Source organism: Billgrantia campisalis (assembly GCF_022341425.1).
Classification (GTDB): Bacteria; Pseudomonadota; Gammaproteobacteria; order Pseudomonadales; family Halomonadaceae; genus Halomonas; species Halomonas campisalis.
This window is the reverse complement of sequence record NZ_JABFUC010000011.1, coordinates 112500-163581: the sequence shown is the minus strand read 5'-3', so window position 1 is coordinate 163581 and position 51082 is coordinate 112500. Positions and strand designations below refer to the sequence as shown.

Sequence of the window (51082 nt, the reverse complement as noted above, 5' to 3'; positions counted from 1 at the left end):
ATCTCTCATGAAGAGCGGAGCGTCTCGCTTGCTGTCGTGGCGACTGACTCTGTCAGCGGCCTCGCCAGCGCCCTGCGAGGAAGGCGTATTCTACTGATTCGCTTCGCTGTGTCAAGCCCTGCCGAGCGTCTTGCCTGCCCTGCGACCTGACCCGCGAGACCGCCGAAGCGGCTGCGATAGAGCCCTTAGCGAGCCCTGTAGAACAAGTGGTGCGCATTCTACCGAATCCGCTGTGGCCGTCAAGCTGAATTTTTGCGAAGCGATCCGAAAAATCCAAAGCACAACAACCAGTTACCACTTTCTCCACCGCCGGCAACGTTGCCCGTCGCCGGCAGCGGATGCGTACTTTACGGCTTTCCCCGGCGGCCCGCAAGGCCTGCGTGTAAAAAAATTTCAGCCACCCGCTCGGCCCAACCGACACCGCCATCCACAGGCAGCCCCAAAGAGCGCCTGTGGATAGCGCCGAATCAGTTCGCCTGTGCCGATCGACTGGCGCGGTCCAGCAGGGAGAGGATCGAACGGTAGGGGATACCGCCGTGCTGGGACAGCCCGATCTCGCAGGTTCGCGAGTTGGAATAGCCCGCATCGCAGTCGGCCACCTGTTCGGCCAGGCCTTCCAGGGCCGAGGCGTTGAGCTCCGGGACACTGAACCCCTTGTCACCTGCAAAGCCGCAGCAGGAAATCTCTGCCGGCACCACCACGTCCCGGGCACAGGCCCGCGCCAGGGTCACGAACTTGTCGGACAACCCCATGCGGGTGCTCGAACAGGTCACGTGCACCGCAATGCGTTCATCCAACGGTGTGACAGACAGCCGCGGCAACAGGTGGTCATGGGCGAAGCTCACCGGCTCCATAAGAGACAGTCGCTCATCCAGATGCTCCTGCATCTGCAGGGTGCAGGGGCTGGTGTCACAGAGCACCGGATAGCGTCCGTTCTGGCTGGCTGCCAACAGTTCACGATTGAGCTCCCGCGCCTTGTGATCCGCCTGGTCATACTGTCCCTTGGACTTGAACGCCATGCCACAGCAGAGGTGGCCGATCATGTCCGGCAGGATGACCTCGAACCCGGCCTTGTCGAGAAGCGCCAGGGTGATCTCCATCACCGATCGCGACTCGCGGTCATCGTGAGACGGACCGAAAATGCGCGTCGCACAGGACGGCAGATATACCACCTTGTCCCTGTCAGCCGCCCCCGAGGGCGCGCGCTTCAGTACGCGAACTGGCGACGCCTTGGGCAGGGCCGGACTCCACTGCGGGAGACGATTGCCGCTCAGCCGGCGCGCACCGGTGCTCAGCTTTCCCATCAGATTGACACCCAGCACGGCTCGCGCGGCGCCCGCCGCTTGCAGCCCACCCCGCGCTAACCGCGTTGCCGCGGAGAAGTGGCCGCCGATACGCCTGGCCAAGGAGGCCTTGCCCAGCGACCGGTCGCGGCGCAGCTGACGCACCATTTCCCCGGTATCGATTCCCACAGGACACTGGGTGGCACAAAGCCCGGTAGCCGCACAGGTATCGATGCCATGATAGACATAGGCCTCCTCGAGCTGTGTCATTCTTGCCTTGTCAGCTTCGGTGGCCTGGTCTTCCAGCGTATCGAGCCTCGCCAGCTCGCGGCGGATCACGATGCGTTGGCGCGGAGTAAGCGTCAAATCGCTCGAGGGGCAGATCGCCTCGCAGAAACCGCACTCGATGCACTTGTCGACGATCGGGTCGGCGGCCGGCAGCGGCTTGAGGTTTTCCAGGTGCAGGGTTGGATTGCGACTGAGGATGACGTCGGGGTTGAGCAGGTTGTCCGGATCGAACAGCGCCTTGATCTCCCACATCAGGGCGTAGGCCTCCGGCCCCCACTCCAGCTCCACGTAGGGCGCCATGTTGCGCCCGGTGCCGTGCTCGGCCTTGAGCGAGCCGCCGTACTCTACCCCGACCAGTTGGGCTACCTCGTCCATCAGCGCCTGGTAGCGCTCCACCTCGCCGGGCTTTTCGAAGCCTTGGGGGAAGACGAAGTGCAGATTGCCCTCCAGCGCATGGCCGAAGAGGATGGCGTCGTGATAACCGTGGCGGTGGAAGATATCGGTCAGCGCCAGAACCCCCTCGTCGAGCCGCTCGATGGGGAAGGCCACGTCCTCGATGATCACCGTGGTGCCGGTCTCACGCACGGCCCCCACCGCCGGGAAAAGCCCCTTGCGAATCTTCCAGTAGAGTGCATAGGTGGCGGCGTCGCGGGTGAAGGTCACCGGCTCCAGGGTCTCGATATCCTCGAGGGTCGCCTGCACCGCCGCCAGGCGCGTTGCGAGTTCGTCATCGTCGTTGCCGCGCACGTCGATCAGCAGCGCCGCCGCTCCCTCGGGCAGCGTCTTGAGCACCGCCGGCATGCCGGGTTGACGCTCCACCGAGTGCAGCGCGGCACGATCCATCAGCTCCACCGCCGACACCGGCGCCTGCTTGAGGGCAATCGTGGCCCGGCAGGTGGACGCCATATCGGGGAAGAAGGCCAGCGCCGCGGCCTTCAGCGGCTCGTCCACCACGGTGTCGTAGGTGATGGTGCTGATGAAGCCCAGGGTGCCCTCGGAGCCGATCATCAGGTGCTTGAGGATCTCGATGCCGTCGTCGAAGTCCACCAGGCTGTTGAGCGCATAGCCGGTGGTGTTCTTGAGCCGGTACTTGTGGCGGATGCGCTCGGCCAGCGCCGCGTTGGCGCGAGTCTCCGCCGATAGGCGCTCCAGCCCCTCGACGAGCGACGCATGGCTGCGTCGAAAGGCGGCGACGCTGGCCGGATCGGCGGTATCCAGCCGGGTGCCGTCAGCCAGGATCACCCGCAGGTCGCGTACCGTGCGGTAGCTGTTCTGGGCGGTACCGCAGCACATCCCCGAGGCGTTGTTGGCGGCGATACCGCCGATCATGCAGCTGCCGATGGAGGCCGGATCCGGGCCAATCTTGCGGCCGTAGGGCGCCAGCAGCGCATTGGCCCGCGCGCCGACCACCCCGGGCTGCAGGCGAATCGCCCGCCCCGACTCGAGAATCTCGTGGCCGCGCCAGCCCTGCCCCATCTGGATCAGCACCGAGTCGGTGACCGCCTGGCCGGACAGCGAGGTTCCGGCGGCGCGGAAGGTCACCGGCAGCTGGCGCGCCCGACACTCGGCCAGCACCGTCATCAGCTCGCCTTCCGTCTCGGGGCGCACGACCAGCTGAGGCACCAGACGATAGAAGCTGGCGTCGGTGCCGTAGGCCAGGGTGCGCAGCGGGTCGTCGATAAGCCGTTCCTCGGGCAGGGTCCGACTCAGCGCGGCCTTGAGTTCGCGCCATGTCTCGGCGCTAGTGAAGTCGGTCATGGGACCTCCTGAGCGTGGCGAACCAGCACCACCAGTTCACGAGGACCGTGCACCCCATAGGCCAGGGTCTGCTCGATGTCGGCGGTCTTGCTGGGGCCAGAGATCAGCAGCGCATTGGTCGGCATGCCATCGGCCCAGCCGTGGCGCTCGACCACGTCGAAGAAGGTGTCCTCGAGGGTGTCGGCATCCAGCACCGCGATATGCAGCGGCGGCACCAGGCTGATCAGCCGCGGCTCATCCGGCGTGGGCCACAGCCACAGGCTGCCGGTCTCGGCGATGGCGCCGCGCGTCGAGGTCAGGCCGGCATCGACGCTGTCGAACTGCTCGCGCTGCCAGGCCTCGATATCCCGGTCCGCGTCGACCAGATCGACGCTACCAGCGGACAGCATCTTTCGCGCCTCGGCGGCCACCGGGTGATCGCGGCCCAGCGCCAGGCGCCTGACGCCCTTGGCGTGCAACACCTCGGCCAGGGCATCGCCCCAGGCTGTCCGGGCGGTGTGAATCACCTCGCCATGCACAGAGCCAATCAGCCGTTCGAAGCGTTCCAGGCGCTCCTGCTGATTCCAGCCGCGGTTTGTCACCACGGCGAAGTCGCACTCGGGGGCGCTCAAGGGACCGTCGCTGCGCTCGCGCAGGCGCTTGAGAATCGCATCGCGGGCGCTCATGGGCGTGTCTCCTCACTGGACTGGCTCGCCTGGTGTCGCTTGACCAGGGTGTGTAGGGTCGTCCCGGCCGGCTTTGGCGCAACCCGGTAGTCGGTCCAGGGGCCGAGGCGTGACGGCAACAGCGCCTTGAGCTTGCCGGCAACGGCGGTACCGCCTCGCCAGGCCGCGGGGTGAGTGGCCAGCCACTGGAAGCTCTTCCAGGCCACGACCTCCTTTTTCGTCCGCTTGACCCCGGCGCCGGGCACGTTACCGCGCCCTTCACCCACCGCCTCGCGGCGCAGGCGCACCAGCAGGTCGGGAATGGGTATCTTGACCGGGCACACCTCACCACAGGCGCCGCACAGGCTGGAGGCCGTGGGCAGGTCCTTGGTCTCCTCGAGCCCCATCAGATGGGGCGAGAGGATGCTGCCGATCGGCCCCGGGTAGGTGGTACCGTAGGTGTGGCCGCCCACCCGGGTGTAGACCGGACAGTGGTTCATGCAGGCGCCGCAGCGGATACAGCGAAGGGTGTCGAGCAGCTCGTCATCCTGGTAGATGTTGGAGCGGCCGCTGTCCACCAGCACCAGGTGCACCTCCTGCGGCCCATCATGCTCCCCGGACTTTCTCGGCCCCGAGATCATATTGAAGTAGGTGGTGACATGCTGGCCGGTGGCCGAGCGGGTCAACAGCGCATAGAGCGGCGGTACGTCGCGAAGGTGCTCGACGACCTTCTCGATGCCGGTCACGGCGACATGCACCGGCGGCACCGTGGTGGTCATGCGCCCATTACCCTCGTTCTCCACCAGGCACAGGGTGCCGGTCTCGGCCACCGCAAAATTGACCCCGGAGACCCCCACATCGGCGGCCATGAACCGCTCGCGCAGCTGGGCGCGTGCCGCGGCGGTCATGTAGTCGACATCGCGGCTGCGCTCGGTACCGGTCTTCTGGTGGAGAATCTCGGAGATCTCATCGGTATTGAGATGGATCGCCGGCATGATGATGTGCGAGGGCGTCTGCTCGTTGAGCTGCACCAGGTACTCGCCGAGATCCGACTCCAGCGCCTCGATGCCGGCGGCCTCCAGGTGGGCGTTGAGGTGCATCTCCTCGGAGACCATGGACTTGCCCTTGATCACCGATTTCGCACCGTGAGACGCGCAGATCTCACCGATGATCCGGCACGCCTCCTCGCCGGTCTCGGCCCAGTGCACCCGGATGCCGTTGGCCTGGCAGTTGGCCTCCAGTTGCTCGAGCAGATCGGGCAGCTTCGCCAGCGCCCGCAGGCGGATATTGGCGCCCAGATCGCGCAGGGTTTCCAGATCCCAGTCGTCGAAGACGTCCCGGCGCTTGCTCATCAGGCCGTCCATGGCCTTGCGGAAGTTGGCGCGGATCTGCGGGTTGCCCAGGGCGTCGTGGGCCTGGCGATGAAACTCGCGGGGGGTATAGGTTTGAACAGCGGAGGGCTGTACGGGTGAGTTCATGAGGTCCTCCGCCACAGATAGCTGGCGATATGCTCGCCCTGCACGGCCTTGCGCTGGTGTTCGAAGCGCCCGGCGATATTCATCAGGCAACCGCAGTCAGAGGTGACGAAGCGCTCGGCGCCGGCCGCCTCGATGGCCTGGGTCTTGTCCTCGACCATGGCGGCTGAGACCTCTGGGTGGCGCACCGAGAAGGTACCGCCAAAGCCACAGCACTCGCTGGCGCGGGCCTGCTCCACCAGTTCGACGCCATCGAGCTGGGCGAGCAGCGCCGGCCCGGTCTCGGCCAGCCCCATCTCGCGGCGCGCGCTGCAGGAGGTATGCATGGCGACCTTCTCCGGCTGGCCATGATCCTCGAGCTTCAGGTGGCAGACATGCACCAGGAACTCGGTCAGCTCGTAGACACGGGCCGCCACCTCCTTGGCCCGGGCCTCATGTTCGGTGCCGGCAAGCAGCTTCGGGTAGTGGGTGCGCATCATCCCGCCACAGGAGCCGGAGGGTACAATGATCGGCCAGGGCTCGGGAAAGAGGTCGAGCTGTGCCGCGGCCACGGCGCGCGCCTCGTCCTGATAGCCGGACGTATAGGCTGGCTGGCCGCAGCAGGTCTGATCCTGGGGAAAATCCACAGCGACTCCCTCGCGCTCCAGCAGCCGAATGCCATCCAGCCCGGCGTCGGGGTAGAAAAGATCGACAAGACAGGTGCCGTAGAAGTACACCCGATCGGGCTTGGGGGGATAGAGCTTGACTGGCGTCATAGGCTTACCTCAGGGTCGACTCGCGCGGAGCACGGCGTCGTTGCTGTTGTCTTAGGCATTGTGGTTGTCATAGGCGCAGATGCCGGCATGCTGGTGCGGCAGCCGTCATTCGGTAAATTGGTTTTACCAATTTACCGAATGACGTGGAAGAACCTTAGGGGGAGCCCTCCACAGTGTCAAACCGAGGCGGGGGTTTTACCGCCCCCCCGGGCCCTAGACTTTGGTCGACACCGCCGTTGAGCTCGGACAAGTCGCTGATATCAGGATAACTTTTATCCAAGCTGCCGCATTGCATTGCGGTAGAAATCGCGCCAAAATTGGTAAGACCAATTAAGAGCCCGACGGCTCTCCAGGAACCGCAGCATGACCTATAAAACCCTTCGCCAGCCCAAGCTGGCCGATGTGATCACCGAACGCCTCGAGGCCATGATCCTCGAGGGCAGCCTGAAACCCGGCCAGCGCCTCCCCCCGGAGCGGGAGCTGGCAGAACGCTTCGGCGTCTCGCGCCCCTCACTGCGCGAGGCCATCCAGAAGCTGGCCACCCGCGGCCTGCTGACCAGCCGCCAGGGCGGCGGCACCTTCGTGACCCACGAACTCAACAGCGGCTACAGCGACCCGCTGCTGGACATGCTCTCGCGGCACCAGGAATTTCACCTCGACCTGCTGGAGTTTCGCGACGCCATGGAGGGCATCTCCGCCTACTACGCCGCCCTGCGCTCGACGCCCGCCGACAAGGCGATGCTGATCAAGCGCTTCGAGGAGCTGGAGGCGTGCTTCGCCGGGCGCGACCCGGAACTCGAGGCCAAGGCCGACGCCGCTTTCCACCTGGCCATCGCCGAGGCGGGCCACAACGTGCTGCTGCTGCACACCATCCGCGGCATCTTTCACCTGCTGGAAAAGAGCATCGTCGACAACCTGGCTCACCTGTTCGAGAAGCCGCAATCGCGTCCGCTGCTGATGAAACAGCACCGGGCCCTGCTCGACGCCATTCTCGAGGGACGCGCCGAGGACGCCCGAGCCCGCTCCCATGAGCACCTGGTATTCGTCGAGGAGGAGCTGCTGGAGATGGAGCGTGCCGAGACCCGCGCCCAGCGCGCCCTGCGCCGCGCCCAGGCACTGCCCGAACACAGCAGCTGAGGACATCTGCCGTTGAGCCCCCCGCACCGTCCCCCACGGCTTCCCCGCACGCTGCGCTGGCTGCTACTGCTGCTACTGCCGCTGGGTCTGGTCATGACTGTCTGGCAGGCCGCCCAGGTGGCCCGCGAGCAGGCCCTGCAGAATCTGGTACGTGAAGCCGAAAACGAGCTTCGCCTGTCGGCGGCCGGCCTCGAGGGCCACCTCACACGACATGATTACCTGCCACAGCTGCTGGCGTCCCGCGAGATGGTCAAGCGCTTTCTCGCCAGGCGGGGACATCAGAACCCCATGCCGCTCAACCTGCTGCTGGACCAGTTCCGGGCCACCGCCGACGTCTCAGACGTCTATCTGCTGGATCGCACGGGCACGACGCTAGCGGCCAGTAACTGGCATCTGGACAATACCTTCATCGGCCACAATTACGCCTTCCGCAGCTATTATCAGGACGCCATCGCCGGAAGCCGCGGCCGCTTCTTTGGCCTCGGCACCCAATCCCTGGAGCGCGGCTACTACTTCTCGGCCCCCGTCTGGCTCGACGAGACCTCCCCCGACGCCCGTCCCGACGGCGTCATGGTGGTCAAGGTGCTGCTCGATGCCGTGGAGGAGAGCTGGGCGGAACAGGACGCCGAGCTGCTGGTCAGCGACGGCGACGACATCATCTTCATGGCCAGCCACCCGGAGCTGCGCATGGCGGCGTTCTATCCGCTCTCCGAGGCGGAGCGACAGGCCCTGCTGGCGACCCGACGCTACGCCGACGAACCGCTCTCGCCCTCAGGCATCGAGGTGTTCGAGCAGCGCGACGACGGCAGCCGACTGGTGCGCTTCGTCCAGGGCCCACTCTCCCAAGGCAGCTACCTCGGCCTGACCCGCCACATGGCGGAGCTCGACTGGAACATGCACATCCTCAAGCCGCTGGACTCGGTGTATAACGCCCAGTGGCTGGCCGCCCTGCTGGCCGGCGGCCTCTACGGCGTGGTGGTGCTGGCCGGCGGGGTCGGCTGGCAGCGCCTGCGGCTGCGCCGCGAGCGCGAGCTGTTCGCCGAGCGCGAGCGGCGCACCCTGGCCCACGCCCGCGACGAGCTTGAACGCAACGTGGCGCGGCGCACCCACGATCTGGTGGAGACCAACCGCCGCCTCTCCGACGAGATCGAGGAGCGACGCCGCGCCGAGGAGAGCCTGCGCCAGACCCAGGATGAGCTGATCCAGGCCGCCAAGCTAGCGGTGCTCGGCCAGCTCGCCGCCGGCATCAACCACGAGCTCAACCAGCCGCTGGCCGCCATCCGCGCCTATGCCGAGAACGCCCGCGCCTTCCTCGATCGCCAGCGCCCGGAGGCGGCCAACAGCAACCTGGAACAGATCATCGACCTCACCTCGCGCATGGCCGAGATCAGCGCCCAGCTGCGTCAGTTCTCGCGCAAGAGTGGCGGCACCCTCACGGCGGTCTCGGTGCCCGCCTGCTTCGACTATGCCCTGCGGCTCTATCAGGGGCGCCTGCGCAGCGCCGGCATCGCGGTCGAGCGGCGCTGGGGTGACGACGAAACCTGGGTCCAGGCCGACCTGGTGCGCCTGGAGCAGGTGTTGGTCAACCTGATTGGCAACGCCCTGCAGGCCATGGCGGAGACCCCCACCCCTCAACTGATCCTGAGCATCGAACGCGACAATCAGCGGGTGCGCATCGGCGTGGCCGACAACGGCCCCGGCATTCCCGAACAGCTCCTGCCGCGCATCTTCGAGCCCTTCTTCACCACCAAGTCTCCGGGCAGCGGCCTGGGGCTAGGCCTATCGATCTCCTCGCGGATCATCGATGACCTGGGCGGGCACCTGGAAGCCAGCAACCGGCCTGGCGGCGGTGCCCTGTTCACCGTTATCCTGCCCCGCGAGGCTCATCCCAACGACCACCCGCCTGCGCATACTCAGGAGCAGCCAACCCATGCATGACCCGGCGGCCACCCCGGTGCTGATCATCGACGACGAACCCCATCTGCGGATCACCGCCGGCCAGACCCTTGAGCTTGCCGGCTACCTGCCCGAGCCCCACGACAGCGCCGAGAGTGCGCTGGCGACCCTGGCGCCAGACTTCCCCGGCGTGGTTGTCAGCGACATCCGCATGCCCGGCATGGACGGCATGGCGCTGCTGCGCGAGATGCGGCTGCGCGACCCCGACCTGCCGGTGATCCTGATCACCGGCCACGGCGATATCTCCACCGCCGTGGAAGCCATGCGCGAGGGCGCCTGGGACTTCCTGGAGAAGCCCTTCGCCGGCGAGCGGCTGGTGGAAATGGTGCGTCGGGGCGTCGAGAAGCGTCGACTGAGCCTGGAGAATCGCCACCTCAAGGCGGAGCTGGAGGCCCAACAGTCGGCCCCCGGCCCACGCCTGGTGGGCCGCACCCCGGTGATCCAGCGCCTGGCCTCCATGGTGCAGCGCATCGCCCAAGTGGAGACCGACGTGCTGCTATTTGGCGAAACCGGCACCGGCAAGGACCTGGTGGCCCGCGCCATCCATGAGCGCAGCCCCCGGGGCGGCCACCCCTTCGTGGCCATCAACTGCGGCGCGGTCCCCGAGAGCATCATCGAGTCGGAGCTGTTCGGCCACGAAAAGGGCGCTTTCACCGGCGCCGTGGAGCGGCGGATCGGCAAGTTCGAGCATGCCAACGGGGGAACCGTCTTCCTCGACGAGATCGAGTCCATGCCCCTGGCGCTGCAGGTCAAGCTGCTGCGAGTGCTGCAGGAGCGCTGCGTGGAACGCCTCGGCGCCAATGAGCCGGTGCCGCTGGACATTCGCGTGATCGCCGCCACCAAGGTCGACCTGAGGGCCGCCGCCGAGGCGGGGAAGTTTCGCGAGGATCTCTACTACCGCCTCAACGTGGTGACCCTGCCGCTCCCCGCCCTGCGTGAGCGCCGCGAAGACATCCCGCTGCTGTTCCAGCACTTCGCGGTGGTTGCCTCCAACCGCAGCGGCCTGGAAACCCCGCCGCTGGATACCTGCGGCACCTCGGCGCTGATGGCCCACGACTGGCCGGGTAACGTGCGCGAACTGCGCAATCTGGCCGAGCGCTACGTGCTGCTGGGCTCGGCCTTCGACTACCGCCTCGACGCTCTGCTCGAGGGTGTCGAGACCGAGACCAGCGAGCTCGCCCTGCCGCAGCAGGTGGAGCTGTTCGAGAAGAGCCTGATCAGTCAGTCGCTTGCCAGCCATCACGGACGCATCATCGAGGTCTGCGAACACCTGGGGCTGCCGCGCAAGACCCTCTATGACAAGCTGCGCAAGTATGGGCTGAAGGCCGAGGACTATCGCCACAAGGCCACGCCCTGACCCAGCAGCGCTAACAACGGCGGCCAGGAGGGCAGCCACGGGGCCAGCGCCAGTCCCGCCATCAGCATCGCCAGCGTATTGCCGGGCACCTTCCAGTCGAAAGGCTTGATCGCCGTGCCGAAGGAGCGCTTGATACGCGCCCCGGTGAGATCGACGCTGTAGCACTCATCCAGCGCCAGGTGGATGACGAACCCCACCGTCACGGCTAGCCCGTGGAGCCACGCCAGCCGCTCCGGCTGATCCAGCAACCGGAAGCTCAGCGCCGCCGTCGCCAGGCCACACAGCCCCGCCGCCAGCAGCGAGTGCCAGATGCCACGGTGCACGGTGAAGCGGGAAAACACGGCTCCGGCCAGATAGCGCACACCGAGGTAGAGACCGCCGCAGACCAGCAGCAGCGCCCCCGGCGTCAGCCGCGACTGCAGCAGCAGCGCGCCAACGACCACCGCCGGCACCGCCAGCAAATTGAAAATCAGGCGGATCGCCTTGGAGCGGTCGGCGTCGATATCGGGCAGGATGCCGCCGAAGGTCACCAGTCCCAGCACCACGGCCCCCTGCCATAGGTCCCACAGGCCGGCCTGCCAGCCGCCATGGGCCAGCACCGCGCCGCCGGCGGCGGCCACGCCAAGGTGGGTGCGAAAGTTGGCCATGCCGGGGCGAGCCCTCGATAGCTGGATAAATCACCAGATTATCGCCCGCAACGGCATGGTAAAACAATGCCTTAGGAAGACCGGCAGTGCGAAAGCCAGTGCACGCAGCAAAGGCGCCGGAGACCTGTCGCCGGATGCCGCCAGCGGTCGAGCAAGCCTATCCCCCCTGCGCGGCCAGGTACTCGTCCTTCAGCTTGACGTAGTTGCCGGCGGTATAGGGAAAGAAGGCGCGCTCGCTCTCCTTGATCGGCCGCAGCGCCCTGGCCGGGTTACCGGCATAGACATGGCCGCCCTCGAGGCGCTTGCCCGGGGTCACCACCGCCCCGGCCGCGATGATCACCTCGTCCTCGACCACGGCGCCGTCCATGACGATGGCGCCCATACCCACCAGGATGCGGCTACCCAAGGTGCAGCCATGCAGGATCGCCTTGTGGCCGATGGTGACATCATCGCCGATGGTCAGGGGGAAGCCGTCGGGATTGAAGTCGCTGGCATGGGTGATATGCAGCACGCTACCGTCCTGCACGCTCACCCGGGCACCGATGCGGATACGGTGCATGTCGCCGCGGATGACCGTCATCGGCCACACCGAGCAGTCGTCCCCCAGCACCACGTCGCCCAGCACCACGCTGGCCGGGTCCACATAGACCCGCTCGCCCAGGCTCGGCGTCACGCCCTTCCAGGGGCGCAGAGAATCGCTTGCGTGCATCGTTTACCTCCCTTGGCCGGCCCAGCACCCCAAGCACCGGCCGTTCGTGTTGAAATCAGGCGCACTCAAAGCAGGCTGGCCACCAGCACCACCAGGGTCAGCGGAATCGACACCCAGCGCACCACCCCCTGCCACAGCCGAAAGCCCGCCTCGCCCACGCCAAGGGCAGCGCGGGCATCCTCGCGACGCATCACCCAGGCGGCGAAGACCGCGATCAGCAGACCACCCACCGGCAGGAAGAACTCGGTGGGAATCGTCGTCACCAGGTCGAAGACGTTCATTCCCGCTACCGGACGCCACTCGGCCAGGGTCGAGAACGACAGTACCGAAAGCAGCCCCACCAGCCACACCCCCACCCCGATGATCGCTGCCGCCTGACCGCGCTTGATACCCAAGCCTTGCAGTGTCGCGACCATCGGCTCGGCCAGGTTGATCGACGAGGTCCAGGTGGCCAGCAGCAACAGCAGGAAGAACACGCTGAGCCACAGCGCCCCCCACGGCAGTTGGGCGAAAGCCACCGGCAGGGTGACGAACATCAGCCCCGGTCCCTCGCCGGGATCCATGCCCTGGGCAAACACCACCGAGAAGATGGCGATGCCCGCCAGCAGCGCCACGGTCACATCGAGCACCGCCACCGCCCCGGCGGCCTGCGGCAGGCTCTGGCGGTCGGGCATATAGGCACCATAGGCCATCAGCGCACAGGCTCCCACCGCCAGGGTGAAGAAGGCGTGCCCCATGGCGTGCAGGACCACCATCGGGGTGATGGCCGCAAAATCGGGCTGGAACAACCAGGCCAGCGCCGGCCCGAAGCCCTCGGTGGTGGCGGCATAGCCGGCCAGCAGCACCAGCAGCAGATAAAGCAGCGGCATCAACAGGTTGTTGAGCCGCTCCAGCCCCTTGGCCACGCCGGCGGCGACCACCGTCATGGTCATGAACAGAAACATCGTATGGTTGAAGGTCATGCGCCGCGGGTCGGCGAGAAAGGCCTCGAAGCCGGCGCCGATCTCGGCGGCGCTGCGGCCGACGAAGTCCCCGTTCACCGAGCTGACCAGAAACTCGATCGACCAGCCGGAGACCACCGAATAGAAAGAGAGGATGCAAAATACCGTGAAGGCGCCGAACAGCCCCAGCAGCCGCCAGTGGCCGCTGGCCCCGGCCGCCGTGGCCAGGTGGCCCAGAGACTGCATCGGGCTGCGCCGGCCGGCGCGGCCGACTAGAATCTCGGCCATCATCACCGGCAGGCCCAGCAGCAGCACGAAGGCAATGTACAGCACCAGAAACGCGGCCCCGCCGTTTTCGCCGGTGATATAGGGAAAGCGCCAGATATTGCCCAGCCCCACCGCCGCGCCGGTCACCGCCAGGATGAAGGCGCGCCGCGTGCTCCAGCGCTCCAGGGTTGCGTTCATGCCGTCGACCTCTCTCGGGGGAAGCCCGCAAGACTATCAGGCCGGCTCGGCGGCACCAAACCCTTTGGCGGCATTGAAACCCGGCCCGCCCGGCCGCATCTAAGCGTCATCGTTGACCATTCTCCAGCCGCATAGAGGTGCGCATGTCCCATAACCCCCTGCTCGACGCCCACGACCTGCCGCCCTTCGCCGAGATCGAGCCTGAGCACGTGGTGCCGGCCATCGAGAAGCTGCTCGCCGACAACCGCACCGCCATCGACCGCCTGGTCGCCCAGGCCGAGCAGGAAGCGCCCAGCTGGGCAAGCATTGCCGCCCCGCTGGAAGCGCTCAACGACCGCCTCGCCCGGGCCTGGTCGCCGGTCTCGCACCTCAACGGCACCATGAATTCCCCGGCCCTGCGCGACGCCTACCAGGCCTGCCTGGAACCGCTCTCCGAGTACAGCACCTGGCTCGGCCAGCACGAGGGCCTGTTCCGCACCTGGCGCTCGCTCAAGGAGGGCCCCGCCTGGGCGAGCCTCGACGAGGCCCAGCGGCGCAGCGTCGACAACACCCTGCGCGATTTCCATCTGGCGGGTGTCGACCTGCCGGCGGACAAGAAGCGCCGCTACGGCGAGATCAAGGCGCGCCTCTCCGCCCTCGCCAACACCTTCTCCAACCAGCTGCTCGATGCCACCCAGGCCTGGCACAAGGACATCGCCGATGCCGAGCGGCTGGCCGGGCTGCCCGACAGCGCCCTGGCCACGCTGGCCGCCAACGCCGAGGCCAAGGGGGTCGACGGTTACCGCATCACACTGGATTTCCCGAGCTTCTATCCGGTGCTGACCTTCGCCGACGACCGCGAGCTGCGCCGGGAGGTCTACACCGCCTTCATTACCCGCGCCTCCGACCAGGGCCCCAACGCCGGCGAGTACGACAACGCCCCGATCATCGAGGAGACCCTGGCGCTGCGCCGCGAGCTGGCCGAGCTGCTGGGCTTTGCCACCTATGCCGACTACTCGCTTGCCACCAAGATGGCCGAGTCGCCGCGCCAGGTGCTCGACTTCCTCGAGGACCTGGCACGGCGCGCCGTGCCCCAGGCCCGCGAGGAGTTCGCCGAGCTGTCGGCCTACGCCCGCGACGAGCTGGGCCTGGCAGCCCTCGAGCCCTGGGACGTCGGCTACGCCAGCGAGAAGCTGCGCGAGGCGCGTCACGCCATTTCCCAGGAACAGCTACGCCCCTACTTCCCCGCCCCGCGAGTCGTGGACGGGCTCTTCCAGGTGGTCGAGCGCCTCTACGGGGTCAGCTTCGAGGAGGACGAGAGTGCGCCGCGCTACCACGCCGACGTGCGCTACTTCCGGATCCTCGAGGGAGGCACGCCCATCGCCGGCTTCTACCTCGACCTCTATGCCCGCGAGGGCAAGCGCGGCGGCGCCTGGATGGACGAGTGCCGGGTACGCCGCCTGGAGGACGGCGTGCTGCAGCTGCCGGTGGCCTACCTGACCTGCAACTTCACCCGCCCGGTGGGCGATCGCCCGGCCCTGCTGACCCACGACGAGGTCACCACCCTGTTTCACGAGTTCGGCCACGGCCTGCACCATATGCTCACCCGGCAGACGGTCGCGGACGTGTCCGGCATCAACGGCGTGGCCTGGGACGCCGTGGAGCTGCCCAGCCAGTTCATGGAGAACTTCTGCTGGGAGCGCGAAGGGCTCGACCTGATCGCCGGCCACGTCGATACCGACGAGCCGCTGCCCGCCGAGCTGCTCGAGCGGCTGCAGGCGGCCAGGAACTTCCAGTCGGCCATGGGGCTGGTGCGCCAGCTGGAGTTCTCGCTGTTCGACCTGCGCCTGCATCACGAGCTGGCCGCCCCCGCGGCCGCCGAGGTCCAGGCGCTGCTCGATGACGTTCGCGAGGCCGTCTCGGTGGTGCCCCGAGCCCCCTTCAACCGTTTCCAGAACGGCTTCAGCCATATCTTCGCTGGGGGCTATGCGGCAGGCTATTACAGCTACAAGTGGGCCGAGGTGCTCTCCGCCGACGCCTGGAGCGCCTTCGAGGAAAGCGGTATCTTCGATGCCGAGACCGGGCAGCGCTTTCGTCGCGAGATCCTTGAGCCCGGCGGCGCCCGCGACGCCGCCGAGCTGTTCCGCGCCTTCCGCGGCCGCGAGCCCAGCGTCGAGCCGCTGCTGCGCCACAGCGGTATCCGCGCCGCCTGACCCGGGGCCACCGCCCGTCGGAGGCATCCATCAACACCGCCGCCGCGGCACGCCCCGGCGGCTGCCATTGGGGAGCTACCATGGCCGTGCCAAAACGCTTTATCGCCGGGGCCATCTGCCCGCGCTGTGCCGAGATGGACCGCATCCGCGCCTGGGAGCAGAACGGCATCCGCTACCGCGACTGCGTCAGCTGCGATTTCTTCGAGCAGCAGCCCATCGAGGATGACGCCCTTCCCGAGCTCGAGACCCGCGTCAACCGCGAGCGCGAGGAACAGCGCCGCAACACCGTCACTCCCGTCAGGATTCTCGACCCCAAAGGCCGCTGAGCATGACCCGCCAGGGAGCGGCCGAGCGTCAGCGGAGCACCCGGCGACGCCTGGAGCTATTGGGCCTAGCCGCCCTGGCAGCGCTGCTACTAGCACGGCTGGACCTGGCCACCCTGGCGGCGGGCATCGGCCTGTTTCTATGGGGTATGTCCCACCTGGAAGAAGGGATCAAGCGGCTTTCCGGCGGCACGCTCGATCGCTGGCTGCATAACGCCACCCGAAGCCCCGCACGGGCCATCGGCGTGGGAGCGCTGGCTACCGCCCTGGTGCAGTCCAGCTCCCTGGTCACGCTGCTTGCCATGTCTTTCGTCAGCGCCGGGCTGGTCAGCCTGACCGGCGCCATCGCGCTGCTGTTCGGCGCTAACCTGGGCACCACCACCGGGGCCTGGCTGATCGCCGGCTTCGGTCTGCGCTTCGACCTGGCCCAGTACGCCATGCCGCTGCTCGCGGTGGGGCTGCTCGGTCGCTACCGCCTTAGCGGCGGCCTGGCGGGCCTTGCCGGCCTGCTGCTGGGCATCGGACTGTTGTTCCTGGGTATCGACTTCATGAAGCTGGGCTTCGATGCCTGGCAGGACGGCCTCCATATGGCGGGCCTAAGCGGCGAGCGCCTTTGGCACTGGCCGTTGTTCGTGGCGTTCGGCATCATCGCCACCGTGGTCATGCAGTCCAGCCATGCCACCCTGCTGATCACCCTGACCGCCCTGGCCTCCGGCCAGCTGGCCTACCTGCCTGCCCTGGCCATTGCCATTGGCGCCAACATCGGCACCACCATCACCGCAGTGCTCGGCGCCCTGGCCGCCGGCGTCGCCGCCAGGCGCTTGGCCGGGGCTCATGTGGTGTTCAACCTGTTTACGGCCGCCGTCGCCCTGGTACTGCTGATGCCGCTGGCCTCGCTGGTGGACCTGATCGCCGAGCTGATCGGCCTTGCCGAGGGCGCCTGGCCGCTCAAGCTGGCGCTGTTTCATACCCTGTTCAACCTGCTCGGCATCGCCCTGATGCTGCCGCTGATCCCGCGCCTGACCGCGGCGCTGGAACAGCGCATCACCGAACCCGCTCGGCAAGTGCCCGCGCAGGCCCGCTACCTGGATGTCACGGCCCTGGCCCACGCCGATACCGCTGTCACGGCCATGGAGCAGGAGTGTCAGCGCCTCAACCGCCGCGCCTATCACCTGCTGTGCACGGCCATCCTGATGCCCAGCGCCGAGGTCATCGGCCACCCCCCGGAGGCAAGCGTCGTCAGGGCACCTATCCGGGCCGACGATTGGCCCAGCGTCAACGCCCGCTACCACGAGCGCATCAAGCCGCTTCTGGCGGAGATCCTCGACTTCCGCGCCCGTATCGACGCTCCCCTGACCGACAGCCAGCAGTCCCACTTGGATGCCCTATACGCGCACACCCTGCGTATGGTGGAAGCGGTACGCTTCGGCGAGCTGCTGCAGCGCAGCCTGCTGCGCCATGCCGCGCGCACCAGCCCGCTACGCGATGCCCATGATGACCTACGCCTGGGGCTGGCCGAGGGCCTCAACCGACTCGCCGCCGACCCGAGCACCCAAGATATCGCCGCGCCGCTCGAGGCGGTGCGCCGCCATTGGCAGCACGAGCTTGCCGAGCGGCTGCGCCAGCAGCGACTGACAGCGTGGCCAGCCTCTACGCTGATGAACGACCTGCACCAAGCCAGTCGACTGATCGCCGCACTCAGTGACCCGCCGAACAGCGACTAAGAGGCAGCACTCCGTGCGGAAATCCGCACACCGGGCATCTTGCCGTGTGTGATATTCCAGCCCATTGAAAAACAAGCACTTTCCACCTTAGTCGAATCCGATAGCAACAACCCTTTGATGCTATGGCATTTTATTCGCCAAGGCACGGGCTTTGCCTATACTGGGTGTTGTACGCCAAGCATCTTCCCGAGCGGGCGCTTTCATGCCAAGGCCGCTACGCTCTTTCATAACGACAAGGCAATCGGAGTGACACCATGCGACATAGCGCATCCAAGCTGATCCTGACCACCTGTCTCGGCGCCGCCCTGATGGCGACCGGCGCCCAGGCCGATGATCGCGACGACTGGCCCCGCAGCCTGACCGTGGGCACTGCAAGCCAAGGCGGCACCTACTACATCTACGGCTCCGGCTGGGCCAACATGGTCGGTGACGCCCTCGGCGTGCCCTTCGGCGCCGAGGTGACCGGCGGCCCGGTGCAGAACGCCACCCTGGTGCAGATGGGCGAGCATGACTTCGGCATGGTGACCATGGGGCCGGCCTACCAGGCCTGGATCGGTGAGAGCGAGCTGGCGCCGGGCATCGAGCACACCGACATGCGCGCCGTCTTCCCGATGTACCAGACCACCCTGCAGATCATCACCCTGCAAGGCTCCGGCATCACTTCGGTCTCCGACCTGGACGGCAAGACCGTGGGCGTGGGCCCGGCCGGCGGCACCTCCGACATGTACTACCCGCAGCTGTTCGACAAGCTCGGCCTCGACGTCGATACCCGCAACGGTGGCGCCTCCGACCAGGCCGGCCAGCTCCAGGACGGCCTGATCGATGCCTTCGCCTTCGCCGCGGGCATTCCGATCTCGGCCTTCAGCCAGCTCGAGGCCCAGGCCAACGTCAACATCTTCTCCTTCTCCGAAGAAGAGATGGGGCAGGTGCTGGGCGATTACCCGGAGCTCTCCCCGGCGACCATCCCGGCCGCCGTGTACAACAGCCTGGAGGAGGACCTGCCGGCCATCTCCATCTGGAACTTCGCCATCACCCACAAGGACATGCCGGAGTCGCTGGTCTATGAAGTGGCCAAGACCGTGATGGAGAACCACGAGCGCATGGTGCAGATCCACGGCGCCGCCCGTGAGACCCTGCCCGAGAACTACGAGCACAACACCTTCCTGCCGTGGCACCCGGGCGCGATTCGCTGGTTCGAAGAGAACGGCTACGACATCCCGGAAGACCTGCGCGGCTGATCCAGAACGCGCCATCGACGCCGGCCCGCGGGCCGGCGTCAACGCCTTGCGCCACTGCAGGCACCCGTAACCTTCTAGGCACTCCGGCATGACTCAAGACACCCAACCCAACGAACCCGTGGCGAAGATCGGTACCGAAGGGGTCGCCGACATTCCCATCGCCCATAACGAGCGCGTGCTCTCCGGCCTGCTCGGGCAGACGGTATTCGCCGCCTGCGTGCTGTTCACCGCCATGCACCTCTATGCGCTCAATGTCGCGCCTATCGAGACCTGGGCCTTCCGAATCATCCACGTGGCAGGCGGCCTGGCCGTCGGCTTCGCCATCACCGCGGCCATGACCCTGGATCGCAGCCCCGGCGAAGTGCGCATCGGCCGTGCCGAATGGTTTGCGCTGATCCCTTCGGTCGGCGCCATCGGCTACGCCAGCTTCTGCATTCTCTACGCCTGGATCATGCGCGAGACCCGCGGCACGCCGCCCGCCGACTGGGTCATGGTGCACCTGAGCTGGTCGCTGGTTATCGCCACCGCCATCGCCCTGATCAGCAGCTGGGTGTGGCGCAGCTCCAGCCGCTCCATCCACTGGGCGGACGTGGTACTGATCGCCGCTTCGATCATCGTCGCCGCCTTCCTGCTGTTCGTGCTCAACCGCTGGCGCATGGCCGCCGGCACGCCCTTCGTCGGCCAGACCGAGTTTTTCATCTCGGCGGTAGGCGTGGCCCTGATCATGGAGCTGACCCGCCGCGTGGCCGGCTTGGCGCTGATCATTATCACCGCCGTCTTCCTCGCCTATGCCTTCGCCGGCCCCTATCTGCCGGGCCTGCTCGAACACCGCGGCTATTCGGCCTCGCGCTTCTTCACCTATCTGTACACCGACAACGGCATCCTCGGCCCGACCACCGCGGTATCGTCTACCTATATCATCCTGTTCATCACCTTCGCCGCCTTCCTGCAGGCCTCCAAGGTGGGTGACTACTTCATCAATTTCGCCTTCGCCGCGGCCGGCCGTGCGCGGGGTGGCCCGGCCAAGGTGGCGGTCTTCGCCTCCGGCCTGATGGGCATGATCAACGGCACCTCCGCCGGCAACGTGGTAGCCACCGGCTCGCTGACCATCCCGCTGATGAAGAAAGTCGGCTACCGCCCCCGCAGCGCCGGCGGTATCGAGGCCGCGGCCTCCACCGGCGGGCAGATCGTCCCCCCGATCATGGGTGCCGGCGCCTTCATCATGGCCGAGATCACCGGCATTCCCTATACCGAGATCGCCATTGCCGCACTGATCCCCGCCGCGCTCTACTTCCTCTCCATCTACCTGATGGTCGATCTGGAAGCGCGCCGCGACGGCATGGAGGGCATGCACAAGGATGAGATTCCACAGTTCCGCAAACTGGTCAAGCAGGTCTATCTGTTCCTGCCCATCATCATCCTGATCGGCACCCTGTTCATGGGCTACTCGGTGATCCGTGCCGGCACCCTGGCCATGGTCAGCGCCGCCGTGGTCTCCTGGTTCACTCCCCACTGGATGGGGCCCAAGGCGCTGCTCAACGCCCTGTCGCTGGGGGCGCGTATGGCCATTCCGCTGATCGCCGTCTGTGCCTGTGCCGGGATCATCGTCGGCGTCATCTCGCTGACCGGCGTCGGCGCTCGCTTCGCTTCCATGCTGCTGGGTATCGCCGATGCCAGCCATCTGTTGGCGCTGTTCTTCGCCATGTGCATCTCGATCCTGCTGGGCATGGGCATGCCCACCACCGCGGCCTACGCGGTGGCCGCCTCGGTGGTCGCCCCGGGCCTGCAGCAGATCGGCATTCCCCCGCTGGTGGCACACTTCTTCGTGTTCTACTACGCGGTGCTCTCGGCGATTACCCCGCCGGTGGCGCTGGCCGGCTACGCCGCGGCGGCGATATCCAACACCGATCCGCTGAAGACGGCCATGACCTCCTTCAAGTTCGGCCTGGCCGCCTTCATCGTGCCGTTCATGTTCTTCTACAGTCCGGCGCTGCTGATGGACGGCACCTGGGTGGAGATCCTCCGGGTGGCCATCACCGCCGCGGTGGGCATCTACCTGCTGGCCGCCGCCGTGCAGGGCTGGTTCCTCAACGGCATCGCCAACCTCGTGCAGCGTGTTCTGCTGCTCGCCGCCGCGCTGTCGATGATCGCGGGGGGCTGGATGACCGACCTGGCCGGCATCGGTATCGGTGGCCTGGTCTTCGCCTGGCAGGCCGCCGCGCTGAAGAGCAAGCCCAGCGTCTCGGGCTGAGTCATCGGCTCGAATGCCCGTAGTGCCCGGCCGGGGCGGCCTCCGCCGCTCCGGCCGTTTTGTCAGCAAGACCAACGACCACAGGAGGCAGGCCATGCCTAGCGTACGGTACACGATCCTCCCCTCACTTCTTGCCGCCGGCACCCTGCTGGCCGGCAGCGTTCTCGCCGATGAGCGTAGCGACTGGCCCGAGCGGGTCCATCTGGGCACCGCCTCGCTGGGCGGCACCTACCAGGTCTACGGCGACGGCCTGGTGACCCGCATCAGCGACGAGCTCGGCGTGCTTGCCCTCTCCCAGGCCAGCGGCGGCCCCTTCCATAACATGACCCTGGTGCATACCGGCGAGGCCGAGCTGGGCCTGGTCACCCTGGGGCCCGCCCGGGAGCTGTGGGACGGCGAAGGGGTCGTGGCACCCGGCGAGGAGATGCGCAACGTCCGCGCCCTCTTCCCCATGTACCAGACCCCCTTTCACGTGGTGACGATGGCCGACTCGGGAATCGAGAGCCTCGAGGACCTGAGCGGCCGGCGGGTCGGCGTGGGCCCCATGGGCGGCACCTGCGCCGCCTACTGGCCGCAGTTCTTCGAGGCGCTGGGCATCGAGGACGTCAACCTGCAATATGCCGGCGCCAACCATCTGGCGGACTACCTGCCCTCGCGGCTCAGCGACGCCTTCGCCTTCTGCGCCGGCCTGCCGATCCGCGCCTTCCAGCGCCTCGAGCGCAACCATGACGTTCACATGTTCGGCCTGACCGAAGCGCAGCAGGCCACCCTGCTCGAGGCCTTCCCCGTCGAGCCCTTCGAGATCCCGGCCGATACCTACGCGACCATGGACGCGCCCCATGCTTCGGTGGCCTTCTGGAACTTCGCCATCGGCCACAAGGACCTTCCCGAGAGCTTCGTCTACGAACTGATGACGCTGGTGCTCGACGACCCAGAAGCCATGCAGGCCATCCACCCCGCCGCCGTGGAGACCCGAGCGGAGCACCTGGACAAGAACGACGTGCTCTGGTTCCACCCCGGCGCCGTGCGCTACTACGAGGAGCAGGGACTGGAGGTGCCGACCGCCATGTTGCCTCCGGAGATGCGCCCGGAGGAGGCCGACCCGGAGGACGCGGAGGTCGAAGCGGCCCCCGAGGATGAAGCGACCGAGCAGGACGCAGCGTCAAACAGCCAATGACGCCACGCCTGCGCATCGCGTCCGTACAACGCCCTCGCCCCGCCATTGGCGGGGCGAGGGCGTTCATGACAGCCGGGAACTAGCCGGTGATATTGTCGAGCACCTTCAGGCTCGGCGCGGCCTGGTTCAGCGTATAGAAGTGCAGCCCCGGGGCACCGCCGTCGAGCAGTCGCTGGCAGAGCCGCGAGATGACCTCCTCGCCGAAGGCCGCAATGGACTCACTGTCATCGCCATAGGCCTCGAGCTGTTTGCGGATCCAGCGCGGAATCTCGGCGCCGCAGGCATCCGAGAAGCGCGCCAGCTTGGTGTAGTTGGTGATCGGCATGACCCCGGGGATGATCGGCGCCTCGACGCCGAGGGCGCGCGCCCGCTCGACGAAGTGGAAGTAGGCGTCGGCGGTGAAGAAATACTGGGTGATGGCGAGATTGGCGCCGGCGTTCATCTTGCGGGCAAAGTTCTCCAGGTCCTTCTCGAAGCTCGGTGCCTGGGGATGGGACTCGGGGTAGGCGGCCACGGCGATCTCGAAGTGGTCGCCGGTCTCCTCGCGGATGAACTCCACCAGCTCATTGGCATAGCGCAGCTCGCCGATGCCCCCCATGCCGGACGGCAGGTCGCCGCGCAGGGCCACCAGGCTGTCGATGCCCTCTTCACGGTACTGGGCCAATAGATCGCGCAGCTGGGCCTTCTCGCTGCCGATGCACGACAGGTGCGGCGCGGTGCTGATGCCGCTCTCGCGCACCTGACGCACGGTGTTCAAGGTGCGATTCTGGGTCGACCCGCCGGCGCCGTAGGTGACCGAGAAGAAACGCGGATTCCGGCTGGCCAGGGCGTCACGCACCCCCATCAGCTTGTCACGCCCCGCCTCGGTGTTGGGGGGAAAGAACTCGAAGCTGATGCCCAGCGGATGTTCCTGCGTACTCATCGATTCACCTCATGAAGACCGTGCCTGTTGCCGCTATTCTGCCCACTGCCAGCCAGCCCGGCCAATGAAAGATTCGTGGCCGACTATCGATACCATTCATGTTGCCGGCGCTGACAGGCCGCTTCCGTCCAGGCATGATGTGGGCTTTTCGACACCCAAGGGAGTGGCCATGATCGACCCCGGCACCCTGATGGGGCCGCTATGGACGCTGCTCGGCTTCGTCGGTCTGGGCTGGCTGGCGGCACGCCGGCTGGCCATCGACCCGCGCCCCATCGCCACCCTGCTGATCTACCTCATCGCCCCGCTGACCTTCTTCCGCGGCCTGCTGCTGGGCGGCCCCACGCCGGAGTACCTGCTGCTCACCGCGGCGCTGTTCGCCTTCTGCAGCCTGATCGCCCTGGTCATCGGCCGCCTGACACGCCGCTTCTTCGCCCCCCAGGAGAGCGCCCTGCTGGCCTTTTCGGCGGGCACCGGCAATACCGGCTACTTTGGGCTGCCGGTGGCGATGATCCTGCTACCACCCGAGGGGGTGACCCTCTACCTCTTCTGCATCCTCGGGGTCACCCTCTACGAGTTCACCGTGGGCTTCTACCTCAGCGCCCGCGGCCAGTTTTCGGTGCGCCAGAGCCTGGCCAAGATCGTCCGACTGCCGCTGGTCTACGCCTTTCTCGCCGCCCTGCTGGCCAGCGGCCTGGACCTCCCGATGCCTGAGGCGCTGATGGACGGCCTGGCGGTGTTCCCGGCCACCTACACCCTGCTGGGCATGATGATCATCGGCATGACTCTGGGCCGGGTCTCGCTCCACGAGGTCGACGCCCGCTTCATCAGCGCCTGCGTGGCGGTGCGCTTCGGCCTCTGGCCGCTGCTGGCCCTGGCCGCGGTGCTGGCCCTGCAGGCCGTGACGCCACTGGCCCCGGAGCTGGCGCTCGCCCTGCTGCTGTTGGGGGTGGTGCCCATGGCCGCCAACGTGGTGGTGGTGGCCATGGAGCTGGCGATACGGCCGGCCAAGGGGGCCCTGGCGGTGCTGGTCACCACCCTGGCCGCCCCGCTGCTGATTCCTTTCTACCTGCAGCAGATGATGCGCCTGTCTGGGCTGTAAGGGTCGCGTTTGCACGAAGCTACGCTCGAAGCTGTTCCGGCGTCAGGCGCCGGACCTTCACTTCGACCTGCTCCCCGCGCTCCTCGCTGCCAATCAGTAACGGTAGCTAAGCGGCTTGTAGGGCCCCTCGACCGGCACGCCGGTGTAGTCGGCCTGGGCCCGGGTCATCCGGGTGATCACCCCGCCGAAGCCGGCCACCATGTAGCGCGCCACTTCCTCATCGAGATGGCGCGGCAGCACGGTGACGCCCAGGGCCTCGCGCTGCTCCGCCTCCGACCGCTCGGCGAAGCGCCGCTCATAGAGGTGCATCTGGGCCAGCACCTGGTTGGCGAAGGAGCCGTCCATCACCCGGGAGGGGTGGCCGGTGGCATTGCCCAGGTTCACCAGGCGGCCTTCGGAGAGCAGGATCAGGTAGTCGCGGCTGGCCGGGTCGAAGTTCCCCGGCGAGCTGTCGCGATAGACCTTGTGCACCTGGGGCTTGACCTCCTCCCAGTGCCAGTGGCGGCGCATATGGGCGGTGTCGATCTCGCTGTCGAAGTGGCCGATGTTGCACACCACCGCACCGGGCTTGAGCGTCTCGAGCATGGCCGCGTCGCAGGCGTCGATATTGCCGGTGGCCGTCACCACCAGATCGATGCGGCCCAGCAGCGCCCGGTCGATGCTCTCAGCACCACGGTTGATGCCCTCGAGATAGGGCGAAACCAGCTCATAGCCATCCATGCAGGCCTGCATGGCGCACAGCGGGTCGATCTCCGCGACCTTGACGATCATGCCCTCCTGGCGCAGCGAGGCGGCAGAGCCTTTGCCCACGTCGCCGTAGCCCACTACCAGCGCCTGCTTGCCGGCCAGCAGGTGGTCGGTGGCGCGCTTGATGGCGTCGTTCAGCGAGTGGCGGCAGCCGTACTTGTTGTCGTTCTTCGACTTGGTGACGGCATCGTTGACGTTGATCGCCGGCACCCGCAAGGTGCCGTTGCGCAGCATTTCCTGGAGGCGGTGCACCCCGGTGGTGGTCTCCTCGGAAATGCCGTGCACGGCCTCGAGCAGTTCGGGGCGCTTGTCGTGCAGCAGGGCGGTAAGGTCGCCGCCGTCGTCCAGCACCAGGTTGGGCGTCCAGCCGTCGGGGCCCTCGACGGTCTGCTCGATGCACCACCAGAACTCCTCCTCGCTCTCGCCTTTCCAGGCGAACACCGGGATCCCCGCCGCGGCGATGGCGGCGGCGGCATGGTCCTGGGTGGAGAAGATATTGCACGACGACCAGCGCACGCTGGCGCCGAGATCGATGAGTGTCTCGATCAGCACCGCCGTCTGGATGGTCATATGGATACAGCCGGCGATGCGCGCACCGGCCAGCGGCTGCGCTTCGCGGTACTGCTCGCGGATCGTCATCAACGCCGGCATCTCGGTCTCGGCAATGCGGATCTCGCGGCGGCCCCAGTCGGCCAGGCTGATATCGGCAACCCGATAGTCCTGCGCCTCCAGGCTCGAAACGGCGGGCTGGTTCATGCGTCACCTCCTCATGGAAAAGCGGTGACTCTCACTATAGGCCGAGCGGTGCCGGACGCGCCAAGCCGGCTATTACACGCAGCCAAGGCAGTGATCGAAGCCCGGAAAAGAGGAAGCCCGGAAAAGAGGACGCCCGGCTCATCATCAGAGCCGGGCGTCGAACAGGTAGGCGTACCGACGTTGCTACAGGCTGGCGGCCTGGCGCAGGGCATTGGCCCGGTCGGTCTTCTCCCAGGGGAAGGCGGTAAAGGTCTCGCTGCGCTGCTCGCCCTTGTCGTCCTTCCAGGTGTAGGTGGTCTCGAAGGGGGCACGACCGAAGTGACCGTAGGCGGCGGTGAGCTGATACATGGGGTGCAGCAGGTCGAGCATGCGGGTGATGGCGTAGGGCCGCAGGTCGAAGTGCTCGCGCACCAGCTTGATGATACGTTCATCGTCGATCTTGCCGGTGCCGAAGGTATTGATCGACACCGACGTGGGCTCGGCCACGCCGATGGCGTAGGAGACCTGGATCTCGCACTTGTCGGCGAGCCCCGCCGCGACCAGGTTCTTGGCCACGTAGCGGCCGGCGTAGGCGGCGCTGCGGTCGACCTTGGAGGGGTCCTTGCCGGAGAAGGCGCCGCCGCCGTGGCGGGCCATGCCGCCGTAGGTATCGACGATGATCTTGCGTCCGGTCAGGCCGCAATCGCCCACCGGGCCGCCGATCACGAACTTGCCGGTGGGATTGATATGAAACTGGGTGGTCTCGGTGAGCCACTCGGCGGGAATCACCTGCTCGATGATCTCGCGCCTCACCATCATGCGCAGCTCGTCCTGGTCGATGCCCGGATCATGCTGGGTGGAAAGCACCACCGCCTCGACACCACAGGGCTGGCCTGCCGCGTCATAGCGGAAGGTCACCTGGCTCTTGGCGTCGGGACGCAGCCAGGGCAGCAGACCGTGCTTGCGCAGCTCCGCCTGGCGCTCCACGAGGCGATGAGCGTAGTGGATCGGCGCCGGCATGAAGGATTCGGTCTCGTTGGTGGCATAGCCGAACATCAGCCCCTGGTCGCCGGCCCCCTGATCCTCGGGCTTGCTGCGGTCGACCCCCTGGGCGATATCCAGGCTCTGCTTGCCGATCAGGTTGAGCACGCCGCAGGTCTCGCCGTCGAAGCCCACGTCGGAGGAGGTATAGCCGATCCCGGTGATCACCTCGCGCACCAGCGTCTCCAGGTCGACCCAGGCCGCAGTGCTGATCTCACCGGCGACAATGGCCACGCCGGTCTTGACCAGCGTCTCGCAGGCCACCCGGGCCTGCTTGTCGCGGGCGATGATGGCATCGAGCACCGCGTCGGAGATCTGGTCGGCGATCTTGTCCGGATGGCCCTCGGAAACGGACTCGGATGTAAACAGGGAGTATTCGCTCATGGCGTCCTCGACCCTCTGTGGAACGGCGGCAAAGTGGCGCGGCGCTGTCCAGGCGGGGCTCGGCGACCCTGCCCGATGCGGAAAAGGGCCCATTCGGGCCGGAAACGGTATCCACCGGTTTCGGGTTGCAGAGTTTACACGCTGCCACCCGCTCTGGCACCCGCCATTTGATGACCGGCGACAAGTCGGCGACAATAGGCGGCCGAATTCGACCGCGCCGCCCCTACCCTGCGGCGCCCCCAGCCAGAACACACACCCGGCCGGCCCCTCTGCACCCGGCAGAGCAGCGCCGCCGTGGACTTGCCCCCATTCTGCCGCAGGCGAGGAGCTGACCCAATGCCATCCCGTTTCGAACTGGCCAACGCCATTCGCGCCCTGTCCATGGACGCCGTCCAGAAGGCCAAATCCGGCCACCCCGGCGCCCCCATGGGCATGGCCGACATCGCCGAAGTGCTCTGGAACGACTACCTCAAGCACAACCCCAACGACCCCAAGTGGCCCGACCGCGACCGTTTCGTGCTCTCCAACGGTCACGGCTCCATGCTGCTCTACTCGCTGCTGCACCTGACCGGCTACGACCTCAGTCTCGAAGAGCTGCAGAATTTCCGCCAGCTGCATGCCAAGACCGCCGGCCACCCCGAGTTCGGCTATGCCCCGGGCATCGAGACCACCACCGGCCCCCTCGGCCAGGGCCTGGCCAATGCCGTGGGCATGGCCATCGCCGAGAAGACCCTGGCGGCGCAGTTCAACCGCCCCGGCCACACCATCGTCGACCACCATACCTACTGCTTCGTCGGCGACGGCTGCCTGATGGAAGGCATCTCCCACGAGGCCTGCTCGCTGGCCGGCACCCAGGGCCTGGGCAAGCTGGTCGCCTTCTATGACGACAACGGCATCTCCATCGACGGCGAGGTCGAGGGTTGGTTCACCGACGATACCGCCAAGCGCTTCGAGGCCTACGGCTGGCACGTGGTGCCCAACGTCGACGGCCACGACCCCGAGCAGGTCAAGGCGGCCATCGAGCTGGCCCGCAGCCACGCGGAGAAGCCGAGCCTGATCATCTGCAAGACGGTGATCGGCTTCGGTGCCCCCAACAAGCAGGGCAAGGAGGAGTGTCACGGCGCCCCCCTGGGCGACGACGAAGTGGCCGCGGCACGCAAGCAGCTCGACTGGCCCCACGCCCCCTTCCACGTGCCCGAGCCCGTCTACCAGGGCTGGGATGCCCGCGAGAAGGGCCAGTCCGTGCAGGGCGATTGGCAGAGCCGCTTCGAGCGCTACGCCGAGGCCCATCCGGAGCTGGCCCGGGAGTTCCAGCGTCGCATCCAGTGCAAGCTGCCGACGGAAATCACCAGCGAAGCGATGATCGAGAAGGCCCAGCAGGACGGCGAGAGCATCGCCAGCCGCAAGGCCTCGCTCAACTGCCTCAACGAGCTGGGCCCGCAGCTCCCCGAACTGCTCGGCGGCAGCGCCGATCTGGCCCCCTCCAACCTGACCTTCTGGAAGGGCGCCAAGGCGATCACCCCCGAGGCCCCCGACGGCAACTACCTGCACTACGGCGTGCGCGAGTTCGGCATGGGCGCGATCATGAACGGCATCGTGCTGCACGGCGGCTTCATTCCCTACGGCGCCACCTTCCTGATCTTCATGGAGTACATGCGCAACTCGGTGCGCATGGCGGCGCTGATGGGCAAGCGGGCCATCTATGTCTTCACCCACGACTCCATCGGCCTGGGCGAGGACGGCCCCACCCATCAGCCCATCGAGCAGCTGACCAACCTGCGCACCACCCCGAACCTGTGCACCTGGCGCCCCTGCGACGCCGTGGAGACCGCAGCCGCCTGGGACGCCGCCATCAAGCGCAATTCCGGCCCCACCGCGCTGGTGCTGTCCCGCCAGGGCCTGCCCCACCAGGCGCGCAGCAAACCGCAGCTGGCCAGCATCCAGTGCGGCGGCTACGTATTGAAGGAGTGCGAGGGCACCCCGGAGCTGATCCTGATCGCCACCGGCTCCGAAGTGGGACTCGCCATGGACGCCGCCGCCGAACTGGAAGCCCAAGGCCGCGCAGTACGGGTGGTCTCCATGCCCTCGGCCTACCGCTTCGACGGCCAGGATGCCGAGTACCGCGAGCAGGTGCTGCCCCGCGCCGTGACCAAGCGGCTGGCCATCGAGGCCGGTCATGCCGACTACTGGTACAAGTACGTGGGCCTGGACGGCGACGTGATCGGCATGCGCAGCTACGGCGAGTCCGCCCCGGCGGGCGACCTGTTCAAGCACTTCGGCTTCACCGTCGACAACGTGGTGGCCAGGGCCCAGGCGCTGCTCGAAGCCTGATCGCCCGGACCCCATCGACGCGCAGGGCACGGCCGCTTGGCCGTGCCCTTTATTTTGGTTCATGGCAACTTGGCGTGAACCAGTTCTGCAGGAGGTGCTCTGTGGGAGGGCGCGGTTCGACGCCTCGACTCTGCCGGGCGAAGGCGCCGCAGGCGCGGGGCCTTAGGCGACGGTGATCGCCTCGTCGAGATAGACATCCTGAATGGCGTTGAGCAGCGCCACGCCCTCGGCCATCGGCTTCTGAAAGGCCTTGCGGCCGGAAATCAGCCCCATGCCGCCAGCGCGCTTGTTGATCGCCGCGGTGCGCACCGCCTCGGCCAGGTCGGAGGCCCCCTTCGAGCCGCCGCCGGAATTGATCAGGCCGGCGCGCCCCATGAAACAGCTGGCGACCTGGTAGCGCGCCAGGTCGACAGGATGCTCGCTGGTCAGCGTATCGTAGACGCGGTCGTGGGTATGACCGAAGCCGATGGCACGATAGCCGCCATTGGTCTCGGGCAGCTTCTGCTTGACGATATCGGCCTTGAGGGTCGCCGCCAGGTGATTGGCCTGGCCGGTGAGGTCGGCGGCCACATGATAGTCGGCGCCCTCCTGCTTGAAGGCGGGGTTGCGCAGGTAGGCCCACAGCACCGTGACCATGCCCAGCTGATGGGCGCGCTCGAAGGCGGCACTGACCTCCATGATCTGCCGGCGACTCTCCGGTGAGCCGAAGTAGATGGTCGCCCCCACGCCCACGCAGCCCATATCGAAGGCCTGCTCCACCTCGGCGAACAGCGTCTGGTCATAGAGGGTCGGGTAGCTCAGCGTCTCGTTATGATTGAGCTTGAGAATCATCGGAATCTTGTGGGCGTAGCGCCTGGCCACCGACGACAGCACGCCGAGCGTCGAGGCCACGCCGTTGCAGCCGCCCTCGATGGCCAGCTCGACGATATTGGCCGGGTCGAAGTAGCGTGGATTGGGCGCGAAGGAGGCCCCGGCGGAGTGCTCGATGCCCTGGTCCACCGGCAGCAGGCTGAGGTAGCCGGTACCGGCCAGCCGACCGTGAGCGAACAGCGCCTGGAGGTTGCGCAGCACCGCCGGGGGGCGATCGCTTGCGGCCACCACCCGGTCGATGAAATCCGGCCCCGGCAGGTGCAGCTGTTCCCGTGCCACCCCGCCACAGCGATGTTCCAGCAGGTAGCGGGCATCGTCGCCCAGCAGCATTGCGATATCGGTCATCTCGTTGCTCCCCCTTGATCCCGCATGACGGCTTTCCAAGAAGCGTAGCCCAAGAGCCCTGCCGGGGCCGGAGGCGCCCGGGGAAAACCGGGGTCGCGAGACGCGACCCGCCCAAAAAGCGCGCCCTCCACGGGGAGGGCGCTGATGCTGGCCGCTGACGGTAGGCGCTCAGGCCGCCTTGACCTCGATGCGCCGGCTGCGGTGGCTATCCTGCTTCGGCAACACCAAGTGCAGCACCCCGTTGTCGACTCGCGCCTCGATGGCTTCGGCATCGATCTCATGGCTCAGCGTGAAACGCCTTGCGAAACGCTGTGCCCGCACTTCGGCATAGGTGGCCGTGATTCCCTCGGGCATATCGAGCTGGACCTCGCCCTCGATACTCATCACACCGCTGTCGACCTCGATGCTCAATGACTCCCGTGTCACCCCCGGCAGATCGGCCACCAGGTGCAACGCATTGTCTTCCTCGTAGATATCCACCGGTGGCAGCAAGGCATCCTCTCGCCGCTGGCGATTCGCCACTTCCTGGGTGGATTCTTTCTTGGTCACCTCGTTCATCTCAGATCACCTCCTTTCTCTTGATGTTGACTCATGCCGCCTTGATTTCGATACGCCGTGGCTTGAGCTCCTCGCGCTTGGGCAAGTGAATCTCGAAGACACCGTTGCGGAAGCGCGCCTCGGAGAGGTCGGCATTCAGGCCATCGGGCAGGGCGATAGAGCGAGCAAACTCACCGCTGAACCGCTCACGACGGAAGTAGGGACGCTTGGCTTCTCCTTCTTTTTGTTCCGGCGCAACGGTCTCACGCTTGCCCCTCAAGGTCAGCACATTGTCTTGCAGGCTGACCTCGAGATCTGCAGCAGATAGGCCCGCGGCAAACACATAGACATAAACCCCATCATCGGTGTGCCCGACATTGATCATCGGATAGCTGCCGCGTGGCACCGAACGGATATCCGCGATACCGCTTTCCGGGAAGAACCCATCCATCAACTGCCGGACCCAGTCCAGTCCCTGGAACGGGCCGGTATCGAAACGCCTGAGATCTTCGAACATATCCAATACCTCCTTCGTCATACTGGTCGGCCGGGTTGCATGTCGCGCTCAGCGTGGCGAGAGTTGCCACTCACTCATTGACATGCCCCTGATTTTGAAATAGGAGCACTCCATGACTTTTCAAGGCTCCTATCGAGCGATTTTTCTCCAGTGCACAGCCCGTCTTGCCAGCGAGCTGTCGGTACGCCACGGCACACCTTGGCAGCGTCGGCACCTTCAGCCGCGCCGGTCGCCGCCATGCGACTGACGCTGGCCGGGCAGCTACCGGGACGCATCGGAGAATTTGCGGTAAAATCGCCGCTTTCCGCTTTCCCGCTCGAGGAGTTCCTGGCAATCCCATGGTCCAGCGTATCGCCATCAACGGTTACGGCCGCATCGGCCAGTGCGTGTTGCGCGCCCTGGTGGAGCGTGGTGCGCCCGAGCTCGAGGTCGTGGCGATCAACGAGCTCTCGGACCTCGAGACCATCGCCTACCTGACCCGCTACGACACCACCCACGGCCGCTTTCCCGGCCGGGTCGCCACGGCGCCCGGCCGGCTGGTGGTCGACGAGCGGCCGATTCGCGTGCTCTCGGAGAGCGACCCGTCCCGGCTGCCCTGGCAGGCGCTGGGTATCGACCTGGTGCTGGAGTGCTCGGGCAGCTTCAAGGACCGCGCCACCGCCGAGCGCCATCTCGCGGCCGGCGCCGGGCGGCTGCTGTTCTCCCAGCCGGCGGAGAGCGACGTGGACACCACTGTCGTGTGCGGCATCAACGACGGCGCGCTCACTCCCGGGCAGCGCATCCTCTCGGCGGCCTCCTGCACCACCAACTGCCTGGTGCCGGTGCTCACCGTGCTCGACGAGGCGCTGGGCATCGAGCACGGGGTGACCACCACCATCCACTCGGCGATGAACGACCAGCCGGTGATCGACGCCTACCACCAGACCGACCTGCGCCTGACCCGCTCGGCGATGCACTCCATCGTGCCGGTGGATACCGGCCTGGCCCGCGGCATCAATCGCTTGATGCCGCACCTGGCCGGCCGCTTCGAGTGCCTGCACATGCGCGTGCCGACCATCAACGTCTCGGCCATGGATCTTTCGCTCTGCGTGCGCCGCGACACCAGCGCCGCCGAGGTCAACGCCCTGCTGCGCCACGCCAGCCAGGACCGCCTGGCCGGCCTGCTCGGCTACACCGAGGAGCCCATGGCCTCCGTCGACTTCAACCACGACCCCCGCTCGGGTATCGTGGACGCCACTCAGACCCGGGTGGCCGGCGGCCGCCTGATCAAGCTGCTGTGCTGGTTCGACAACGAGTGGGGCTTCGCCAATCGCATGCTTGACGTCGCCCGTCGACTGGCGACGATGCCGCCCGCTAACTAATCCCCTTCGGCCCTTCCCAGACGAGGAACCCGCTTCCATGAACGTGCGCAAGATGACCGACCTCGACCTGCGTGGACAGCGCGTGCTGATCCGCGAGGATCTGAACGTACCCGTCAAGCACGGCAAGGTAACCAGCGATGCCCGCCTGCGGGCCAGCCTGCCGACCATCCGGGCTGCCGTGGAGGCCGGCGCCAAGGTGATGCTGATGAGCCACCTGGGGCGCCCCACCGAGGGCGAGCCCGCCGAGGAGTTCTCCCTGGCACCGGTGGCCGAGCACCTGGGCGAGCTGCTCGGTCGCCCGGTGACCCTCGTGACCGACTACCTGGATGCCGCCTTGGACCTGGCCGACGGCGAGGTGGTGCTGCTGGAGAACGTGCGTTTCAACGCCGGCGAGAAGGGCGACGACGAGACGCTGGCCAAGCAGTACGCCGCCCTCTGCGACCTCTACGTGATGGACGCCTTCGGCACCGCCCACCGCGCCCAGGCCTCCACCCACGGCGTGGCCCGCTTCGCCCCCAGCGCCTGCGCCGGCCCGCTGCTGGCCGCCGAACTCGACGCCCTGGAAAAGGCGCTGGCCAGCCCCAAGCGGCCCATGGCGGCCATCGTCGGCGGCTCCAAGGTCTCCACCAAGCTCGACGTGCTCAACGCCCTCTCCGAGAAGTGCGACCAGCTGATCGTCGGCGGCGGCATCGCCAACACCTTCATCGCCGCGGCGGGCCACAACGTCGGCAAATCGCTCCATGAGGCCGACCTGGTCCCCCAGGCCAAGGCGCTGATGGCCAAGGTCGAGATCCCGCTGCCCACCGACGTGGTGGTGGCCACCGAGTTCTCCGAGAACGCCACCGCCGTGGTCAAGCCGGTCGACCAGGTCAATGATGACGAAATGATCCTGGATATCGGCCCCGACACCGCCGCACGGCTCGCCGACATGCTCAAGGATGCCGGCACCATCCTGTGGAACGGCCCGGTGGGTGTGTTCGAGATCGACCAGTTCGGCCAGGGCACCGAGGCGCTGTCCCGGGCCATCGCCGAGAGCCCGGCGTTCTCCATCGCCGGCGGCGGCGACACCCTTGCCGCCATCGACAAGTACGGGATCGCCGAGCGGGTCTCCTACATCTCCACCGGCGGCGGCGCCTTTCTCGAGTACGTCGAGGGCAAGACCCTGCCGGCAGTGAAGGCCCTGGAAGAGGCCGCCAAACGCTAGGTTCCCCAGTCCCCCTTGAGCGGCGGTACCGCAAGGCGGCACCGCCTCTGCCCAGAATAGAGACACAGGTGAGTTAATGGCACTGATCAGTATGCGCCAGATGCTGGACCACGCCGCCGAAAACGGCTACGGCGTGCCAGCCTTCAACGTCAACAACCTCGAGCAGATGCGCGCCATCATGGAGGCCGCCGACAAGACCGACAGCCCGGTCATCGTCCAAGCCTCCGCCGGTGCCCGCAAGTACGCCGGGGCCCCCTTCCTGCGCCACCTGATCCTGGCCGCGGTGGAGGAGTTTCCGCACATCCCGGTGGTGATGCACCAGGACCACGGCACCAGCCCCGCGGTCTGCCAGCGCTCCATCCAGCTCGGCTTCTCCTCGGTGATGATGGACGGCTCGCTGGGCGAGGACGGCAAGACCCCCATGGACTACGCCTACAACGTCGACGTCACCCGCCGCACCGTGGAGATGGCCCACGCCTGCGGCGTCTCGGTGGAGGGCGAGCTTGGCTGCCTGGGCAGCCTGGAGACCGGCATGGCCGGCGAGGAAGACGGCATCGGCGCCGAGGGCAAGCTCGACATGGAACAGCTGCTCACCGACCCGGAAGAGGCCGCCGACTTCGTCAAGGCCACCCAGGTGGACGCCCTGGCCATCGCCATCGGCACCAGCCACGGCGCCTACAAGTTCACCCGGCCGCCCACCGGCGACACCCTCTCCATCCAGCGCATCAAGGAGATCCACGCCCGCATCCCCGACACCCACCTGGTGATGCACGGCTCCTCCTCGGTGCCCCAGGAGTGGCTGGCGGTGATCAACGAATTCGGCGGCGAGATCCCCGAGACCTACGGCGTGCCGGTGGGAGAGATCGTCGAGGGCATCAAGTACGGCGTGCGCAAGGTCAACATCGACACCGACCTGCGCCTGGCCTCCACCGGGGCGGTGCGCCGCTTCCTGGCCCAGAACCCCAGCGAGTTCGACCCGCGCAAGTTCCTCAAGGAGACCGTCACGGCCATGCGCGAGATCTGTATCGCCCGCTACGAGGCCTTCGGCTGTGCCGGCAACGCCTCGAAGATCAAGCCGATCAGCCTGGAAGCCATGTACCAGCGCTACGAGCGCGGCGAGCTGGCCCCCAAGGTGACCTGATCCCCTGGCGAGGGATAACCGGGGCGGCCCTGCAGGGCCGCCCTTTTTCATGCTGCCTCCTCAAGGAAAGCGCCGCCGCGCTTGCCTCCCACCACGCTACAAGCCTCGCGCGGTGCCCAAAGGCCCAACTTCCCCTTGAAGGATGGCCGGGTTGGCGCAATACTATTCGGAAACGGCGTTCGCAAAGCTGTGCTCATTAGCCTGAAGGCTCGCGATAAAGCGCCGATATCGATAAGCTGGTAACGACAAGCCCCTGGCCTGTGAGGGATCTACGGCGATGACGCGCCCGCTCTGCCTGCTCTTTGACTGCGACGGTACCCTGGTCGATAGCGAGCCCCTGCTCGCCGATGAGATGGCGACCAGCCTGACCCGGCTGGGCCTCCCCTTCCAGGCCAGCGACTATGTCGGCGAGTTTCGCGGGGCCCGCTTTCGCAATATTGTCGCGGTTCTGGAGAGCCGTCACGGCAGCGTGGACCCCCAGCGCCTGGCCGAGTCCGAGACCCGGATGCGCGCCAACCTCAACCGCCGCCTGGAAACCGAACTGGTGCCGATCGCCGGCGCCCTCGAGGCCCTCGAGGCGCTGGCCGACCATCCCTGCGGCGTGGTCTCCAACGGGCCGGAAAACAAGATCCGCACCTCCCTCGAGGCGATCGGCCTGACCGGACGATTCGACCCCTATCTGTTCAGCGGCTACAGCGCCAACTGCTGGAAGCCCGACCCCTGCCTCTACCTTCACGCCGCCAGCCTAATGGGCTACGACGCCGAGGAGTGCGTGGCCATCGACGATGCCCTGGTGGGGGTCAAGGCCGCCCTGAACGCAGGCATGACGGTGGTGCACCTGAATCGCTTTCCCGATGCGGAAGAGACCCCCGAGGGGGCCATCATGATCACCAGCATGTACCAGCTGCCCACGGTCATCGGCCAACTGGCCAGCGCCCGGGACATGCAGCGCCGGCCGACCGCACTCAGCCGCTGAGACGGCCCGCACCTCAGCACCGTCAGACCGGGATGCAGTGCGCCCGGCCGGGCGGTATCATCGGATTCCCCCCCATCGGAAAGGAGCCCGCCATGGCGACCCTGCAGGACCAGCTGCGCGGCCTGGTCTACTCCACCGAACACGGCGACATCTGCCCCGACTGCCGCCAGCCGCAGGCCGACTGCGCCTGTGCCGAACAGGCCGAGCAGGCGCGTATCGCCGCCCTTGACGGCATCGTGCGCATTCGCCGTGAAACCAGCGGCCGCAAGGGCAAGGGCGTGACCACCGTCTCGGGGATCCCGCTGCCGGCGGCTGAGCTCAAGACCCTGGCCAAGGCCCTCAAGCAGCGCTGCGGCACCGGCGGCGCGGTCAAGGCGGGGGTGATCGAGATCCAGGGCGACCACCGCGAGGCCCTCAAGGCCGAGTTGGAGAGCCGGGGTTATACCGTCAAGCTCGCCGGCGGCTAGGGAAACACTGCCCAAATGCCTACACGAGCGAATCGCTGCGTTGCGCGGTGCGCGGAATCCTCACATATACCCCATATGCTCCGGTTCCTGTGCGCCGGGCGCCTTGCGCTTCATCTCGCTCGGCGACTTGTTCAGCGATTCCCAAGGAGCCCCATGTATGCCCCTGATACACCGTCTCCCCATTCGCCTATCGCGCCTGGCGCTGACCCTGCTGGCCGTGCTGGTGCTGGCCGGCTGCGCCGCTAGCCCCGATTTCACCGAGCTACGCACCCGCGTGATCCCACCCGCCGACCTGGCGCTCGCCGAGGATGCCGAGCTGAGGGTCTACCTGCGCGATGCCGGCGGCATCCTGGCCGAGACCCGGCTCGACCCTCTCGACAGCGGCCCCTGGCCGGTGGTGCTGCGCTACGACCGCGGCGCCCTGGCAGGCGCCGAGGCACCGCGGCTCAGCGCGGAGTTGCGCCAGGCGGGCCGCCTGACCCATGCCACGCCCGAGCCGGTGGCGCTGGCTCCCGAGGCGGCGACCGATGATGTCGACCTGCCGCTGGCGGTGCGGCCCTAAGGGCCGCCGTCAGCCCGCTCAGGAGCTCACCCGCCGAGGCCTCGAGCTTGAGCGCATAGAGCTCGTCGGCCCGGGTACGCCCCAGGTTCACACAGGCCAGGGGCTTGCCGGCCCGGGCCGCGGCCCGGGCAAATCGGTAGCCCGAATAGACCATCAGCGACGAGCCCGCCACCAGCAGCGCATCGGCCGCCTCGACCAGCGCCATGGCCTGCGCCACCCGTGCGGCGGGAACGCTGTCGCCGAAGAAGACCACATCGGGCTTGTAGATACCCTGACCGCAGCGCCCGCAGCCCGGCACCGTGAAGCCGGCGAAATCCCGCTCCAGATCGGCATCGCCATCGGGCCTCAAGGCGGCCCTGGCGGCGTCGGCGGTCTGCCAACCCGGGTTACGTGCCGCGAGCTCGGCGTGAAAGTCATGGCGCATACGGCGCGCGCCGCAGTGCATGCAGCGCACCAGCTCGGCACGGCCATGCAGGTCCACCACCCGGCGGGAGCCGGCCTGCTGGTGCAGGCCATCCACGTTCTGGGTAATGATTCCGGTCACCACCCCCAGCGCCTCGAGCTCGGCGAGCGCCCGATGGGCCGCGGCGGGGCGCGCCTGCTGCAGCGCGCGAAAACCGACCAGGGCGCGCGCCCAGTAGCGCTGACGCGCCTCATGGCGACTCATGAACTCCCGATGCTGCATCGGCGGCGGGCACTTCCAGGCACCGCTGGCGTCGCGGTAATCGGGAATGCCGCTATCGGTACTCACCCCCGCGCCGGTGACCACGGCCAGGCGCGGATAGCGGGCCACGAAGTCGGTAAGCCGCGACAGCGCGGCCGCCTGTCTCGACTCTGCTGTGTCAGTCATTGTCTCTCCCGGGGAGCTCCCGTCCGCCACTCTTCATCATTGACCATGGCCCTGGCAGGGTGAGGTTGTCTAGAATGGAATGCTCATGCGCCCCTAACAGGCGAGGATGGACCCCTTGATGGCCTGGCTGGAATACCTGCTCCCTCTGATCTTCCTGTTTCCCCTCGGGGCAACGGCAGTGATCGTGATCGCCCTGCGCAACCTGCATGATGCCCGGGTCCGCTCGCCGTTCAACGCCCGCCCCCTGCGTGAACCCGGGCAGGCCCTGCGCGACCGCCTCGACCGCGCCTTTGGCACGCTGTTCCTGGACGGCGCCCTGGGGCCCATCGTCACCCTGGCGCCGCTGGTCTACGGCATGGGCCGCATGCTCTTCGCCAACCAGCAGAACTGGATCGAATGGGCCCTTTACGGGGCGCTCAGCACCCTGCTGATGCTGGTGTTCTGCTTCCTGCTGATCCGCGACTTTCAGCATATCCGGCGCATCAAGCTGGGGCTGGCCTGCGAACTCGCCGTGGGCCAGGAGCTCGAGCGGCTGATTCGTCCCGAGGCCCACCCCTACTACGTCTTTCACGACGTGCCCACCGACAGCCACACCATCGACCACGTGGTGGTCACCCCCCACGGAATCTTCGTGGTCGAGACCCGCGCCCGCAGCCGCCCTCTCACCGCCGGCGGCAAGGAGATCAACCTGGTCACCGTGGAACGCGAGCGGCTACGCTTCCCCGGCTGGAGCGAGCGTCGTGCACTGGAGAAGGTCCACCACGACACCCGCTGGCTGACCGAGTGGCTGGAGACGCAGTGCGGCGAGGCGGTGCCGGTACGCGGGGTGCTGGCACTGCCCGGCTGGGAGATCCTCAGCCACGCCTCCCCCAAGGGGCTGCTGGTGGTCAGCGGCGAGACCCTCTCCCAGCAGCTCAGCGAGGAGCACCTCGGCGAGCTGGGCGACGCCCTGCACGACCGGGTAATCGCCACGCTGATCGAACGTGCCGCCCAGTTGGAAGAGACCCCCAACCTGCGCCCGCCTTCCGTGTAGCGCCGCCGTATAGCGCCACCCCGGCGACAACCGCTTACCGTCGAAACCGGCGATGCGCCGAGGCGGGTGGTCAGTCCCCCTTCAGCCGGCCGCCCATCTCCTGGGCCAAGTCCACCGCATAGTGGTCGGTCATGCCGCCGATGAAGTCGAGCATGCGCCGATAGCTGGCATACAGCGACCAGGACGGCAGCGGGGTGTTCTCACCGATCAGCGCCAGCACCCGCTGATGCTTGAAGCTCGAGCTACCGGTGTGGTGCAGCTCGTGGGCGGCGCCGATAAAGGCCTCCAGCAGGATGCCCAGGGTCGTGTAGGCGCCGATCTCCAGCTTGGCCTTGCGCTCGTTCTGGAAGATCCGCTCGCGGGCCAGCTGCTTGGCCGCCTTGACCCCCCAGCCCAGATCGGGATGGCAGAGCTCCAGCAGGTCATCCTGCAGGGTACCGGCCAGCAGCTCGGCCTCGTGCTGGACGAACACCGCCCCCACATCATTGACCGCCCGCTCCATGGCCGCGCCGCGCAGGGCAGCGATGCGCCGGCGCTGGGATACCCCCTGGCGCTGCATGGTGGCATAGTCTGGCGGCGGATCGCCGGCGATCTGCAGCAGCACCTCGGCCACCTCCTCGAAGCGCAGGATGCCCATCTCCAGGCCGTCCTCCAGGTCGAGCAGGGCGTAGCAGATATCGTCGGCCGCCTCCACCAGCCAGGCCAGCGGATGACGACACCAGCGCCCCTCGCCGCGCGGCAGCAACCCCAGCCGTTGTGCCACCTCCGCCAGCAGCGCCTTTTCGCTCTGGTAGCTGCCGAACTTGCCGGCCGCGCCAGCGTGCTCCACGGTCCAGGGATACTTGAGCAGGGTGCCCAGGGTCGCCGTGGTCAGGCGCATGCCGCCGCGGAACTGGTTGTACTCGATCTGGGTGACGATGCGAAAGCCCTGGGCGTTGCCCTCATAGGTCAGCAGATCGGCCCGCTCGCGCTCGGAAAGCCCCTCCAGCAGGCCGCTGCCGTCGGCCTCGGCACGCTTGAACCAGTCGCGGATGGCGTACTCGCCGGCGTGGCCGAAGGGCGGGTTGCCGATGTCGTGGCCCAGGCAGGCGGCCTGGACGATCACACCCAGGTCCGCCGGCGTGATCCAGGCCGGCAGCCGCGCGCGCAGCCCCTCGCCGACGATCATGCCCAGCGAGCGGCCCACGCAGCCCACCTCCAGGGAGTGGGTCAGGCGGGTGTGGATATGATCGTTGTCGGTGAGCGGGTGCACCTGGGTCTTGCGCCCCAGGCGCCGAAACGAGCCGGCGAAGACGATCCGGTCGTGGTCCTTGTGGAAGGGGCTGCGGCCGATCTCGTCGCGCCCGCTGCGCTCCCCGTGCAGCCGCGAGGGGTCCAGCAGCCGCTGCCAGGTCATCTGCGTCATGGGTATCTCTCCTTGAGAGCCCCATTCTGGCAGCCCCGACCGCCGCCGCCCAGCCCCTACTCCCCTTCCGCCAGCGCCGGCAGCAGCGTCTTGAGCTTGCGCGTCAGGGTGTTGCGCCCCCAGCCCAGCAGCTCGGCGGCTTCGCCCTTGCGCCCGCCAGTGTGTTTCAACGCGGTTTCGATGAGGATACGTTCGCAGACTCTGGAGAGCGGGACGGCTTCCTCAGTCCCCTTCCGCCAGCGCCGGCAGCAGCGTCTTGAGCTTGCGCGTCAGGGTGTTGCGCCCCCAGCCCAGCAGCTCGGCGGCCTCCCCCTTGCGCCCACCGGTGTGTTTCAAAGCCGTTTCGATGAGGATACGTTCGAAGTCCGGTACGGCTTCCTCCAGCAGGTGGGTATGGCCGGCCGCCAGGGCGCGATCGGCCCAGTGGCGAAAGGCGGTGCGCCAGTCGCCGGTGGCGCCGTCCACGGCTTCAGGCTCGCGCAACTCGGGGGGCAGGTCCTCCACCAGCACCTCGCGCCCCGAGGCCATCACCGTCAGCCAGCGGCAGGTGTTCTCCAACTGGCGCACGTTGCCGGGCCACGGCAGGCGGGTCAGGTGCGCCTCGGCGTCGGCGGTCAGCACCTTGACGTCGGTGGCCAGCTCCTTGGCCGCCTCCGCCAGGAAGTGGCGCGCCAGGCGCGGGATGTCCTCACGCCGTTCGGCCAGCTTGGGCAGGTGAACCCGGATCACGTTGAGGCGATGAAAGAGATCCTCGCGGAAGCGACCATCCTCTACCAGGATCTCCAGGTTCTGGTGGGTGGCGGCGATGATACGCACGTCCACCTTGACCGGGGTATGGCCGCCCACACGGTAGAACTCGCCGTCGGCCAGCACCCGCAGCAGCCGCGTCTGGGTCTCGGCGGGCATGTCGCCGATCTCGTCCAGGAAGAGGGTGCCGCCATCGGCCTGTTCGAAGCGCCCCTGGCGCTGGGCGGTGGCGCCGGTGAAGGCGCCTTTCTCGTGGCCGAACAGCTCGGATTCGATCAGGTCACGGGGAATCGCCGCCATGTTCAGGGCGATGAACGGCTGGCCGGCGCGCGGACTGTGCTGGTGCAGGGCGCGCGCCACCCGCTCCTTGCCGGTGCCCGACTCACCGTTGATCAGCACGGTGATATGCGAGTGCGACAGCCGGCCGATGGCGCGGAACACCTCCTGCATGGCCGGCGCCTCGCCGATGATCTCGGCGTCCAGCCCTTCCGGTACGCTGACCGGCCGCTTGCGCTCCCGGGCATGGGCCACGGCGCGGCGCACCAGCGCCAGGGCCTCGTCGACATCGAAGGGCTTGGGCAGGTATTCGAAGGCCCCCCCCTGATAGGAGGCCACGGCGCTGTCGAGGTCGGAGTGGGCGGTCATCACGATCACCGGCAGGTCGGGGTGCACCTCGCGCACCCGCGACATCAGATCCAGGCCGTCGATGCCAGGCATGCGGATATCGGTGACCAGCACGTCGGGCGGGTCATCCAGCAGGCGTCCCAGGGCCTTGTCGGCGCGCTCGATGCACTCGATCTCGAGGTCGGGCTGGGCCAGGGCACGCTCCAGCACCCAGCGAATGGCGCGATCGTCGTCGACGATCACCACGCGTGCGACGTCAGTCATGGCGCTTCTCCAGCGGAATCAGTAGTCGGAATTCGGTGTGGCCGGGGCGGGAATCACATTCGATCAGCCCCTGGTGCTGGTGCAGAATGCCCTGGGCAATGGAAAGCCCCAGTCCACTGCCGTCGGCCCGGCCCGATACCATGGGATAGAAAAGGGTCTCCTGCAGCGCCTGGGGAATGCCGGGACCGTTGTCGATCAGGGCCACCTCGCAGACCAGGCGGTGCCGCTCGGCGCCCAGGGTGAACTGCCGCCGCGCGCGGGTCCGCAGCAGCAGGCTAGGCGCCTGGGTCCCCGCCGCGGCCATGGCTTCCACGGCGTTACGGGCCACGTTGAGCACCGCCTGAATCATCTGCGCCTCGTCCCCGGGGAAATCCGGCAGGCTGGGGTCATAGTCGCGGCCGATCTGCACCTCGGGCGTCTCGGCGATCAGCAGGGCGCGCACCCGCTCGAGCACCTTGTGCACATTGAGCGGCTCATGCCGTTCAAGCCGGTTCGGCCCCAGCATCGAATCCACCAGATCGCGCAGCCGGTCGACCTCCTCGATGATGATATGGGTGAACTCGGCCAGCGACGGGTCGTGCAGGTCCCGTTCGAGCAGCTGGGCGGCGCCCCGGATGCCCCCCAGCGGGTTCTTGACCTCATGGGCGAGCCCGCGGGAGAGCACCTTGATTGCCTCCTGGCGGTTGAGCAGCGCCTCCTCGCGGGAGATACGCAGCAGCCGGTCGCGGGGCTCCATCTCCACCAGCAGCTCCTGGGCCGAGAGGGGCGTCACGGTGTAGTCGACGGTGATGGTGGCCCCGGTAACCAGCGCCAGCCTGACCTCCCGCTGGGTGAAGGGGTGAAAGTCGTCGCGGGCCTTGGCCAGCACCGCGACCATGCCATCGTCATCGGCGGCCAGCGACGCCACTGGCACCCCCTTGACCCGCCCCAGGCTGACCGCCAGCAGCGCCTCGGCGGCCGGGTTCATCCAGCTCAGCCGCAGGCCATCATCGAGCAGCAGCACCGCAGTGGTGAGATGTTCCATCAGGCGTTGGTACATGGTGGTGGTTCCTAAAGAGACGCTTGCACCCACTTCGTGCTCCCCTTGGGCATTCATGAAGCGGCGCTTGGACCGGCGCTGTCAGGCAACGGCGACGGTACTCCGTCAGGAATAAGCAAGAAGCGCGCCAACCGCCGGTTCAGCGGCCTGGCGCCGTTTCGGTGCCTCGGTAGCCGGGACTAATGCACCACAATAGTGCATGGCTCGAATGGGCGCACGATGAGGGCGACGCAGGTGGGAGCCCAGCGCGAGGCGAGCTAATCGGGACGATTGGGGTTCTGGGGCAGATTGACGCTGGCGCGATGCACATAGAGGATCACCGGCTCGGTGCGGTGACGCACCTCGCCGCTGGCATCCAGCAGCTCGGCCTGCAGTACGCTCTCACCGCGGTAGAGGCCGGTGAGCATGAAGGCGCTGGTGTGCATGGCCGACTGACTGACCTCGCCGTCGACCAGCAGCCGCACCCGGTGATCCTCGCGAAGTGCCGGCTCGATGGCCAACACCACCTCGACATCGCCGGCATAGCCGACGGGCAGGGTCTCTTCATGGCCCGGCGAGACGATCCGGAAGGTGTCGTAGGGCATGAAGGGCTGCCCCGGTGGCTGATCGGGACGCGACGCCTCACGGCCCTCCACCCGCGCCGGCTCTGCCCGGCGAACCTCGCCCCGCGAGGGCACCACCGTCAGCGGCGCCAGCTCGACCGCCTCGCCACCGCGATCAGGCTGGTCGGTAAAGGTCACGTTGCCCTGGGCATCGGTGGTGCGATAGATGGTCGTGGCCAGCGCCGATGATGTGGTCATCATCAATCCCAGGACCACGCACGCAAACGCCTTGCTCATACCGGACTCCTCTTTGTCGATCCCCTTGCCACCCAGGCACTGACACATATCTGCATCAGGCGGCCGGCCCTCGTCACCCCCGGCCGCCGCCCTGTTTCTTGGAGAGTGTAAGACAAAAAGGGGTTCCGCCGTGGCGGAACCCCTGTAACCGAATCGGTACGGCGCGCGCCGGGGCGCGGCCGGCCGGATCAGCAGCTGTAATACATGTCGAACTCGACCGGATGCGTGGTCATGCGAATGCGTTCCACGTCTTCCATCTTGAGCTCGATGTAGGCATCGATCATGTCGTCGGTGAAGACGCCACCCTCGGTCAGGAAGCCGCGATCGGCATCCAGCGCCGCCAGCGCCTGGTCGAGGCTCTCGGCCACGGTAGGCACGGACTTGCCCTCTTCCGGCGGCAGGTCATAGAGGTTCTTGTCCATGGCATCGCCGGGGTGGATCTTGTTCTTGATGCCGTCGATACCGGCCATCAGCATCGCCGCGAAGCACAGGTAGGGGTTGGCGGTCGGGTCCGGGAAGCGGGCCTCGACGCGCTTGCCCTTGGGGCTCGCGGTGTAGGGGATACGGATGGAGGCGGAGCGGTTGCGGGCGCTGTAGGCCAGCATCACCGGCGCCTCGAAGCCCGGCACCAGACGCTTGTAGGAGTTGGTGGAGGCGTTGGTGAAGGCGTTCAGGGCCCGGGCGTGCTTGATAATGCCGCCGATGTAGTAGAGCGCCATCTCAGAGAGACCCGCGTACTCGTCACCGGCAAACTGGTTGACCCCTTCCTTCCAGAAGGACTGGTGGACGTGCATGCCGGAGCCATTGTCACCGACCAGCGGCTTGGGCATGAAGGTGGCGGTCTTGCCGTAGGCGTGGGCCACGTTGTGCACCACGTACTTCATCTCCTGAAGCTCGTCCGCCTTCTTCACCAGGGTGTTGAACTTGACGCCGATCTCGTTCTGGCCGGCGTTGGACACCTCGTGGTGGTGCACCTCGACGGTCTGGCCGATGGCCTCCAGGGTGTTGCACATGGCGCCGCGGATGTCGTGGAAGCTGTCCACCGGGGGCACCGGGAAGTAGCCACCCTTGACCCGCGGACGGTGACCGAGGTTGCCGCCCTCGACCTGACGGTCGGTGGACCAGGCGCCCTCCTCGGAGGTGATCTTGTACATGGCGCCTTCGATATCGGCCTTCCAGTGAACCTCGTCGAAGATGAAGAACTCCGGCTCCGGGCCGAAGAAGGCGGTGTCACCCAGGCCGCTGGACTGCAGGTAGGCCTCGGCGCGCTTGGCGATGGAGCGCGGGTCGCGCTCATAGCCCTGCATGGTGGCCGGCTCGATGATGTCGCAGCGCAGCACCAGGGTGGCATCCTCGGTGAACGGGTCGAGGAAGCCGGTGCCATCTTCCGGACGCAGGATCATGTCCGACTCATTGATGCCCTTCCAACCGGAGATGGAGGAGCCGTCGAACATCTGACCGTTCTCGAAGAACTCCTCATCCACATCGCGCGCCGGGATGGTGACGTGCTGTTCCTTGCCCTTGGTGTCGGTGAAGCGCAGGTCTACCCACTTCACATCATGTTCTTCAATCAGGGCGAGAGTCTTGGCTGACATGCTGTCCTCCGTTAGAGCCTTGGCTCGATTCGTTGGCGAGTGATCCACTAGCGCTGGTTCGTCCCAGCAAATGTTGTAGCACGCCGCAGGCCAGCTGCCCACGGCCACCATGCACGAACATGGCGCTGCCCAATACAATGCAGGCCGCGTGCCAAGACCGCACCACAAACGCCGACACTCAAGCCAACCAACTGAAAAAAAAGCCCAATTTAATCGCCTGCTCTGCACCTGAACTGGGCCGTGGCGTAACGCACCGCGCTCAGCCGCCCCTGACGACCTCGGGAAATGCACCACTTTGGTGCTATAAATCCACCAAAGCACCACTTCCGTGCAAAAAAAATTGCCCATGCTGCGCCATGGCGCATTACCATCCTGAACAAAAGGTCAAGGACCACGATCAAGCAAAAGCGTTTATACTTCGTTTAATCCAGGGTTTGAGGGGGACGAAGGCAGAGGATACCGTCCAACGACACTGCGATATGTAGCAAAACAGCATTCAAGCAAGCCAATATTCAATAAAAAGTGCTATTTCGGCGCCGCCGTGAGCCACGCGGCCTTCCATTCACGACGACAACTTCCAACAACGTACCTCTCATGACTGATATGCCACGCAAGAATTTCTGGTCTGGGCTGGGTGTTGCCGCCCTCGCGGTAATGCTGCTGACCTGGATCATCCCCACCTACGGCGGCAGCGGCTTCGCCTTCGGGATGCAGCCCCAGCGGCTGGCCACCCTCGGCGCCTGGCTGATCCTCGGCTGCTCCATCGTTCTCACTGTGGTGAGCGCCATCGCCCTGAAGCGCCGCGGCGAATCAATCGTTGCCACCCCCGATCTCGGCCACCTCTGGCATCAGGCGTGGCCGTTTCTGTATGTGCTCGGCTTTATCGTGCTAATCGACCGCTTCCCGCTGACCTGGGTGGCGCCGCTGTTGATCGGCGGCCTGCTGCTGCTGCTCGGCGAGCGCCGCTGGTACGTGGTAGTGCTGACCGCCGCCATCCCCACCGCCGGCCTGTACGGCCTGACGGCTCACCTGATGCGCATCGGAGTGGTATGACATGATCGGTTTCGACGCCATTCTCAACTCCTTCGCGGCGGCCCTGCACTACGAGTCCATCGCCATCATCCTCGGCGGGGTGCTGCTCGGCTATATCGTCGGGGTGATCCCGGGGCTCAACCGGGCCGTCGCCATCGCCATCGCCATTCCGCTGACCTTCTACATGTCGGCCTATGCCGCCATCGCCTTTCTGATCGGGCTCTCCAAGGGCACCGCCGCCGGCAGCGCCGTCTCGGCCATCCTGCTCAATACCCCGGGAGAACCCTCCTCGGCGGCCACCTGCCTGGACGGCTACCCCATGGCCAGTTCGGGCAAGCCGCGCAAGGCGCTCAAGGTGGGCCTGCTGGCCTCGGTGATCGGCGACCTGCTGGCCACCCTGCTGCTGATCGCGGTGGCCATTCCCTTCGCCTCGGTGGCGCTGAAGTTCGGCCCCTACGAGCTGGCCGCCATCCTGATCTTCGCCCTGGTGTTCATCGCCGGCATGGCGGGGGGCTCCTTCCTCAAGGGCCTGGCCGCCGGGGGCATGGGGGTGATCCTCGGCACCGTAGGCCTCGACCCCGAGACCGGCGCCATGCGCCTGACCTTCGGCTTTGCGGAGCTGATGGAGGGGGTGCCGATCCTGCCGCTGGTGATCGGCACCCTGGCACTCGCCGAGATGTTCGTGCAGCTCGACGAGTATCGTCGCAACAAGGACGCCAGCGTCATCAAGCTCGGCAAGAACGCCGATGACGACCTCTCCTACCAGGAGTTCAAGGGCACCCTGCCGACCATCTTCAAGAGCACCGGGGTGGGCGCCTTCGTCGGCGCACTGCCGGGGCTCGGCCCCTCGGTGGGTGCCTTCATGGCCTACGGCCTGGCCAAGCGCAGCGCCAAGGACCCGGACAGCTTCGGCAAGGGCAACCCCAACGGCATCGCCGCCGCCGAGGCCTCCGACAATGCGGTGATCCCCGCCAGCTATATCCCGCTGTTCGGCCTGGGCATCCCCGGCAGCGTCTCGGCCGCCCTGCTGGTCGGCGCCTTCATGATCCACGGCATTCAGGTTGGCCCGCTGATGCTGCGCGACCATCCGGAGATGCTGTTCACGCTGTTCTCGGGCATGATCGTCGCCAGCCTCTTGATGCTCGCGGTGGGCTGGTACGGCCTGCGCATCTTCGCCAGGGTCACCAGCGTGCCGCCGCATATCGTGATCTCGGTGGTGATCTTCCTCTGCCTGGCCGGCATCCAGGTGCAGGGCTACGGCACCTTCGGGCTGGTCACGGTGTTCGTCTTCGCGATCTTCGGCTACTTCCTGAAGAAGTTCGACTACTCCTTCGTGACCTTCCTGGTCGCCTTCATCGTCACCCCGATGCTGGAGATGAACCTGCGCCAGTCGGTGATTCTGTCGGGTGGCGAGTTCAGCATCCTGCTGGAGCGGCCCATCGCCCTGGCCTTCGTCGTGTTCACGGTGCTGATGGTGCTGCACCTGGGCTGGACCAGCTACCGGCGCTGGATGCAGGCAAGGCACAAGGCCAAGCAAGTGTGAACCCATGACCGGCCGCCGAGCCAAAGAGAAGTACAACCAACGTCCCCCACACAACAACGCACCAAAGAGGTTCCAATCATGAAAATGAAACTGCTGGGTACCGCCGTGCTCTCCGCCGCCATGGCCGTTGGCGTGGCCGGCCAGGTCCAGGCCGATGACTTCCCGACCAAGCCGCTGACCCTGGTGGTCGGCTGGGGCGCCGGCGGCAGCACCGACATCCAGGCCCGGGTACTGGCCAACGTACTGGAAGAAGAGCTGGGCCAGCCGGTCAACGTGGTCAACCAGCCGGGTGCCGGCGGCGGCGTGGCCCTGGCGCGCCTGGCCAACAGCACCGACGAGGGCTACACCTTCGTCTTCGGCACCTCCATGACCATCACCTTCGGTCCGCTCTCCACCGAAACCACCTACGGCCTGGACGACTTCCGCTACGTGGCCGGCGTGACCCTGGGACAGTCGGCCATCGTCACCGGCGAGGACCGCCCCTTCGGCGACAGCTGGGAGGACCTGGTGGCCTACGCCCAGGAGAATCCCGGCACCAGCTACGCCAACCAGACCGCGCTGGACCGCATGATCATCGAGTACATCGCCCAGCGCGAGGGCCTCGACCTGCGCATCGTGCCCACCTCCGGCGGCGCCGGCATGGCCCCGTTGATCCTCTCCGGCGACGTCGACTTCGCCTACAGCGGCGGCACCCACTCCGGCTATGCCGAGACCGGCGAGATGCCGGTGCTTCTGAGCCTGGCCGAGGATCGTCTGGTGGCCTACCCGGACGCACCGACCCTGCAGGAGGCCGGCTACGACATCAACGCCGCCGAGATCCGCGTGGCCATGGTGCCCAAGGATACCCCGGACGCCCACGTCGAGCGCCTCGCCGAGGCGCTGAAGGCCGCCACCCAGGACGAGCGCTTCATCGAGGTCACCGAAGAGCGCATCCTGATGCCGGTGACCTGGATGCCAGAGGAGGAGGTCACCCAGACCCTCCGCGACCAGGTGGAAGGCTACAAGGCGCTGCTCGAGGAGCTGGGCGGGCTGCCGGAAGACGAATGATCACACTGTCCCATCACTGATCGCTCCTGCCGTCTGCCGGCAACCCCGGCAGAGGGCAGGCGAAGGCGAGTCGACAAGCGGCTGCCGACCCGGCGGCCGCACTCGCCCCCCTGCGCCTCGCGCCATCCGCAGGCGTAGCCACCAATGAGGTCCAACAATGAAAATGAAACTGCTGAGCACCGCTGTTCTCTCCGCCGCCATGGCCTTCGGCGTCGCCGGCCAGGCCCAGGCCAACGACTTCCCGTCCAAGCCGCTGACCCTGGTGGTCGGCTTCGGCGCCGGCGGCAGCACCGATATCCAGGCCCGGGTGCTGGCCAACGTACTGGAAGAGAACCTCGGCCAGCCGGTCAACGTGGTCAACCAGCCCGGCGCCGGCGGCGCGGTATCGCTGACTCGCCTGATGCACAACCAGGATGAGGGCCACACCTTCGTCTACGCGGGCACCAACGGCACCCTCACCTTCGCACCGCACGCCCACGACACCGAATTCTCGCTGGACGACTTCCGCTACGTCGCCAGCATCACCACCGTCCAGCACGCCCTCGTCACCGGCGAGAACCGCCCGTTCGGCGACAGCTGGGAAGACCTGCTCGACTATGCCCGCGAGAATCCGGGCACCAGCTATGCCACCCAGCACGCCCTGGACCGCCTGGTGATCGAGTACATCATGGAGCAGGAGGGCCTCGACCTGCGCATCGTGCCCACCTCCGGCGGCGCCGGCATGGCCCCGCTGATCCTCTCCGGCGACGTCGACTTCGCCTACAGCGGCGGCACCCACTCCGGCTACGCCGATACCGGCGAGATGCCGGTGCTGCTGGGCATGGACGGCGAGCGCCTGTTCGCCTTCCCGGACGCCCCGACCGTGATGGAAGCCGGCTACGACCTCGACACCTCCGACTTCCGCGTGGTGGTGGTACCCAAGAACACCCCGGACGCCCACGTCGAGCGCCTGGCCGAAGCCCTCGAGGCCGCCACCCAGGACGAGCGCTTCATCGAGATCACCGAAGAGCGCATCCTGATGCCGGTGCACTTCCGCGGGGAAGAAGAGGCCACCGAGATGCTCCACGCCCAGTCCGAGAACTACCGTCAGCTGCTCGAGAACATGGGCGGCGTACCGGAAGACGACTGAGCCGGACTTACCCCGTTAACCACTCACCCAGCGCCCGCCATTATGGCGGGCGCTGCGCTGCTGGGCGGGAAAACGGTGAGGGGCGGGAGTACCTGGGCTACCCAGCGGCCCCAGGCAGCCCGGCGAGACATCAGTACTCGCCGTTGGCGACCCGGGCCTGGCAGGCCCGCAGCCGGCTGAGCAGCTCGGGCAACGCCTCGGCCTCGAGGGCGGGGTCGAAGCCACCGATGCGCTCGAACCAGCTGCGCGTCACGCAGAAGGCCGCGACCAGTGAGGGGCGACGCAGCAGCCGCCACAGCAGGGGCAGCGAGCTGGGGCGATGGGCTCCCAGCACCACGGCATCCCACTCCGCAGAGCGATTCCCACTGACCAGGTC

The 51082-nt window shown here is 67.0% G+C and carries 42 protein-coding genes and 1 pseudogene (1 of these 43 running past the window's edge); 22 read left to right on the top strand and 21 right to left on the bottom strand.

The genetic code is table 11. The annotated features are described in order from the left end of the window. Positions 1–467: 467 nt before the first annotated feature. From HOP52_RS14230 to HOP52_RS14215, 4 genes are read right to left on the bottom strand one after another with little or no spacing between them, the layout of a single operon-like run. The gene (locus HOP52_RS14230; RefSeq protein ID WP_238978060.1) at positions 468–3329 is read right to left on the bottom strand and encodes an FAD-binding and (Fe-S)-binding domain-containing protein; all 2862 of its coding nucleotides are present in this window, start codon (positions 3327–3329) and stop codon (positions 468–470) included. Further along, positions 3326–3994 (bottom strand): LutC/YkgG family protein, encoded by a 669-nt coding sequence (locus HOP52_RS14225; protein WP_238978059.1) that lies wholly within the window; start codon positions 3992–3994, stop codon positions 3326–3328. The genes HOP52_RS14230 and HOP52_RS14225 overlap by 4 nt, the downstream gene beginning before the upstream one ends. Continuing rightward, positions 3991–5451: a LutB/LldF family L-lactate oxidation iron-sulfur protein gene (locus tag HOP52_RS14220; RefSeq protein WP_238978058.1), complete on the bottom strand. Its 1461-nt coding sequence runs from the start codon at positions 5449–5451 to the stop codon at positions 3991–3993. Before HOP52_RS14220 ends, HOP52_RS14225 begins: the two co-directional genes overlap by 4 nt. After that, positions 5448–6203, bottom strand: coding sequence for a (Fe-S)-binding protein (locus tag HOP52_RS14215; protein ID WP_238978057.1), 756 nt, complete (start codon positions 6201–6203; stop codon positions 5448–5450). Before HOP52_RS14215 ends, HOP52_RS14220 begins: the two co-directional genes overlap by 4 nt. Positions 6204–6566: 363 nt before the next feature. Here HOP52_RS14215 and HOP52_RS14210 point away from each other — a divergent pair, with 363 nt between their 5' ends. From HOP52_RS14210 to HOP52_RS14200, 3 genes are read left to right on the top strand one after another with little or no spacing between them, the layout of a single operon-like run. Then, entirely contained in the window at positions 6567–7340 is a 774-nt protein-coding gene (locus tag HOP52_RS14210) for a GntR family transcriptional regulator (RefSeq protein ID WP_238978056.1), read from the top strand. A gap of 12 nt (positions 7341–7352) precedes the next feature. Further along, entirely contained in the window at positions 7353–9278 is a 1926-nt protein-coding gene (locus HOP52_RS14205) for a sensor histidine kinase (protein ID WP_422677720.1), read from the top strand. Continuing rightward, the gene (locus HOP52_RS14200) at positions 9271–10653 is read left to right on the top strand and encodes a sigma-54-dependent transcriptional regulator (RefSeq protein ID WP_238978055.1); all 1383 of its coding nucleotides are present in this window, start codon (positions 9271–9273) and stop codon (positions 10651–10653) included. The genes HOP52_RS14205 and HOP52_RS14200 overlap by 8 nt, the downstream gene beginning before the upstream one ends. On the opposite strand, the gene HOP52_RS14195 is transcribed toward HOP52_RS14200, so the two are convergent. From HOP52_RS14195 to HOP52_RS14185, 3 genes are all read right to left on the bottom strand, one after another. Continuing rightward, a complete protein-coding gene (locus HOP52_RS14195; RefSeq protein ID WP_238978054.1) occupies positions 10629–11300 on the bottom strand; it encodes a metal-dependent hydrolase in 672 nt (223 codons plus the stop codon). The genes HOP52_RS14200 and HOP52_RS14195 overlap by 25 nt on opposite strands. Positions 11301–11457: 157 nt before the next feature. After that, complete coding sequence (locus tag HOP52_RS14190) at positions 11458–12009, bottom strand: gamma carbonic anhydrase family protein (RefSeq protein WP_238978053.1); 552 nt, start codon at positions 12007–12009, stop codon at positions 11458–11460. A 65-nt stretch (positions 12010–12074) separates the two neighbouring features. Continuing rightward, on the bottom strand, positions 12075–13415 hold the full coding sequence (locus HOP52_RS14185; RefSeq protein ID WP_238978052.1) for a sodium-dependent transporter: 1341 nt from the start codon (positions 13413–13415) through the stop codon (positions 12075–12077). Between the two features lie 143 nt (positions 13416–13558). On the opposite strand from HOP52_RS14185, the gene prlC reads away from it, so the two are divergent. From prlC to HOP52_RS14155, 6 genes are all read left to right on the top strand, one after another. Further along, positions 13559–15607 carry an oligopeptidase A gene (gene prlC, locus HOP52_RS14180; RefSeq protein WP_238978051.1) on the top strand — a complete coding sequence of 683 codons (2049 nt, stop codon included), beginning with the start codon at positions 13559–13561 and terminating at the stop codon, positions 15605–15607. 80 nt (positions 15608–15687) lie between these two features. Continuing rightward, a complete protein-coding gene (locus tag HOP52_RS14175; protein WP_238978050.1) occupies positions 15688–15933 on the top strand; it encodes a YheV family putative zinc ribbon protein in 246 nt (81 codons plus the stop codon). Positions 15934–15935: 2 nt separating this feature from the next. Beyond that, positions 15936–17654, top strand: coding sequence for a Na/Pi cotransporter family protein (locus HOP52_RS14170; protein ID WP_238978049.1), 1719 nt, complete (start codon positions 15936–15938; stop codon positions 17652–17654). A gap of 254 nt (positions 17655–17908) precedes the next feature. Further along, positions 17909–18892, top strand: coding sequence for a TAXI family TRAP transporter solute-binding subunit (locus tag HOP52_RS14165; protein WP_238978048.1), 984 nt, complete (start codon positions 17909–17911; stop codon positions 18890–18892). 88 nt (positions 18893–18980) lie between these two features. Next, positions 18981–21143 carry a TRAP transporter permease gene (locus HOP52_RS14160; protein ID WP_238978047.1) on the top strand — a complete coding sequence of 721 codons (2163 nt, stop codon included), beginning with the start codon at positions 18981–18983 and terminating at the stop codon, positions 21141–21143. Between the two features lie 94 nt (positions 21144–21237). Further along, entirely contained in the window at positions 21238–22320 is a 1083-nt protein-coding gene (locus tag HOP52_RS14155) for a TAXI family TRAP transporter solute-binding subunit (RefSeq protein WP_238978046.1), read from the top strand. A gap of 79 nt (positions 22321–22399) precedes the next feature. On the opposite strand, the gene metF is transcribed toward HOP52_RS14155, so the two are convergent. Next, positions 22400–23242 carry a methylenetetrahydrofolate reductase [NAD(P)H] gene (gene metF, locus HOP52_RS14150; RefSeq protein ID WP_238978045.1) on the bottom strand — a complete coding sequence of 281 codons (843 nt, stop codon included), beginning with the start codon at positions 23240–23242 and terminating at the stop codon, positions 22400–22402. A 169-nt stretch (positions 23243–23411) separates the two neighbouring features. Between metF and HOP52_RS14145 the strand changes: the two genes are divergently transcribed. Continuing rightward, positions 23412–24341, top strand: a complete 930-nt coding sequence (locus HOP52_RS14145; protein WP_238978044.1) for an AEC family transporter — start codon at positions 23412–23414, stop codon at positions 24339–24341. A 93-nt stretch (positions 24342–24434) separates the two neighbouring features. On the opposite strand, the gene ahcY is transcribed toward HOP52_RS14145, so the two are convergent. After that, a complete protein-coding gene (gene ahcY, locus HOP52_RS14140; RefSeq protein WP_238978043.1) occupies positions 24435–25844 on the bottom strand; it encodes an adenosylhomocysteinase in 1410 nt (469 codons plus the stop codon). Positions 25845–26027: 183 nt separating this feature from the next. Then, positions 26028–27248 carry a methionine adenosyltransferase gene (gene metK / locus HOP52_RS14135; RefSeq protein ID WP_238978042.1) on the bottom strand — a complete coding sequence of 407 codons (1221 nt, stop codon included), beginning with the start codon at positions 27246–27248 and terminating at the stop codon, positions 26028–26030. 336 nt (positions 27249–27584) lie between these two features. On the opposite strand from metK, the gene tkt reads away from it, so the two are divergent. Next, on the top strand, positions 27585–29579 hold the full coding sequence (gene tkt, locus HOP52_RS14130) for a transketolase (RefSeq protein WP_238978041.1): 1995 nt from the start codon (positions 27585–27587) through the stop codon (positions 29577–29579). Positions 29580–29741: 162 nt separating this feature from the next. On the opposite strand, the gene HOP52_RS14125 is transcribed toward tkt, so the two are convergent. The 3 genes from HOP52_RS14125 to HOP52_RS14115 form a co-directional block, all read right to left on the bottom strand. Next, positions 29742–30794, bottom strand: coding sequence for a class I fructose-bisphosphate aldolase (locus HOP52_RS14125; RefSeq protein WP_238978040.1), 1053 nt, complete (start codon positions 30792–30794; stop codon positions 29742–29744). Between the two features lie 168 nt (positions 30795–30962). Then, positions 30963–31352 carry an Hsp20/alpha crystallin family protein gene (locus tag HOP52_RS14120; RefSeq protein WP_238978039.1) on the bottom strand — a complete coding sequence of 130 codons (390 nt, stop codon included), beginning with the start codon at positions 31350–31352 and terminating at the stop codon, positions 30963–30965. A gap of 31 nt (positions 31353–31383) precedes the next feature. Further along, complete coding sequence (locus HOP52_RS14115; protein ID WP_238978038.1) at positions 31384–31848, bottom strand: Hsp20/alpha crystallin family protein; 465 nt, start codon at positions 31846–31848, stop codon at positions 31384–31386. A 338-nt stretch (positions 31849–32186) separates the two neighbouring features. Here HOP52_RS14115 and HOP52_RS14110 point away from each other — a divergent pair, with 338 nt between their 5' ends. The 6 genes from HOP52_RS14110 to HOP52_RS14085 all read left to right on the top strand — a co-directional run bounded on the left by HOP52_RS14110 (position 32187) and on the right by HOP52_RS14085 (position 37559). Then, positions 32187–33209: a type I glyceraldehyde-3-phosphate dehydrogenase gene (locus tag HOP52_RS14110; protein ID WP_238978037.1), complete on the top strand. Its 1023-nt coding sequence runs from the start codon at positions 32187–32189 to the stop codon at positions 33207–33209. 37 nt (positions 33210–33246) lie between these two features. Continuing rightward, on the top strand, positions 33247–34413 hold the full coding sequence (locus HOP52_RS14105; protein WP_238978036.1) for a phosphoglycerate kinase: 1167 nt from the start codon (positions 33247–33249) through the stop codon (positions 34411–34413). A 76-nt stretch (positions 34414–34489) separates the two neighbouring features. Next, a complete protein-coding gene (gene fba, locus HOP52_RS14100) occupies positions 34490–35554 on the top strand; it encodes a class II fructose-bisphosphate aldolase (protein WP_238978035.1) in 1065 nt (354 codons plus the stop codon). Between the two features lie 277 nt (positions 35555–35831). Then, positions 35832–36530, top strand: coding sequence for an HAD family hydrolase (locus tag HOP52_RS14095; protein ID WP_238978034.1), 699 nt, complete (start codon positions 35832–35834; stop codon positions 36528–36530). Positions 36531–36622: 92 nt separating this feature from the next. Further along, positions 36623–36997 carry a translation initiation factor Sui1 gene (locus HOP52_RS14090; protein WP_238978033.1) on the top strand — a complete coding sequence of 125 codons (375 nt, stop codon included), beginning with the start codon at positions 36623–36625 and terminating at the stop codon, positions 36995–36997. 157 nt (positions 36998–37154) lie between these two features. Further along, on the top strand, positions 37155–37559 hold the full coding sequence (locus HOP52_RS14085) for a YbaY family lipoprotein (RefSeq protein WP_238978032.1): 405 nt from the start codon (positions 37155–37157) through the stop codon (positions 37557–37559). Here the strand turns inward: HOP52_RS14085 and HOP52_RS14080 are convergent. Next, complete coding sequence (locus tag HOP52_RS14080; RefSeq protein ID WP_238978031.1) at positions 37444–38409, bottom strand: NAD-dependent protein deacetylase; 966 nt, start codon at positions 38407–38409, stop codon at positions 37444–37446. The genes HOP52_RS14085 and HOP52_RS14080 overlap by 116 nt on opposite strands. A 118-nt stretch (positions 38410–38527) precedes the next feature. Here HOP52_RS14080 and HOP52_RS14075 point away from each other — a divergent pair, with 118 nt between their 5' ends. Then, the gene (locus HOP52_RS14075; protein ID WP_238978030.1) at positions 38528–39442 is read left to right on the top strand and encodes a nuclease-related domain-containing protein; all 915 of its coding nucleotides are present in this window, start codon (positions 38528–38530) and stop codon (positions 39440–39442) included. Positions 39443–39512: 70 nt separating this feature from the next. Here HOP52_RS14075 and HOP52_RS14070 read toward each other — a convergent pair whose 3' ends face one another. The 6 genes and pseudogenes from HOP52_RS14070 to glnA form a co-directional block, all read right to left on the bottom strand. After that, positions 39513–40847, bottom strand: a complete 1335-nt coding sequence (locus tag HOP52_RS14070; protein ID WP_238978029.1) for a deoxyguanosinetriphosphate triphosphohydrolase — start codon at positions 40845–40847, stop codon at positions 39513–39515. Positions 40848–40903: 56 nt separating this feature from the next. Continuing rightward, positions 40904–41071: pseudogene (locus HOP52_RS14065) on the bottom strand (helix-turn-helix domain-containing protein); the annotation flags it as partial. Next, the gene (gene glnG, locus HOP52_RS14060; protein WP_238978028.1) at positions 41070–42482 is read right to left on the bottom strand and encodes a nitrogen regulation protein NR(I); all 1413 of its coding nucleotides are present in this window, start codon (positions 42480–42482) and stop codon (positions 41070–41072) included. The pseudogene HOP52_RS14065 and the gene glnG, both read right to left, overlap by 2 nt. Further along, a complete protein-coding gene (gene glnL, locus HOP52_RS14055; RefSeq protein WP_238978027.1) occupies positions 42475–43521 on the bottom strand; it encodes a nitrogen regulation protein NR(II) in 1047 nt (348 codons plus the stop codon). The genes glnG and glnL overlap by 8 nt, the downstream gene beginning before the upstream one ends. Before the next feature lie 257 nt (positions 43522–43778). After that, positions 43779–44360 (bottom strand): DUF4124 domain-containing protein, encoded by a 582-nt coding sequence (locus HOP52_RS14050; RefSeq protein WP_238978026.1) that lies wholly within the window; start codon positions 44358–44360, stop codon positions 43779–43781. Between the two features lie 188 nt (positions 44361–44548). Continuing rightward, a complete protein-coding gene (gene glnA / locus HOP52_RS14045) occupies positions 44549–45955 on the bottom strand; it encodes a glutamate--ammonia ligase (protein WP_238978025.1) in 1407 nt (468 codons plus the stop codon). A 594-nt stretch (positions 45956–46549) separates the two neighbouring features. Between glnA and HOP52_RS14040 the strand changes: the two genes are divergently transcribed. The 4 genes from HOP52_RS14040 (at position 46550) to HOP52_RS14025 (ending at position 50706) form a co-directional block, all read left to right on the top strand. Then, entirely contained in the window at positions 46550–47008 is a 459-nt protein-coding gene (locus HOP52_RS14040; protein WP_238978024.1) for a hypothetical protein, read from the top strand. 1 nt (position 47009) lies between these two features. After that, on the top strand, positions 47010–48530 hold the full coding sequence (locus HOP52_RS14035) for a tripartite tricarboxylate transporter permease (RefSeq protein WP_238978023.1): 1521 nt from the start codon (positions 47010–47012) through the stop codon (positions 48528–48530). Between the two features lie 78 nt (positions 48531–48608). Next, positions 48609–49577 carry a Bug family tripartite tricarboxylate transporter substrate binding protein gene (locus HOP52_RS14030; protein ID WP_238978022.1) on the top strand — a complete coding sequence of 323 codons (969 nt, stop codon included), beginning with the start codon at positions 48609–48611 and terminating at the stop codon, positions 49575–49577. A 157-nt stretch (positions 49578–49734) separates the two neighbouring features. Next, complete coding sequence (locus HOP52_RS14025; protein ID WP_238978021.1) at positions 49735–50706, top strand: Bug family tripartite tricarboxylate transporter substrate binding protein; 972 nt, start codon at positions 49735–49737, stop codon at positions 50704–50706. A 130-nt stretch (positions 50707–50836) separates the two neighbouring features. On the opposite strand, the gene HOP52_RS14020 is transcribed toward HOP52_RS14025, so the two are convergent. Beyond that, positions 50837–51082, bottom strand: the end of a protein-coding gene (locus HOP52_RS14020; protein WP_238978020.1) for a glycosyltransferase family A protein. Its footprint extends 300 nt past the window's final position; 246 of the gene's 546 nt are visible here — the last part of the coding sequence; the start codon falls outside the window, past its right edge; the stop codon is at positions 50837–50839.

What these genes read in the sequence shown, in the direction of transcription:
- HOP52_RS14050 (WP_238978026.1), bottom strand. Translation starts at nt 44,360, where the DNA reads ATGAGCAAGGCGTTTGCGTGCGTGGTCCTGGGATTGATGATGACCACA.
- glnG (WP_238978028.1), bottom strand. Translation starts at nt 42,482, where the DNA reads ATGACTGACGTCGCACGCGTGGTGATCGTCGACGACGATCGCGCCATT.
- HOP52_RS14225 (WP_238978059.1), bottom strand. Translation starts at nt 3,994, where the DNA reads ATGAGCGCCCGCGATGCGATTCTCAAGCGCCTGCGCGAGCGCAGCGAC.
- HOP52_RS14170 (WP_238978049.1), top strand. Translation starts at nt 15,936, where the DNA reads ATGACCCGCCAGGGAGCGGCCGAGCGTCAGCGGAGCACCCGGCGACGC.
- HOP52_RS14080 (WP_238978031.1), bottom strand. Translation starts at nt 38,409, where the DNA reads ATGACTGACACAGCAGAGTCGAGACAGGCGGCCGCGCTGTCGCGGCTT.
- HOP52_RS14115 (WP_238978038.1), bottom strand. Translation starts at nt 31,848, where the DNA reads ATGTTCGAAGATCTCAGGCGTTTCGATACCGGCCCGTTCCAGGGACTG.
- HOP52_RS14095 (WP_238978034.1), top strand. Translation starts at nt 35,832, where the DNA reads ATGACGCGCCCGCTCTGCCTGCTCTTTGACTGCGACGGTACCCTGGTC.
- HOP52_RS14040 (WP_238978024.1), top strand. Translation starts at nt 46,550, where the DNA reads ATGACTGATATGCCACGCAAGAATTTCTGGTCTGGGCTGGGTGTTGCC.
- metF (WP_238978045.1), bottom strand. Translation starts at nt 23,242, where the DNA reads ATGAGTACGCAGGAACATCCGCTGGGCATCAGCTTCGAGTTCTTTCCC.
- HOP52_RS14030 (WP_238978022.1), top strand. Translation starts at nt 48,609, where the DNA reads ATGAAAATGAAACTGCTGGGTACCGCCGTGCTCTCCGCCGCCATGGCC.
- ahcY (WP_238978043.1), bottom strand. Translation starts at nt 25,844, where the DNA reads ATGAACCAGCCCGCCGTTTCGAGCCTGGAGGCGCAGGACTATCGGGTT.
- glnA (WP_238978025.1), bottom strand. Translation starts at nt 45,955, where the DNA reads ATGTCAGCCAAGACTCTCGCCCTGATTGAAGAACATGATGTGAAGTGG.
- HOP52_RS14145 (WP_238978044.1), top strand. Translation starts at nt 23,412, where the DNA reads ATGATCGACCCCGGCACCCTGATGGGGCCGCTATGGACGCTGCTCGGC.
- HOP52_RS14190 (WP_238978053.1), bottom strand. Translation starts at nt 12,009, where the DNA reads ATGCACGCAAGCGATTCTCTGCGCCCCTGGAAGGGCGTGACGCCGAGC.
- prlC (WP_238978051.1), top strand. Translation starts at nt 13,559, where the DNA reads ATGTCCCATAACCCCCTGCTCGACGCCCACGACCTGCCGCCCTTCGCC.
- glnL (WP_238978027.1), bottom strand. Translation starts at nt 43,521, where the DNA reads ATGTACCAACGCCTGATGGAACATCTCACCACTGCGGTGCTGCTGCTC.
- HOP52_RS14230 (WP_238978060.1), bottom strand. Translation starts at nt 3,329, where the DNA reads ATGACCGACTTCACTAGCGCCGAGACATGGCGCGAACTCAAGGCCGCG.
- HOP52_RS14215 (WP_238978057.1), bottom strand. Translation starts at nt 6,203, where the DNA reads ATGACGCCAGTCAAGCTCTATCCCCCCAAGCCCGATCGGGTGTACTTC.
- HOP52_RS14125 (WP_238978040.1), bottom strand. Translation starts at nt 30,794, where the DNA reads ATGACCGATATCGCAATGCTGCTGGGCGACGATGCCCGCTACCTGCTG.
- HOP52_RS14200 (WP_238978055.1), top strand. Translation starts at nt 9,271, where the DNA reads ATGCATGACCCGGCGGCCACCCCGGTGCTGATCATCGACGACGAACCC.
- HOP52_RS14220 (WP_238978058.1), bottom strand. Translation starts at nt 5,451, where the DNA reads ATGAACTCACCCGTACAGCCCTCCGCTGTTCAAACCTATACCCCCCGC.
- HOP52_RS14090 (WP_238978033.1), top strand. Translation starts at nt 36,623, where the DNA reads ATGGCGACCCTGCAGGACCAGCTGCGCGGCCTGGTCTACTCCACCGAA.
- HOP52_RS14175 (WP_238978050.1), top strand. Translation starts at nt 15,688, where the DNA reads ATGGCCGTGCCAAAACGCTTTATCGCCGGGGCCATCTGCCCGCGCTGT.
- fba (WP_238978035.1), top strand. Translation starts at nt 34,490, where the DNA reads ATGGCACTGATCAGTATGCGCCAGATGCTGGACCACGCCGCCGAAAAC.
- HOP52_RS14075 (WP_238978030.1), top strand. Translation starts at nt 38,528, where the DNA reads ATGGCCTGGCTGGAATACCTGCTCCCTCTGATCTTCCTGTTTCCCCTC.
- metK (WP_238978042.1), bottom strand. Translation starts at nt 27,248, where the DNA reads ATGAGCGAATACTCCCTGTTTACATCCGAGTCCGTTTCCGAGGGCCAT.
- HOP52_RS14070 (WP_238978029.1), bottom strand. Translation starts at nt 40,847, where the DNA reads ATGACGCAGATGACCTGGCAGCGGCTGCTGGACCCCTCGCGGCTGCAC.
- HOP52_RS14160 (WP_238978047.1), top strand. Translation starts at nt 18,981, where the DNA reads ATGACTCAAGACACCCAACCCAACGAACCCGTGGCGAAGATCGGTACC.
- HOP52_RS14195 (WP_238978054.1), bottom strand. Translation starts at nt 11,300, where the DNA reads ATGGCCAACTTTCGCACCCACCTTGGCGTGGCCGCCGCCGGCGGCGCG.
- HOP52_RS14110 (WP_238978037.1), top strand. Translation starts at nt 32,187, where the DNA reads ATGGTCCAGCGTATCGCCATCAACGGTTACGGCCGCATCGGCCAGTGC.
- HOP52_RS14120 (WP_238978039.1), bottom strand. Translation starts at nt 31,352, where the DNA reads ATGAACGAGGTGACCAAGAAAGAATCCACCCAGGAAGTGGCGAATCGC.
- HOP52_RS14185 (WP_238978052.1), bottom strand. Translation starts at nt 13,415, where the DNA reads ATGAACGCAACCCTGGAGCGCTGGAGCACGCGGCGCGCCTTCATCCTG.
- HOP52_RS14105 (WP_238978036.1), top strand. Translation starts at nt 33,247, where the DNA reads ATGAACGTGCGCAAGATGACCGACCTCGACCTGCGTGGACAGCGCGTG.
- HOP52_RS14035 (WP_238978023.1), top strand. Translation starts at nt 47,010, where the DNA reads ATGATCGGTTTCGACGCCATTCTCAACTCCTTCGCGGCGGCCCTGCAC.
- HOP52_RS14025 (WP_238978021.1), top strand. Translation starts at nt 49,735, where the DNA reads ATGAAAATGAAACTGCTGAGCACCGCTGTTCTCTCCGCCGCCATGGCC.
- tkt (WP_238978041.1), top strand. Translation starts at nt 27,585, where the DNA reads ATGCCATCCCGTTTCGAACTGGCCAACGCCATTCGCGCCCTGTCCATG.
- HOP52_RS14210 (WP_238978056.1), top strand. Translation starts at nt 6,567, where the DNA reads ATGACCTATAAAACCCTTCGCCAGCCCAAGCTGGCCGATGTGATCACC.
- HOP52_RS14155 (WP_238978046.1), top strand. Translation starts at nt 21,238, where the DNA reads ATGCCTAGCGTACGGTACACGATCCTCCCCTCACTTCTTGCCGCCGGC.
- HOP52_RS14085 (WP_238978032.1), top strand. Translation starts at nt 37,155, where the DNA reads ATGCCCCTGATACACCGTCTCCCCATTCGCCTATCGCGCCTGGCGCTG.
- HOP52_RS14165 (WP_238978048.1), top strand. Translation starts at nt 17,909, where the DNA reads ATGCGACATAGCGCATCCAAGCTGATCCTGACCACCTGTCTCGGCGCC.